This is a genomic window from Streptomyces sp. NPDC031365 (assembly GCF_055569765.1).
On sequence record NZ_JBVIIM010000002.1, the window covers coordinates 45,401 to 101,255 of the forward strand.

The 55,855-nt window shown below is 72.1% G+C and carries 54 protein-coding genes (1 of these 54 only partly in view); 39 read left to right on the plus strand and 15 right to left on the minus strand.

Annotated features, from left to right (window positions below):
- The first annotated feature begins 310 nt into the window (after window positions 1-310).
- From ACZ5C2_RS02895 to ACZ5C2_RS02920, 6 genes are all read left to right on the plus strand, one after another.
- Entirely contained in the window at window positions 311-1,300 is a 990-nt protein-coding gene (locus tag ACZ5C2_RS02895; protein ID WP_468785858.1) for an alpha/beta hydrolase, read from the plus strand.
- 675 nt (window positions 1,301-1,975) lie between these two features.
- On the plus strand, window positions 1,976-2,776 hold the full coding sequence (locus ACZ5C2_RS02900) for a serine/threonine protein kinase (RefSeq protein ID WP_468785860.1): 801 nt from the start codon (window positions 1,976-1,978) through the stop codon (window positions 2,774-2,776).
- A gap of 5 nt (window positions 2,777-2,781) precedes the next feature.
- Window positions 2,782-4,221 carry a serine/threonine-protein kinase gene (locus ACZ5C2_RS02905; RefSeq protein WP_468785862.1) on the plus strand — a complete coding sequence of 480 codons (1,440 nt, stop codon included), beginning with the start codon at window positions 2,782-2,784 and terminating at the stop codon, window positions 4,219-4,221.
- A gap of 58 nt (window positions 4,222-4,279) precedes the next feature.
- Window positions 4,280-4,477 (plus strand): hypothetical protein, encoded by a 198-nt coding sequence (locus tag ACZ5C2_RS02910; RefSeq protein ID WP_468785864.1) that lies wholly within the window; start codon window positions 4,280-4,282, stop codon window positions 4,475-4,477.
- A gap of 72 nt (window positions 4,478-4,549) precedes the next feature.
- Window positions 4,550-5,200: a hypothetical protein gene (locus ACZ5C2_RS02915; RefSeq protein WP_468785866.1), complete on the plus strand. Its 651-nt coding sequence runs from the start codon at window positions 4,550-4,552 to the stop codon at window positions 5,198-5,200.
- Between the two features lie 178 nt (window positions 5,201-5,378).
- The gene (locus tag ACZ5C2_RS02920; RefSeq protein WP_468785868.1) at window positions 5,379-6,002 is read left to right on the plus strand and encodes a sigma-70 family RNA polymerase sigma factor; all 624 of its coding nucleotides are present in this window, start codon (window positions 5,379-5,381) and stop codon (window positions 6,000-6,002) included.
- Window positions 6,003-6,867: 865 nt separating this feature from the next.
- Here ACZ5C2_RS02920 and ACZ5C2_RS02925 read toward each other — a convergent pair.
- Entirely contained in the window at window positions 6,868-7,965 is a 1,098-nt protein-coding gene (locus ACZ5C2_RS02925) for an NUDIX domain-containing protein (protein ID WP_468785870.1), read from the minus strand.
- The gene (locus ACZ5C2_RS02930) at window positions 7,962-8,618 is read right to left on the minus strand and encodes a copper resistance CopC family protein (protein WP_468785872.1); all 657 of its coding nucleotides are present in this window, start codon (window positions 8,616-8,618) and stop codon (window positions 7,962-7,964) included. Before ACZ5C2_RS02930 ends, ACZ5C2_RS02925 begins: the two co-directional genes overlap by 4 nt.
- A gap of 200 nt (window positions 8,619-8,818) precedes the next feature.
- Here ACZ5C2_RS02930 and ACZ5C2_RS02935 point away from each other — a divergent pair, with 200 nt between their 5' ends.
- The 4 genes from ACZ5C2_RS02935 to hemW all read left to right on the plus strand — a co-directional run bounded on the left by ACZ5C2_RS02935 (window position 8,819) and on the right by hemW (window position 14,372).
- Window positions 8,819-9,487 carry a copper chaperone PCu(A)C gene (locus tag ACZ5C2_RS02935; RefSeq protein ID WP_468785874.1) on the plus strand — a complete coding sequence of 223 codons (669 nt, stop codon included), beginning with the start codon at window positions 8,819-8,821 and terminating at the stop codon, window positions 9,485-9,487.
- A gap of 9 nt (window positions 9,488-9,496) precedes the next feature.
- Entirely contained in the window at window positions 9,497-10,747 is a 1,251-nt protein-coding gene (locus ACZ5C2_RS02940) for a Dyp-type peroxidase (protein WP_468785877.1), read from the plus strand.
- A 286-nt stretch (window positions 10,748-11,033) separates the two neighbouring features.
- Window positions 11,034-13,112 carry a SpoIIE family protein phosphatase gene (locus tag ACZ5C2_RS02945; RefSeq protein ID WP_468785879.1) on the plus strand — a complete coding sequence of 693 codons (2,079 nt, stop codon included), beginning with the start codon at window positions 11,034-11,036 and terminating at the stop codon, window positions 13,110-13,112.
- A gap of 27 nt (window positions 13,113-13,139) precedes the next feature.
- Window positions 13,140-14,372: a radical SAM family heme chaperone HemW gene (gene hemW, locus ACZ5C2_RS02950; protein ID WP_468785881.1), complete on the plus strand. Its 1,233-nt coding sequence runs from the start codon at window positions 13,140-13,142 to the stop codon at window positions 14,370-14,372.
- A 188-nt stretch (window positions 14,373-14,560) separates the two neighbouring features.
- Here hemW and ACZ5C2_RS02955 read toward each other — a convergent pair whose 3' ends face one another.
- Window positions 14,561-15,370, minus strand: coding sequence for a DUF3097 domain-containing protein (locus ACZ5C2_RS02955; protein WP_468785883.1), 810 nt, complete (start codon window positions 15,368-15,370; stop codon window positions 14,561-14,563).
- A 34-nt stretch (window positions 15,371-15,404) separates the two neighbouring features.
- Entirely contained in the window at window positions 15,405-16,139 is a 735-nt protein-coding gene (locus tag ACZ5C2_RS02960) for an MBL fold metallo-hydrolase (protein ID WP_468785885.1), read from the minus strand.
- A 138-nt stretch (window positions 16,140-16,277) separates the two neighbouring features.
- Between ACZ5C2_RS02960 and hrcA the strand changes: the two genes are divergently transcribed.
- The 8 genes from hrcA (at window position 16,278) to ACZ5C2_RS03000 (ending at window position 25,853) form a co-directional block, all read left to right on the plus strand.
- Window positions 16,278-17,294 (plus strand): heat-inducible transcriptional repressor HrcA, encoded by a 1,017-nt coding sequence (gene hrcA / locus ACZ5C2_RS02965; RefSeq protein ID WP_468785887.1) that lies wholly within the window; start codon window positions 16,278-16,280, stop codon window positions 17,292-17,294.
- Entirely contained in the window at window positions 17,294-18,430 is a 1,137-nt protein-coding gene (dnaJ, locus tag ACZ5C2_RS02970; protein ID WP_468785889.1) for a molecular chaperone DnaJ, read from the plus strand. The genes hrcA and dnaJ overlap by 1 nt, the downstream gene beginning before the upstream one ends.
- A 112-nt stretch (window positions 18,431-18,542) precedes the next feature.
- Window positions 18,543-19,619 (plus strand): nitronate monooxygenase, encoded by a 1,077-nt coding sequence (locus tag ACZ5C2_RS02975; RefSeq protein ID WP_468785891.1) that lies wholly within the window; start codon window positions 18,543-18,545, stop codon window positions 19,617-19,619.
- On the plus strand, window positions 19,616-20,356 hold the full coding sequence (locus ACZ5C2_RS02980) for a 16S rRNA (uracil(1498)-N(3))-methyltransferase (protein ID WP_468785893.1): 741 nt from the start codon (window positions 19,616-19,618) through the stop codon (window positions 20,354-20,356). The genes ACZ5C2_RS02975 and ACZ5C2_RS02980 overlap by 4 nt, the downstream gene beginning before the upstream one ends.
- A gap of 195 nt (window positions 20,357-20,551) precedes the next feature.
- The gene (locus ACZ5C2_RS02985) at window positions 20,552-21,118 is read left to right on the plus strand and encodes a hypothetical protein (RefSeq protein ID WP_468785895.1); all 567 of its coding nucleotides are present in this window, start codon (window positions 20,552-20,554) and stop codon (window positions 21,116-21,118) included.
- 46 nt (window positions 21,119-21,164) lie between these two features.
- A complete protein-coding gene (locus tag ACZ5C2_RS02990) occupies window positions 21,165-24,371 on the plus strand; it encodes a S41 family peptidase (RefSeq protein WP_468785897.1) in 3,207 nt (1,068 codons plus the stop codon).
- A 216-nt stretch (window positions 24,372-24,587) separates the two neighbouring features.
- Entirely contained in the window at window positions 24,588-24,941 is a 354-nt protein-coding gene (locus ACZ5C2_RS02995; RefSeq protein ID WP_468785899.1) for a histidine triad nucleotide-binding protein, read from the plus strand.
- 6 nt (window positions 24,942-24,947) lie between these two features.
- Window positions 24,948-25,853, plus strand: a complete 906-nt coding sequence (locus tag ACZ5C2_RS03000; protein WP_468785901.1) for a ribonuclease Z — start codon at window positions 24,948-24,950, stop codon at window positions 25,851-25,853.
- 146 nt (window positions 25,854-25,999) lie between these two features.
- Here the strand turns inward: ACZ5C2_RS03000 and ACZ5C2_RS03005 are convergent, their stop codons facing one another.
- Both ACZ5C2_RS03005 and ACZ5C2_RS03010 read right to left on the minus strand, forming a co-directional pair.
- Window positions 26,000-27,373, minus strand: coding sequence for an MFS transporter (locus ACZ5C2_RS03005; RefSeq protein ID WP_468785903.1), 1,374 nt, complete (start codon window positions 27,371-27,373; stop codon window positions 26,000-26,002).
- A 182-nt stretch (window positions 27,374-27,555) separates the two neighbouring features.
- Window positions 27,556-28,338 carry an IclR family transcriptional regulator gene (locus ACZ5C2_RS03010; RefSeq protein WP_468785905.1) on the minus strand — a complete coding sequence of 261 codons (783 nt, stop codon included), beginning with the start codon at window positions 28,336-28,338 and terminating at the stop codon, window positions 27,556-27,558.
- 186 nt (window positions 28,339-28,524) lie between these two features.
- Between ACZ5C2_RS03010 and ACZ5C2_RS03015 the strand changes: the two genes are divergently transcribed.
- From ACZ5C2_RS03015 to era, 10 genes are all read left to right on the plus strand, one after another.
- Window positions 28,525-29,421, plus strand: a complete 897-nt coding sequence (locus ACZ5C2_RS03015; RefSeq protein WP_468786682.1) for a 5-dehydro-4-deoxyglucarate dehydratase — start codon at window positions 28,525-28,527, stop codon at window positions 29,419-29,421.
- Window positions 29,418-30,749, plus strand: a complete 1,332-nt coding sequence (locus ACZ5C2_RS03020; protein ID WP_468785907.1) for a glucarate dehydratase family protein — start codon at window positions 29,418-29,420, stop codon at window positions 30,747-30,749. Before ACZ5C2_RS03015 ends, ACZ5C2_RS03020 begins: the two co-directional genes overlap by 4 nt.
- 115 nt (window positions 30,750-30,864) lie before the next feature.
- A complete protein-coding gene (locus ACZ5C2_RS03025; protein WP_468785909.1) occupies window positions 30,865-31,986 on the plus strand; it encodes a carbohydrate kinase family protein in 1,122 nt (373 codons plus the stop codon).
- Window positions 31,987-32,284: 298 nt separating this feature from the next.
- Window positions 32,285-33,355: a PhoH family protein gene (locus ACZ5C2_RS03030; RefSeq protein ID WP_468785911.1), complete on the plus strand. Its 1,071-nt coding sequence runs from the start codon at window positions 32,285-32,287 to the stop codon at window positions 33,353-33,355.
- Between the two features lie 12 nt (window positions 33,356-33,367).
- Window positions 33,368-33,865 (plus strand): rRNA maturation RNase YbeY, encoded by a 498-nt coding sequence (gene ybeY, locus ACZ5C2_RS03035; protein ID WP_468785913.1) that lies wholly within the window; start codon window positions 33,368-33,370, stop codon window positions 33,863-33,865.
- Window positions 33,862-35,169, plus strand: a complete 1,308-nt coding sequence (locus ACZ5C2_RS03040; protein ID WP_468785915.1) for a hemolysin family protein — start codon at window positions 33,862-33,864, stop codon at window positions 35,167-35,169. The genes ybeY and ACZ5C2_RS03040 overlap by 4 nt, the downstream gene beginning before the upstream one ends.
- Entirely contained in the window at window positions 35,166-35,525 is a 360-nt protein-coding gene (locus ACZ5C2_RS03045) for an MmcQ/YjbR family DNA-binding protein (protein WP_468785917.1), read from the plus strand. The genes ACZ5C2_RS03040 and ACZ5C2_RS03045 overlap by 4 nt, the downstream gene beginning before the upstream one ends.
- 20 nt (window positions 35,526-35,545) lie before the next feature.
- On the plus strand, window positions 35,546-35,899 hold the full coding sequence (locus tag ACZ5C2_RS03050; RefSeq protein ID WP_468785919.1) for a cytidine deaminase: 354 nt from the start codon (window positions 35,546-35,548) through the stop codon (window positions 35,897-35,899).
- Window positions 35,900-36,136: 237 nt separating this feature from the next.
- Entirely contained in the window at window positions 36,137-36,616 is a 480-nt protein-coding gene (locus ACZ5C2_RS03055) for a hypothetical protein (protein ID WP_468785921.1), read from the plus strand.
- Between the two features lie 106 nt (window positions 36,617-36,722).
- On the plus strand, window positions 36,723-37,676 hold the full coding sequence (gene era, locus ACZ5C2_RS03060; RefSeq protein WP_468785923.1) for a GTPase Era: 954 nt from the start codon (window positions 36,723-36,725) through the stop codon (window positions 37,674-37,676).
- On the opposite strand, the gene ACZ5C2_RS03065 is transcribed toward era, so the two are convergent.
- From ACZ5C2_RS03065 to ACZ5C2_RS03075, 3 genes are read right to left on the minus strand one after another with little or no spacing between them, the layout of a single operon-like run.
- The gene (locus ACZ5C2_RS03065) at window positions 37,677-38,987 is read right to left on the minus strand and encodes a GH1 family beta-glucosidase (protein WP_468785925.1); all 1,311 of its coding nucleotides are present in this window, start codon (window positions 38,985-38,987) and stop codon (window positions 37,677-37,679) included. It lies immediately after the preceding gene.
- 58 nt (window positions 38,988-39,045) lie between these two features.
- Window positions 39,046-39,312 (minus strand): protealysin inhibitor emfourin, encoded by a 267-nt coding sequence (locus tag ACZ5C2_RS03070; RefSeq protein WP_468785927.1) that lies wholly within the window; start codon window positions 39,310-39,312, stop codon window positions 39,046-39,048.
- A gap of 21 nt (window positions 39,313-39,333) precedes the next feature.
- Window positions 39,334-40,404 carry a M4 family metallopeptidase gene (locus tag ACZ5C2_RS03075; protein ID WP_468785929.1) on the minus strand — a complete coding sequence of 357 codons (1,071 nt, stop codon included), beginning with the start codon at window positions 40,402-40,404 and terminating at the stop codon, window positions 39,334-39,336.
- Window positions 40,405-40,723: 319 nt separating this feature from the next.
- Between ACZ5C2_RS03075 and leuA the strand changes: the two genes are divergently transcribed.
- The 3 genes from leuA to ACZ5C2_RS03090 all read left to right on the plus strand — a co-directional run bounded on the left by leuA (window position 40,724) and on the right by ACZ5C2_RS03090 (window position 44,400).
- The gene (gene leuA, locus ACZ5C2_RS03080) at window positions 40,724-42,445 is read left to right on the plus strand and encodes a 2-isopropylmalate synthase (RefSeq protein ID WP_468785931.1); all 1,722 of its coding nucleotides are present in this window, start codon (window positions 40,724-40,726) and stop codon (window positions 42,443-42,445) included.
- 186 nt (window positions 42,446-42,631) lie between these two features.
- A complete protein-coding gene (locus ACZ5C2_RS03085) occupies window positions 42,632-43,333 on the plus strand; it encodes a TerB family tellurite resistance protein (protein WP_468785933.1) in 702 nt (233 codons plus the stop codon).
- A 101-nt stretch (window positions 43,334-43,434) separates the two neighbouring features.
- On the plus strand, window positions 43,435-44,400 hold the full coding sequence (locus ACZ5C2_RS03090) for an FAD-dependent oxidoreductase (protein ID WP_468785935.1): 966 nt from the start codon (window positions 43,435-43,437) through the stop codon (window positions 44,398-44,400).
- On the opposite strand, the gene ACZ5C2_RS03095 is transcribed toward ACZ5C2_RS03090, so the two are convergent.
- Entirely contained in the window at window positions 44,390-45,616 is a 1,227-nt protein-coding gene (locus ACZ5C2_RS03095; protein ID WP_468785937.1) for a GNAT family N-acetyltransferase, read from the minus strand. The genes ACZ5C2_RS03090 and ACZ5C2_RS03095 overlap by 11 nt on opposite strands.
- 188 nt (window positions 45,617-45,804) lie before the next feature.
- Between ACZ5C2_RS03095 and ACZ5C2_RS03100 the strand changes: the two genes are divergently transcribed.
- From ACZ5C2_RS03100 to ACZ5C2_RS03110, 3 genes are all read left to right on the plus strand, one after another.
- Window positions 45,805-47,886, plus strand: coding sequence for an MMPL family transporter (locus tag ACZ5C2_RS03100; RefSeq protein ID WP_468785938.1), 2,082 nt, complete (start codon window positions 45,805-45,807; stop codon window positions 47,884-47,886).
- Between the two features lie 61 nt (window positions 47,887-47,947).
- A complete protein-coding gene (locus ACZ5C2_RS03105; RefSeq protein ID WP_468785939.1) occupies window positions 47,948-49,210 on the plus strand; it encodes a sensor histidine kinase in 1,263 nt (420 codons plus the stop codon).
- The gene (locus tag ACZ5C2_RS03110) at window positions 49,207-49,869 is read left to right on the plus strand and encodes a response regulator transcription factor (protein ID WP_468785941.1); all 663 of its coding nucleotides are present in this window, start codon (window positions 49,207-49,209) and stop codon (window positions 49,867-49,869) included. The genes ACZ5C2_RS03105 and ACZ5C2_RS03110 overlap by 4 nt, the downstream gene beginning before the upstream one ends.
- Window positions 49,870-49,887: 18 nt before the next feature.
- Here the strand turns inward: ACZ5C2_RS03110 and ACZ5C2_RS03115 are convergent, their stop codons facing one another.
- The 3 genes from ACZ5C2_RS03115 to ACZ5C2_RS03125 form a co-directional block, all read right to left on the minus strand.
- Window positions 49,888-50,235: a hypothetical protein gene (locus tag ACZ5C2_RS03115; RefSeq protein WP_468785943.1), complete on the minus strand. Its 348-nt coding sequence runs from the start codon at window positions 50,233-50,235 to the stop codon at window positions 49,888-49,890.
- 183 nt (window positions 50,236-50,418) lie between these two features.
- Window positions 50,419-51,075: a response regulator gene (locus tag ACZ5C2_RS03120; RefSeq protein WP_468785945.1), complete on the minus strand. Its 657-nt coding sequence runs from the start codon at window positions 51,073-51,075 to the stop codon at window positions 50,419-50,421.
- Window positions 51,072-52,223 (minus strand): sensor histidine kinase, encoded by a 1,152-nt coding sequence (locus tag ACZ5C2_RS03125; RefSeq protein ID WP_468785947.1) that lies wholly within the window; start codon window positions 52,221-52,223, stop codon window positions 51,072-51,074. The genes ACZ5C2_RS03120 and ACZ5C2_RS03125 overlap by 4 nt, the downstream gene beginning before the upstream one ends.
- A 229-nt stretch (window positions 52,224-52,452) precedes the next feature.
- On the opposite strand from ACZ5C2_RS03125, the gene ACZ5C2_RS03130 reads away from it, so the two are divergent.
- On the plus strand, window positions 52,453-52,902 hold the full coding sequence (locus ACZ5C2_RS03130) for a hypothetical protein (RefSeq protein WP_468785949.1): 450 nt from the start codon (window positions 52,453-52,455) through the stop codon (window positions 52,900-52,902).
- A 26-nt stretch (window positions 52,903-52,928) separates the two neighbouring features.
- Here the strand turns inward: ACZ5C2_RS03130 and ACZ5C2_RS03135 are convergent, their stop codons facing one another.
- Window positions 52,929-53,243: a DUF397 domain-containing protein gene (locus ACZ5C2_RS03135; protein ID WP_468785951.1), complete on the minus strand. Its 315-nt coding sequence runs from the start codon at window positions 53,241-53,243 to the stop codon at window positions 52,929-52,931.
- Window positions 53,225-54,058 (minus strand): helix-turn-helix domain-containing protein, encoded by an 834-nt coding sequence (locus ACZ5C2_RS03140; RefSeq protein ID WP_468785953.1) that lies wholly within the window; start codon window positions 54,056-54,058, stop codon window positions 53,225-53,227. Before ACZ5C2_RS03140 ends, ACZ5C2_RS03135 begins: the two co-directional genes overlap by 19 nt.
- A 115-nt stretch (window positions 54,059-54,173) precedes the next feature.
- Here ACZ5C2_RS03140 and ACZ5C2_RS03145 point away from each other — a divergent pair, with 115 nt between their 5' ends.
- The 4 genes in view from ACZ5C2_RS03145 to ACZ5C2_RS03160 are tightly spaced (at most 21 nt apart) and all read left to right on the plus strand, a layout consistent with a single transcriptional unit that may run on beyond the window.
- Window positions 54,174-54,383 (plus strand): hypothetical protein, encoded by a 210-nt coding sequence (locus ACZ5C2_RS03145; RefSeq protein WP_468785954.1) that lies wholly within the window; start codon window positions 54,174-54,176, stop codon window positions 54,381-54,383.
- Window positions 54,380-54,595 (plus strand): hypothetical protein, encoded by a 216-nt coding sequence (locus tag ACZ5C2_RS03150; protein ID WP_365899038.1) that lies wholly within the window; start codon window positions 54,380-54,382, stop codon window positions 54,593-54,595. Before ACZ5C2_RS03145 ends, ACZ5C2_RS03150 begins: the two co-directional genes overlap by 4 nt.
- Before the next feature lie 21 nt (window positions 54,596-54,616).
- On the plus strand, window positions 54,617-55,363 hold the full coding sequence (gene recO, locus ACZ5C2_RS03155; protein WP_468785956.1) for a DNA repair protein RecO: 747 nt from the start codon (window positions 54,617-54,619) through the stop codon (window positions 55,361-55,363).
- Between the two features lie 21 nt (window positions 55,364-55,384).
- Window positions 55,385-55,855: the 5' portion of an isoprenyl transferase gene (locus tag ACZ5C2_RS03160; protein ID WP_468785958.1), read on the plus strand. The gene runs 369 nt beyond the window's last position; only the first 471 of its 840 coding nucleotides appear in the window; the start codon lies at window positions 55,385-55,387; its stop codon lies beyond the right edge, outside the window.

Below are 55,855 nucleotides of genomic sequence, written 5' to 3' on the forward strand. Positions count from 1 at the left end.
TAGTGGTGTGTACCGCGGCCCGCCGCGCGGCCCCCCCCCCCCCCCCCCCACTCCCCCCCCCCCCCCCCCCCCCCCCCCCCCCCCCCCCGCCCCCCGCGCCGTCCGCAGGGACCCGCCGGCGGCTCCACCGGCTCCGGCCCGGACGCGGCCGGCAGGACCGCGCTTCCGTTCCGTCCTCCTCCCTACCCGAGACGGCCGCGGCTGTCAGTCCGTAACGTTCCGGATTCTTCGGCCGGCGTCCCGCCGCTACCTTCCGAAGCGCCGATGGACCGGAACCACCCGGACCACAGCCGCGACCCGGGAGGCCACGTTGACCCCGCACCGCCCCACGCGCAGAAGCATCCTCAAGTCCGCCGGAGGCGTCTCGGCCGCCATGGCCCTGGGAGCCGGCGGGGTTCTGGCGGCGGCGCCCTCCGCCGCGGCGGTCGGCAACGCCGCCGGTCTGACCATCGTGGACCGCAACGAGGCGGACCCGCGCATGCGGTACTACCGCTTCCGCACCGCGGCGATCGGCTGGAACCCCGGGGTGAACGTCCTCCTCCCCGACGACTACCACTACAGCGGCCGCCGGTATCCCGTCCTCTACCTCTTCCACGGGGGAGGAGACGGCCAGGACTTCATCACCTTCGACCGCGAGGGCATCCGGCAGTGGACGGCGGGCAAGCGGATCATCGTGGTGATGCCCGACGGCGGCAAGGCCGGCTGGTACTCCAACCCCGTCAGCACCAACGTGGGCCCCCGCAACTGGGAGGACTTCCACATCCACCAGCTGCTGCCCTGGGTGGAGGCGAACTTCCGCACGTACGCGGAATACGACGGTCGCGCCGTCTCCGGGTTCTCGATGGGCGGCTTCGGCGCGCTGAAGTACGCCGCCAAGTACTTCGGCCACTTCGCCTCCGTCAGCTCCCACTCGGGTCCGGCCAGCCTGCGCCGCGACTTCGGCCTGGTGACCCACTGGGCCAACGTCTCCTCCGCGGCCGTGGAGCTGGGCGGCGGCACGGTCTACGGCGCACCCCTGTGGGACGAGGCCCGGGTGAGCGCCGACAACCCCGTGCAGCGGATCGAGAGCTACCGCCACAAGCGGGTCTTCCTGGTCGCCGGCACCAGCCCCGACCCCGTCAACTGGTTCGACACCGTCAACGAGACCCAGGTGCTCGCCGGGCAACGGGAGTTCCGGGGGCTCCTCGGCAGCGCGGGCATCCCGCACGAGTGGCACGAGCCGGCCGGCGGGCACTTCATCCGCCACGATCTGATGCGCCGGGACATCGACGGCATCATCGCGCGGCTCCGCAAGGCCTGACCAGCCGGCCCCACCAGCCCTGCCGCGGGGGCGGCCCTCACCCCCCGAGGGGCCGCCCCGCGGCGCGCGGCCCGTGGTCAACCGCCGGGCCGGACTCGGCTGTCCGAACCACTCACCACGCCCTCCGGATGTACCGGGTGTGCCCCGTTCCCGAGACGACTTCCGATCCGAGAAGAAGGGGCCTCACGTGCTTCCCGGTCTCCACCGCCGCACCACGCACGCCGGGGCGCTCCCGGCCCCGCCACCGCTCCGGTGACGTCGCGGAGCCGCGCTCTCCCGCCCCCACCGCTCCGGTGACGTCGCGGAGCCGCTCTCTCCCGCCCCCACCGCTCCGGTGACGTCGCGGAGCCGCCCGCTCCCGCCCCCACCGCTCCGGTGACGTCGCGGAGCCGCCCGTTCCCGCCCCCACCGCTCCGGTGACGTCGCGGAGCCGCCCGTTCCCGCCCCCACCGCTCCGGTGACGTCGCGGAGCCGCCCGCTCCCGCCCTCCCTCTGCGTGCGCCCCGCTCCCGGCCCCTTTTCCGGAACCGTCCCCTCCCGGCCGGCCGCCCACCGGCGTGATCCGGTCACCGGTGGCCGGATTACCCACGGTGGGCGGGGCTGACCACGGGGTAACATCCGCTGCGTAAGGCATGTGCGGGACGAGTGTCGGGCATGTGGAGCAGGGGGAGCGCGGTGAGCGGCATAGTCGTCCATCTGCCGGAGGGCGGCGGTGGCCACGTCGCCGGGCAGGCGCGCGGCGGCGCGGTGACCCTGCGGCTGGGCCCGGGGGAGCGCGCGCGGTTCGGACGGGGTGCCCCGGACGTTCCCGTGGAGATCCGTCTGGCCGACGCGGCCATCTCGCGGCTGGCCGGGGAGATCGTCGCGACCGCCGACCACTGGCAGCTGAGCAACCACAGCACCACCGCCAGCTGTCTCGTGGAGAACCCGGAAGGGGCCGGGGAGTACCTGCGGGTGCCGCCGCGGCGCGTCGGAGCCCCCATCCCCTTCGAGTTCTCCCGGGTGGTGCTGCCCACCCGCCGCGACACCACCGTCTCCCTCCAGGTCTTCGCCCCCGACCACATCTACCTGGACCCGCAAGCCACGGTCGGCCCGGCGGGCAGCCGCACGGTGACGGCGTACTCGCTGGACGAGACGGCGGCGTACTTCCTGGTCCTCGTCGCGCTCTGCGAACCGTGGCTGCGCGACAGCTCACCGGTCGCGGTGCCGACCACCCCGCAGGTCGTCGAGCGGCTGAGGGGGCACCCCGTGTACGGCGGACTGACGGCTCGCGCGGTCAGCTCGCACATCGACTACCTGGCCGAGGAGAAGCTCAGGACCGGTGCTCCCGCCCCGTCCGGGACCGACCGGGGCGTCCGCCGCAAGGGCAAGCGCGAGGCCGTGGTCACCGTGGCCCTGAGGTTCGGCATCGTACGGGAGGAGCACCTCGCGCTGCTGCCCGCCCGTACGGCCGAACCGGCCGGACGGGGATGCTAGGCGCCGTGTCTCCGGCACACGGAGGGAGCGCCCTGTGGGACAGCGACCGGACCGAACTGCTGCCGCCGGGCCACCGGGTGGGGCGCTGGGAGGTCACCGAGCCGATCGGGTCCGGCGGCTGGGCGGTCGTCTACGCCGGACGCGAAGCCTCGGACCCGGACGCCGAGGACGACGCCCACCCGCGCCGCCACCGGGACACGGATCCGGCCGGCGACACCGTCGCGCTCAAGGTGATGCCGACCGCGGGACTCGCGCCGCGCCAGGCCCGGGCGGTGGCCGAGACCGCCCGGCGTGAGCTCGAACTCGGCCGCAGGGCGGCACATCCCGGGATCATCCGGCTGCTGGACTCCGTCGTCCTCAGAGCCCCGGAACATCCCCTGCTCGACGGTGCGATCGTGCTCGTCATGGAGCGGGGCAGGTGCAGCCTGCGCGACCTGATCGACGCCGGGACGACCGGGGCCGAGGGCGGCAGGCTGATCGCCGGGATCTGCGAAGGGCTGGCTCACCTGCACCGCAACGGCCTCGTGCACGCCGACCTCAAACCGGAGAACATCCTCGTCGCCGAGGACGGTTCGGTGAGACTCTCGGACTTCGGGCTCGCCACCGAGGTGACCGGGACCCACGGGTACGCCCCACCTGCCGGCACCCTGGACTACCTCCCGCCCGAGCGCTGGAGGGCACCACTTGGCGAACGGGGCGTCGAGATCAGGCCGAGCGCGGACATCTGGGCCCTGGGCGTCGTGATCCACGAGGTGTTCGCGTCCGGCGCCTCGCCGTTCCCCGGCGCCACCCCGGCGGCGCGCGGTGCCGCCGTGCAGGAGTACGCCGCGGGGCGCGCCGCCCTGCGCATGGACGCCGCGGTGCCCGATTTCTGGCGGGAGCTGGTCGCCGACTGCCTCGCCCCCACCCACGCCGCCCGCGCCGCGCACACCGCCGAGAGCCTGCTCGTACGGATCACGGCGCACCGGGCCCGAGGCCGCCGCCGCGCCGCCGGCGGCGCGCCCCGACGCCCGCGGAGCCGGGCGCGGACCGCCCTCCTCGCGGTGTCGATGTGCGCGGTGGGCGCGGCCACCCTGACGCACGCCGGGCGGGAGGACGGCTCCGCGATCGGCCCTCCGGAACGGGTCGAGGTGTTCAACGCCCAGCGCGGCTGCCAGGACCGCGCCGACCGGCACCCGCAGTGCAGCCTCGGCCTGGCCGTCGACCCCCGGGAGGCGTACACGGCCGAGAACGTGGTCCCCACCCGGGTGTGGCACGGCGACGTCCTGCGCACCGACTGCCGGCTGGACGGCGGGGTCCCCATCACCGACGAGGAGGACCTGCGCTCCGACAGCTGGTTCCGGATCGCGCTGCCGCACACCCGCTCCCGCGCGTGGCTGCCCGCGGTCCGCACGAAGGACCGCCCGCCCCTCCCGCCCTGCCCGCCCTCGGCGCCGGACGGCTGAGCGGTGATCATTCCGCGCGCTTCCCCCTGCTTACGGCGGGAGTTGCCGGGTGAGTCGCGTGAGGGCAAAGCCGCAGCCCAACGCCCCAACAGGCCGGCAGGCCGGCAGGCTCAAAGATCTCCAGTCCTACGACGTGGCCGTGGACATCTCCGTCGGCTACGACGCGAACGTCCCGCCGGAGTCCTTCGCCCTGATCGTCGTCGACGAGTGCCATCGTTCCCTCTACGGCAAGGACGGCGGCGGGCGAGACTCATGACGAGCCCGCACAGGGGTGCTCTGACGGACCCCTGTGCGTCCGTATGAGTGAAGAGCTGGCACCATGCCGGACATGACCACCCGGCCCGGTTTCCGTCTCGCGCGAGCCGCGATCTTCGCGGCGGTGTGCGTGGTGACGACGGCTCTGGGGCACTCCATGATGTCCGGCGCCGCGCCCTCGGCGTGGACCGTCGTCGGCGCGTTCGCCGCGGCGACGGGGGGAGCGTGGTGGCTGACCGGCCGGGAACGCGGGGCGTCCGCCGTGACCGGGTCGACGATCATCACCCAGTTCGTGCTCCACAGCCTGTTCAGCCTGGCTCACGCGCCGTCCCCCCTGGGATCCGCGCCGGGGACCGGCGGCGCACACGGCCACGGCATGGCCGGCATGGCCGGCATGGACCACGCGATGCACACGATGCCCATGTCCGGTGCCTCGTCCGCCCACGGCTGGACCACCGGCATGGTGCTGGCGCACACCCTGGCCGCCCTGTTCTGCGGACTGTGGCTGTGGCGGGGCGAGGCGGCCGCGTTCCGGCTCGGCCGCGCGCTCGCGGCCTTCGTCTTCGCGCCGCTGCGCCGCGCCCGCCTGGCCGTGGCCCGCACCGCGCCCGGCCTCCCGCCCGACCGGATCGTCACCGCACCGCGGGCACAGCGGCTGCGCAGGTCACCGCTGCTCCACAGCGTCTCCCGCAGAGGCCCGCCGCGCCTCCCTGTCTGCTGCTGACCGCCCGTCCCGCGGTCTTCACGGTTCCTCGGTGACGGGCGGAGTACCGGCGCGCCCGTGACGCGTCGCATGTCCGACGTCTCACGTCCCGCGTGCGCCGGCCCATGGCCCCGCGGTACCCCGGGCCCGACGGCCCGACGGTGTGCCGCTCACCACGCATCCGCGAGGAAACCTTGTGATGACCACCGCACCGACGATGACCCCTGCCCTCAGACGGGACCCGCTCCCGGGCCCCGCCGTGCGCGACGACCAGCAGATCACCCGATGGGCGCTGGCCGCCCGAGGCGGCGACAGGGACGCGATCGACCGGTTCGTGCGCGCCACGCACGGCGATGTCTGGCGCTTCGTCGCCCATCTCTGCGCCGACGTACAGGGTGCCGACGACCTCGCTCAGGAGACGTACCTGCGGGCGCTGACCGGGCTGCCGCGCTTCGCCGGCCGCTCGTACGCGCGTACCTGGCTGCTGTCCATCGCCCGCCGTGTGGTCGTCGACCGCTACCGCGCGGCCGCGGCCCGTCCGCGGCTCGCCGACGCCGAGGACTGGCGGGTGCCCGCCGAGCGGGCGCAGTGCGCCCAGCAGACGGGGCTGCCCGGCTTCGACGACGGAGTCGCGCTCCTCGACCTCCTGGGAGCTCTGGACGCCCGGCGACGGGAGGCCTTCGTCCTCACCCAGGTGATGGGCCTGCCCTACGCGGAGGCCGCGACACTGGTGGGCTGTCCCATCGGCACCGTCCGCTCCCGGGTGGCGCGGGCGCGTGAGGAAATGGCCGGGCTGCTGCGGTCGGCGGAGACCGCCGCGTAACCCGAGCCGGTGAGGGTCGCCGCCCGGACACGGCGAACGGAGAAGCCGCTTCCGGTTCCCGTCGGCGGACGGGATCCGGAAGCGAGACCCTGCGCACCTCGCACGGCCGCTCCCGCGGCGACTTCACCACCAACACCTCACCCACCGAAACCGACCTCGCACCGGTCCACTCCCTGCAGCAGCCGAAGGAGTTCACCGCGGCAGCGCTGCCGCCGGGGGTGCCCGTGCGTCCGTCCTTCGTGCGGGACGTTCGCTGTTCGGCGGAGACTGGGACCCCGACTCAGGAGGTGGCCCTCCCCGCACCAGGCCTGCGGCGGACATCGTGGCCGACTCGGGCGGCGTCGCCGAACTGGCCCAGACCGTGTACAGCCTCACCGTCGCCGACTGGCGGATCGCGGTATCCGCGCCCCGGGCCGTGACGGCCATCGAAACACCGCCTCCTCACCGACGGCCCCGAACACTGCCCAGCCGGCCACCCGTACCGTTTCTACCCGCTCCACGACCATCAGCTCGAGCGCCTCCGCACCTCGTTCCAACAGGTCTGCGCTGCTCAGCAGGCTGCAGCACAGATGCTGCTGGCCACGGCCTCCGCCATCGGCATGGACACCAGCCGCGCCGTCCTCGACGCCGCCGCCCATCGGCACATCACCGCCCAGACCTGGGCCCCGGTTCCTGCCCCGAGCCCCGCGGCCCGAGGGCCCGTCGCGCCCCGTCGGCCACGTTGGAGGAGAGGCACCCGCGTCTGAACCGAAGTCCGCACCGGACCATGCGGAGCACCGGTCCCCTGTCACCTGGCTGGACTGTGCCGCACCGCTTCACATCGCCGACGCGGACGAAGCCGCCTCACCCTCGGCCGGTGGCCGGCCTACCGCCAGTTGTGCGAGGTGAGAGGGCCGGTGTCGTTCAGGTACCCGAGCAGGCCCTCGTGCGGGTACTCGATGATGTCGTCCGGGAGTTCGTGCACGGTGAACCAGGTGAGTGCGATGCACTTCTCCGGTTCTTTGTTGACGGGTTCCCCCTCCCAATCCTCGGCCGCGAAGAAGAAACCGATCCGCTCCACCTCGTCGTCCTGGCGGTGGTGCACGACCTGGACGAGTTCAAGATTCGTCGGGTCGACGACGATGCCCGTCTCCTCGAACAACTCACGGGCCGCGCCGGCGGGCAGGGGCTCGCCCCGGTCGAGCTTCCCCGAGGGCATGTGCCACCGACCGTAGCCGTAGGGGCCACCACGCTGGGAGAAGAGGATCTTGTCGCCGTCGCGGAGGATGACGTGGGTGTCGATGACGGGTGTGGCTGGTTGTCCGCTCATGTTCCTTGGGGGGTTGCTGGGGCGGGGCTGGGGGACCGACGCTAGCGGCAGGGACGGTTTGGCGTCGGCGATTCGCTGGGCTACGTCCGATGGGGTGGAGGCGCTGTTGTCCAGAAGAAGCACCTCGACACCTCTGCTCATGAGGTGGGCGGCCGCTTCCCGGTAGAGGTCGACCTCCCGGCCTGGGCCGCTGGGGTCGAGGTGCCAGCGGTGGGTGACGCCGCGCTTGGCGATGCGCCGTGCGATCAGGTCCGGCGCGGCGGTGAGGATCACGGCCAGGTCCGGCATGGGTACATGCCGGTTGACGTCGACGAGGAACTCGACGGGGACGCCGTCGAGCTGCTGCAGAACCAGGGCGGAGGGCAGATAGCGGTCGCTGACGATCAGCTCGCCGGCGCGCAGTCCGGGATCGATGACCTTCTCGACGTGCTCGTAGCGTGTGGCGGCGACGAGGCAGGCGCGTGCCAGGCCGTGGATCTCGTCGGCGTGGGAGCGGGTGAACATGCCCAGCGCCGTCATGGTCGGCTCGACGGTCCTCGTGGCCGGCCGCTTCTGCGCGGCGAGGAGGGAGTGCAGGGTTTCGACCGTCGTGGACTTGCCGACTCCGCTGGGCCCGTCGATGCTGACGAACCAGCCGGTGCGCCTGCCCGTCACGGACGGCGTACCGACCGGACCAGGAGCACGCCCAGCAGGACCAGGACGGCCACCAGCGCCGCTCCTCCCATGAGCAGCCACGGGGCCGATGCCGGCGCGTCGCCGTCGTCGGCGGCCGTGTCGCCCGCCCCGCCCGCACGGGGCGCGGTGGCTGGGCCGGCCGACGGCGTCCCGCCCGCGGTACCCTGCGGTGCGGATGGGGCCGGTGACACGGTCGGCGCCGCCGGATCCGTGTTGGTGAAGGTGTAACGGCCCTGCAGCGGAGCCCCGTCGGCCGCGACGGTGCGCCAGGTGACGACGATCTCCCCGGAGGGCAGCGCCTTCACCTTCTGCTCCACGCCGTTGTCGACCGCGCCGGGCGTGCCGTCGCTGTACGACACACCGTCGACGCCGGACACCGCGATGCTGGTGAACTGCTGCTTGACCGGCCCGTCGAAGGTCAGCGTGACCGACGCCGGGGACCGGGACACCACGGACCCCTCCGCCGGGTCGGACCCGACCAGCCGCGCGTGTGCCCGCGCCGGCGCGGCCACCGCGACGACCAGCAGCAGCGCGAGCAGCGCGAGCAGCACCGGCACGGCCGCCGGGAGCACGGTCGGCACCCTCCCGGCGTGCCGGGACGCGGTGGCCGACTCGGTCATCGGCGCGGGCACGGGCGTGTACCCGGCCGGCGCGGAAGCCTGCACAGGCGGCGCGGACGCAGGGGCCGTCGGCATGGACGCGCGGACGGTCGTGGACGGCCCGGCGGGCGGGAACGGGGAATCGCTTCGGCGCTTCACGGACCAGTACGTCGGATCCCGCACGCGGAAAGTTCCCCGAAGGCCTTTTGCAAGGGTCCGGGAACTTCCGGCGGGTGCGCCACGACTACCTGCCCGAACTGCCGAACGCGAAGCCGGAGGGCCGACGAATCATGCGCGCCACCACCAGCCCCATCACCCGCGGAACCCGCCGACCGCGCGTCCTCGCCGCCTCGGCGGTCGCGGTGCTGGGGATGATCACCCTTGCCGGTTGCGGCTCGGACGACTCGTCCGCGTCCCGCCCGGCCGGCTCCGCCACCGCGACACCCGGCAAGACCGCCGCCACCGCCGCGCCGGTCACCATGGAGGACCCGTGGGTGAAGGCCGCCGAGTCCGGCATGACCGGGGCGTTCGGGACCCTGGTCAACAGCACCGACGCCGGCATCACCGTCGTGTCCGCGACCTCCGGCGCGTCCAGGAGGACGGAGCTGCACGAGGTGGCGGACGTGAACGGCAAGATGGTGATGCGCCCGAAGGAGGACGGGTTCGTCATTCCGGCCAAGGGCAGCCACGCACTCGAGCCGGGCAGTGACCACCTGATGCTGATGGGGCTGGCCAGCGCCGTGAAGCCGGGTGACGAGATCCCCGTCACCCTGACCTTCAAGGACGGCCGGACGCTCGAGTTCACCGCCGTCGCCAAGGAGTTCGCGGGCGGCAAGGAGAACTACGACTCCGGCACGCCGGATACGAAGGACTCCGGCATGTCCGACATGAAGAGGGGCTGACCGCCCGCCATGGAGAAGAACCGCATCCCGCCCGTCAGCCGCCGCAGGGTGCTGGCCGGCGGAGCGCTCACCGTCACAGGCGCCCTCGCCGGTGCCGGGGTCACCGCCGCCGTGGAGCGTGGCGGCGCCACCGTGGACGGCGGCGACGCGGGCCGGCGCCCGCGGACCGTCACCGCCGCCTACGGACAGGAGACCGTGCCCTTCCACGGCAGACACCAGGCGGGTATCGCGACCCCGGCCCAGTCCCACGCCGTGTTCCTCGGCTTCGAGCTGGCCCCGGGCACGGACCGCGCGGCCCTGGGCCGGATGATGCGGCTGCTCACCGACGACGCCGCCCGGCTCACCCGGGGTGAGCCGGCCCTGGCCGACACCGAACCCGAACTCGCGGTACTGCCGGCCAGGCTGACCGTGACCTTCGGCTTCGGGCCCGGGCTGTTCGGGGCGGCAGGTGTCGACGATCAGCGCCCGGCCTCCCTGGAACCGCTGCCGCGGTTCGGCATCGACCGGCTGCAGGACCGCTGGAGCGGTGGCGACCTGCTGATCCAGATCTGCGCCGACGACCCGCTCACCGTCGCGCACGCCCAGCGCATGCTGATCAAGGACGCCAGGGCGTTCGCCCGGCTGCGCTGGACCCAGCGGGGGTTCCGCCGCGGGCGCGGCATCGAGGACGACGGGGTCACCCAGCGCAACCTCATGGGCCAGCTCGACGGCACCGCCAACCCGGACCTGGACGACGACGTCTTCTCGGAGATCGTCTGGACCGACGCGGGGCCGCGGTGGCTGAGTGACGGCGGTACGACCCTGGTACTGCGCAGGATCCGCATCGAGCTCGAGACCTGGGACGCCGTCGACACCGGCGCCAAGGAGTTCACCATCGGCCGCAGGCTGGGAACCGGGGCGCCGCTCACCGGCACCGCGGAGAAGGACGACCCCGACTTCGGCGCCAGGAACGACCTCGGTTTCCCGGTGATCTCCGAGCACGCCCACATACGGCGGGCCCACGTGGGAGAGGACCGGCGGCGTATCTTCCGCCGGCCGTACAACTACGACGACGCCGTTGCCGCGGACGGGCGGTCGGAGACCGGGCTGCTCTTCGCGTCGTTCCAGCGCGACATCGGCGAGCAGTTCCTGCCCATCCAGCGCGGCCTGGCCGAGTCCGACCTCCTCAACGAGTGGACCACCCCGATCGGTTCGGCGGTCTTCGCCGCCCCGCCGGGCTGCGCCGCCGACGGCTGGATCGGGGAGACCCTGCTCGGCTGACGCGGGACCCGGGCCCTGCCCGACGAAAGCCCGGAGGGGGTTCCGCTGCGGCCGGTGCGTGCGGCGGCGAGGCGGAGGCCGCCTCCGGGCGGGCCGTCGGTCCCCGGCCCGGTGCGGGAATGTTCGGAACGGGTCGAGTTTCTCTTCGCTCCTGAACACGTACGTAGCACTGTTTTCACCCCTGACGGTCCACTTCGGTGACTCACCGCTTACGGGTCGGGCCTTTCTGTCACCCTGTCGGCAGCGATCGAAGTTCTCTTCGTACGAACTGCCCGGGGAGCTGCCCATGAGGGCCATTCCGACCCAACGGGAGACCACCTCGTGCGCCCCCGGCACGCGGGAGCGCGCGTGGGTGGACGTTCCCCTGCCCGGAAGCCCTCTCGCACCGGGTACCGCACGTGCCGTGCTGCGCAAGGCGTTCACCGAGTGGGCGGAACTCGCCCTGCCCGGCGCCGGCCACCTCACCGGCCGAGTCGGCGAGGACGCCACGCTGATCGCCAGCGAACTCGTCACCAACGCCGTCGTGCACGCCGGTACCGAAGTACGCCTGACGTGCGGGCTGGAGGAGGCGACCGGGACACTCGTCGTCGAGGTCGCCGACCGGCACCCCTCCCGCGCGCCGCGCGGCAACGAGCCGGAGGCGCCGGTGCACGAACCCCCGGAGTACGGACGCGGCCTGCGCCTCGTCGCCGCGCTCTCCGAGGCCTGGGGGATCACCTACCGTCCGGGCGTCAAGACGGTGTGGGCGCGATTGGCCGCCGGGGGGCGCTCGGCGGACGACCGGATCGAGGCGTACGCGGAGGACCGCACGCCGGCACGCGATCTGCGGGTGGCGGAGATCCTCGCGCCGGAGCCGCCCCGGCCGGAACAGCGCGCCCCCGACCCCCTGGACGCACTCGACCCGCCGGGCTCACGACGCACGCCCGGCCGCGGGGAAGCGCCCGGACCCGCCCGCGACACCGGGCGCGGAGGCTCGTACGGCGACGACTGGCTGGCCCGGCGGCCCGGGCGGGACGGGACCTGGCTGGGACGCGGCGCCCTCTCCTTCCTCGCCGAGGCCTCGGACCTGCTCGCCGGGCAGCTCGACGAGGACCTGGTCACCTCGCTCACCGGGCAGCTGATCGTGCCGCGGCTCGCCGACTGGTGCGCGGTGTGGCTGGAGGACGAGACCACCGGCCGTGGCGGCTGGAACGGGGCCGACCGGGCCGGAGGCCCCCGCCTCGCCCGCGTCTGGCACGCCGGCGAGGACCGCATCGAGGAACTGAGCCGGGCCCTGGAACGGAAACCGCCGCCGGTGGGCGACCCGTTGGGGGCCGGCCCCGCCCCCTACCCGTGGCCGGACCGGGCACGCGACACCCCGGACGCCGACGACCAGGACCCCGGCACCCCCACCGCCCCCACTCCCGGTACCGCCCTCGCCTACCGGCTCGTCGCCGGCGGACGCCCACTGGGCACGCTGGTCATCGGCCGGGGCGGCATCGGCCGCTTCCCCGACGAGATCACCGGCCTCGTCGAGGACCTCGGCCGACGGGTCGCGCTCGCCATCGGGGCCGCCCGGCAGTACTCCCGGCAGGCCACCATCAGCGCGGTGCTCCAGCGCGGCCTGCTGCCCGGCGCCGTCGCCGAGATCCCCGGCGTCCGCAGCGCCCTCGTCTACGAGCCCTGCGACAAGGGCGGACCGAGCGGCGACTTCTACGACCTCTTCCCGGCCGGCCAGGGCCGCTGGTGCTTCGCCGTCGGGGACGTCCAGGGCAAGGGCCCCGAGGCCGCCGTCGTCATCGGGCTCGCCCGGCCCTGGCTCCGGCTGCTCGCCCGCGAGGGCTACCGCGTCGCCGACGTCCTCGACCGCCTCAACCAGCTCCTCCTCGACGACGCCACGGAGGCCGCCGACGCCGCCGCCCGCGCACTGGTGGCCGCGGGCGCCCGCCCGACCGCCCCCGGTGACGGCCCCCAGACCCGCTTCCTCTCCCTCCTCTACGGCGAACTCGTCCCCTTCGCCGGCGGTGTCCGCTGCACCCTCGCCTCCGCCGGACACCCCCTGCCGCTGCTGCTCGACCCGGACGGCTCCGTCCGTGCCGTGGCCCGGCCGCAGACCCTGCTCGGGGTCATCGAGGACGCCACGTACACCAGTGAGACCTTCGAGATGTACTCCGGCGACACCCTGCTCTGCGTCACCGACGGGGTCACCGAGCGGCGTTCCGGCACCCGCCAGTTCGACGACGGCGACGGGCTGGCCACGGCCCTGTCGGGATGCGCGGGAATGGACGCGGAACTGATAGCGGAGCGGATCACGCAGCTCGTGCACGAGTTCGGAGCGCGGCCGCCCGCCGACGATCTCGCCCTGCTGGTGCTCCAGGCGGAGTGACGTGGCCGGTGCGGGACAATGGAGCACATGCCTTCCGCACTCCCCGACGGCGAGCCCGTCCCCGCCGACGGCGCGCTGCCCGCGTCCGCGCTCGCCGGGGCCGCCGGCCGCCCCCTCGGCTTCTACCTGCACGTCCCGTACTGCGCGACCCGCTGCGGCTACTGCGACTTCAACACCTACACCGCGACCGAGCTGCGCGGCAGCGGCGGGGTGCTGGCCTCCCGCGACAACTACGCCGAGACCCTGATCGACGAGGTCCGGCTGGCGCGGAAGGTGCTGGGGGACGATCCGCGACCGGTCCGCACGGTGTTCGTCGGCGGGGGTACGCCGACGCTGCTGGCGGCCGACGATCTCGTACGGATGCTGGGCGCGGTCCGGGAGGAGTTCGGGCTGGCGGCGGACGCGGAGATCACCACCGAGGCGAACCCGGAGTCGGTCGACCCGGCCTACCTCGCGACCCTGCGGGCCGGCGGCTTCAACCGGATCTCCTTCGGCATGCAGAGCGCGCGGCAGCATGTGCTGAAGGTGCTCGACCGCACGCACACCCCCGGCCGCCCGGAGGCGTGTGTCGCCGAGGCGCGGGCGGCGGGCTTCGAGCACGTCAACCTTGACCTGATCTACGGCACGCCGGGGGAGTCCGACGACGACTGGCGGGCGTCCCTGGACGCGGCGGTCGGCGCCGGGCCGGACCACGTGTCGGCGTACGCCCTGATCGTCGAGGAGGGCACCCGGCTCGCCCGCCGCATCCGGCGCGGTGAGGTCCCCATGACCGACGACGACGTGCACGCCGACCGGTACCTGATCGCCGAGGAGATGCTGTCGGCGGCGGGCTTCGACTGGTACGAGGTGTCCAACTGGGCCACCTCCGACGCCGGCCGTTGTCTGCACAACGAGCTGTACTGGCGCGGCGCCGACTGGTGGGGCGCGGGGCCCGGTGCCCACTCGCACGTGGGCGGGGTGCGGTGGTGGAACGTCAAGCACCCGGGGGCGTACGCGGGAGCGCTGGCCCAGGGGCGGTCGCCGGGGGCGGGGCGGGAGGTCCTGTCGGACGAGGACCGGCGGGTCGAGCGGGTTCTGCTCGAGCTGCGGCTGGTGGAGGGGGTTCCTCTCTCGCTGCTCCGTCCGGAGGGTCTGAAGGCGGCCCGCCGTGCTCTCGGAGACGGTCTGCTGGCCGAGGGGCCGTACGGGGAGGGGAGTGCGGTGCTCACTCTGCGCGGGCGGCTGCTCGCCGATGCGGTGGTGCGGGACCTGGTCGACTGACCGAGGGTTTCCTCGCCCCCGCCGCCCCTTCCCGTCCCGACACTGGGGCTCCGCCCCAGACCCCGCTCCTCAAACGCCGGAGGGGCTGACATCCAGCCCCTCCGGCGTTTGAGGAGCGGGGGTCCGGGGGCAGCGCCCCCGGGGGACGGGACCGGGAAGGGGCGGCGGGGGCGAGTCAACTGACGCTGTCAGGCGGGTGTCGTCACGAAGTCGATCAGTTCCTCGACCCTGCCCAGCAGTTCCGGCTCCAGGTCCTTGTACGAGCGCACCGAGCCGAGGATCCGCTGCCACGCCTCCCCGGTGTTCGCCACCCGCCAGCCCAGCGCCGCGCACACCCCCGTCTTCCAGTCCTGCCCGCGCGGCACCCGAGGCCACCCGGCGATGCCCACGGCCGCCGGTTTCACCGCCTCCCAGATGTCGATGTACGGATGGCCGACGACCAGCGCGTGCTCGCTCGTCACCGCCTGCGCGATCCGCCACTCCTTCGACCCCGGCACCAGGTGGTCCACCAGAACCCCCAGCCGCGCGTCCGGCCCGGGGGAGAAGGACTCCACGATCGCGGGCAGGTCGTCCACACCCTCCAGGTACTCCACGACCACCCCCTCGATACGGAGATCGTCGCCCCACACCTTCTCGACCAGCTCCGCGTCGTGCCGGCCCTCCACGTAGATCCGCCCCGCACGGGCGACCCGCGCCCGCGCGCCGGGGACGGCCACCGACCCCGATGCCGTACGGGCGGGCCGCCGGGGACCCGAAGCGGGCCGGACCAGCGTCACCACACGCCCCTCCAGCAGGAACCCGCGCGGTTCCAGCGGGAACACCCGGTGCTTGCCGAAGCGGTCCTCCAGGGTCACCATGCCCGCCTCGCAGCGGATCACCGCGCCGCAGAAGCCGGTGCCGGGCTCCTCCACCACCAGGCCGGGCTCGGCCGCGACCTCGGGAACGGGAGGCTGCGGCTTCTTCCACGGAGGGGTCAGGTCGGCGGAGTACTGGCGCATTCTGATGACGATACGAGGATCCCGGCCCCGGTGATCACTCCGACACGCCGAAACGGGCCGCCAGGGCGTCGCGCTGAGCCCGTACGAACGCCGCGTCGACCACCGCTCCGTGCCCGGGGACGTACAGCGCGTCCTCGCCACCCAGCGCCAGCAGCCGGTCCAGCGCGGCCGGCCACCGGTCCGGTACGGCGTCGGGGCCGGCCTGCGGCTCGCCGGACTCCTCGACCAGGTCACCGCAGAAGACCACCTCCGGGTCACCGGGGACCAGGACCGCGAGATCGTGGGCGGTGTGCCCCGGGCCCACGTTCGCCAGCAGCACCGGCCGGCCGGCGCCCGGCCCCAGGTCGAGAGTCCACTCACCGGACACCGCGTGCCGCGGCGCGACCAGCGCGTCCACCGCCTCCTCCGCCACCCGCGCGTCCAGCCCCCACCGCACCGCGTCCGCGCGCAGCTCCTTGCGCCCGCGCGCCATGAGCACCGTTTCCATGCCCACCGCGCCGAACACCTCCGCCCCCGCGAAGACGGCCGTCCCGAGGATGTGGTCGAAGTGGGGATGGGTGAGCGCGAGATGTGTCACACGACGGCCCGTGAGCGCCTGCGCCTCGGTCCGCAACCGCGCGCCCTCGCCCAGGCCGGAGCCCGCGTCGACGAGCAGCACACCGTCCGCCCCCACCACGAGCCCCGCCGTGCAGTCCCACACCGGCAGCCGGCACCGGCCCACCCCGGGGGCCACTTGCTCCCATCCCGATTCTTCCCACATCACGGTCATGCGTCGACGCTAGCGGGACGGCCCCGGCCTTGCCCGGGGTGTACCCCCCGGCCGTACACTGGGCCGGGGAAGTCTGGCACTCGCGTGCGAAGAGTGCCAGGGACGTTACCGGGCGGAAAGCTACTGGAGGTGCGCGCGATGCTCAGTGAACGCAGGCTCCAGGTGCTGCGCGCCATCGTCCAGGACTATGTGGGCACCGAGGAGCCCGTCGGCTCCAAGGCGCTCACCGAGCGGCACAACCTCGGCGTCTCCCCGGCCACCGTGCGCAACGACATGGCGGCCCTGGAGGACGAGGGCTTCATCGCCCAGCCGCACACCAGTGCCGGGCGCATCCCCACCGACAAGGGCTACCGGCTGTTCGTCGACAAGCTCGCCGGTGTGAAGCCGATGACCGCGCCCGAGCGGCGCGCCATCCAGAACTTCCTCGAGGGCTCCGTCGACCTCGACGACGTGGTGGCCAGGACCGTACGGCTGCTCGCGCAGCTCACCCGGCAGGTCGCCGTCGTGCAGTACCCGTCGCTGACCCGTTCGACCGTGCGGCACGTGGAGCTGCTGGCGCTGGCGCCCGCGCGGCTGATGCTCGTGCTGATCACGGACACCGGCCGGGTCGAGCAGCGTATGGTCGACTGCCCGGCGCCGTTCGGCGAGGCGTCCCTGGCCGACCTGCGCGCCCGGCTCAACAGCCGGGTCGCGGGCCGCCGGTTCAGCGATGTGCCCAGCCTGGTGGAGGACCTCCCGGAGGCCTTCGAGGCCGAGGACCGCGGTACGGTCTCGACGGTGCTCTCCACTCTCCTGGAGACGCTCGTCGAGGAGAACGAGGAGCGGCTGATGATCGGCGGAACCGCCAATCTCACCCGTTTCGGACATGACTTCCCCCTCGTGATCCGGCCTGTTCTGGAGGCGCTCGAGGAGCAGGTCGTGCTCCTCAAGCTGCTCGGTGAGGCGAAGGATCCGGGCGTGACCGTACGTATCGGTCACGAGAACGCCCACGAAGGACTCAACTCCACGTCCGTCGTGTCGGTCGGCTACGGTTCGGGCGGCGAGGCTGTCGCCAAGCTCGGCGTGGTCGGACCGACCCGCATGGACTACCCCGGAACGATGGGAGCGGTACGCGCAGTGGCACGGTACGTCGGACAGATCCTGGCGGAGTCGTAGTGGCCACGGACTACTACGCCGTACTCGGCGTACGCCGCGACGCGTCGCAGGAAGAGATCAAGAAGGCCTTCCGGCGGCTCGCCCGCGAGCTGCATCCGGACGTCAATCCGGATCCGAAGACCCAGGAGCGGTTCAAGGAGATCAACGCCGCCTACGAGGTGCTGTCGGACCCGCAGAAGAAGCAGGTCTACGACCTCGGCGGCGACCCGCTCTCGGGAGCCGGCGGCGGTGGCGCGGGCGGCTTCGGGGCCGGTGGCTTCGGCAACTTCTCCGACATCATGGACGCGTTCTTCGGCACGGCGTCGCAGCGCGGGCCGCGCTCGCGCACCCGCCGCGGCCAGGACGCGATGATCCGTATCGAGATCGAGCTGGACGAGGCCGCGTTCGGCACGACCAAGGACATCCAGGTCGACACGGCGGTCGTCTGCACCACCTGCAGCGGTGAGGGCGCGGCGCCCGGTACCACCGCGCAGACCTGCGACATGTGCCGCGGTCGCGGTGAGGTCTCGCAGGTCACGCGGTCCTTCCTGGGCCAGGTCATGACGTCCCGCCCCTGCCCGCAGTGCCAGGGCTTCGGCACCGTGGTCCCCACGCCGTGCCCGGAGTGCGCCGGCGACGGCCGGGTCCGCTCCCGGCGGACGCTCACGGTCAAGATCCCGGCCGGTGTCGACAACGGCACCAGGATCCAGCTGGCGGGCGAGGGTGAGGTCGGCCCCGGCGGTGGCCCCGCCGGCGACCTGTACGTCGAGATCCACGAGCTCCCGCACGCGCAGTTCCAGCGGCGCGGCGACGACCTGCACTGCACGGTCACCCTCCCGATGACCGCGGCCGCCCTCGGCACCAAGGTGCCGCTGGAGACGCTGGACGGCATGGAGGAGGTCGACATCCGGCCCGGCACCCAGTCCGGCCAGTCGATCCCGCTCCACGGCCGGGGCGTCACCCACCTGCGCGGCGGCGGCCGGGGCGATCTGATCGTCCACGTCGAGGTCCAGACCCCGACCAAGCTCGACCCCGAACAGGAGCGCCTGCTCCGCGAGCTGTCCAAGCTGCGCGGCGAGGAACGCCCCACGGGGCAGTTCCAGCCGGGGCAGCAGGGGCTGTTCTCGCGTTTGAAGGACGCGTTCAACGGGCGTTGACCGACGCGTTCGACGGATGGTGGGACCCGCCTCCGGCCCTCCCCGAAAAGTGGCTTATGCCAAGGGGAAGGGTGGATTCGGAGTTGGTCGGGGGACGTGACAACATGCCGTCATGTCCTCCGTACCGACCGATCTCTTCCCGCACCCGATCGTGCAGGCCCCGATGGCGGGCGGTGTCGCCGTGCCGCAGCTGGCCGCGGCCGTGTCGGAGGCGGGCGGGCTCGGTTTTCTCGCCGCCGGGTACAAGACCGCGGACGGGATGTACCAGGAGATCAAGCAGCTGCGGGGGCTGACCGCCCGGCCGTTCGGCGTCAACCTCTTCCTGCCGCAGCCGGAGACGGCCGACCCCGCCGCCGTCGGTGTCTACGCCCACCAGCTGGCCGGCGAGGCCACCTGGTACGAGACCGAGCTCGGTGACCCGGACAGCGGTCGCGACGACGGCTTCGACGCCAAGCTCGCCGTCCTGCTGGACAACCCGGTGCCGGTGGTGTCGTTCCACTTCGGTGTGCCCACGCGCGAGGTGCTGGACTCCCTGCGCCGCGCCGGCACGTACACGCTGGTCACCGCCACGACCGTGGAGGAGGCCCGGGCCGTCGAGCGGGCCGGCGCGGACGCGGTGATCGCGCAGGGCGTCGAGGCCGGGGGCCACCAGGGCGCCCACCGGGACATCCCGGAGGCGGACGGTTCCGGCATCGGACTGCTGTCCCTCGTCGCCCAGGTCCGGGAGTCCGTCGGCATCCCGGTCGTCGCCGCCGGCGGCATCATGCGCGGCGGCCAGATCGCCGCCGTCCTCGCGGCCGGCGCCGCCGCGGCCCAGCTCGGCACGGCCTTCGTCGCCGCCCACGAGTCCGGCGCGCACGCCCTGCACAAGCAGGCCCTGACCAGCCCTCTGTACGTCCGCACCGAGCTGACCCGGGCCTTCTCCGGCCGCCCGGCCCGGGCCCTGGTCAACCGCTTCCTGCGCGAGCACGGCCCGTACGCGCCCACCGCCTACCCGGACGTGCACCATCTCACCGCACCGCTGCGCAAGGCCGCCGCCAAGGCCGGTGACCCACAGGGCATGGCGCTGTGGGCGGGACAGGGCCACCGGATGGCCCGGGAGCTGCCCGCCGGGCAGCTGGTGGAGGTCCTGGCGGCCGAACTCGCCGCAGCGCGGACGGCGTTGTCCTCGGGAGGTGCCGCCCGATGACCGCGCCGGTGTTCGTCGTCGACGACTTCGACACGGACGGGTCCGGCCGCTATGTGCTCGACGGCCCCGAGGGACGGCACGCCGTCTCCGTGAAGCGGCTGCGAGCCGGCGAGGGCGTCGTCCTCACCGACGGGACGGGCCGCTGGGCCGAGGGCGAGGTGGACGCCGCCGAGGGCAAGGACCGGTTGATCGTGCGGCTCGGTGAAGTGGTCGAGGAGCCCGTGGAGTTCCCCCGGCTGACGGTGGTCCAGGCCTTGCCCAAGGGTGACCGGGGCGAGCTGGCGGTGGAGACGATGACCGAGGTCGGTGTCGACGCGGTCGTGCCGTGGTCGGCGTCGCGGTGCATCACGCAGTGGAGGGGCGAGCGGGGAGCGAAGTCCCTCGCCAAGTGGCGGGCCACGGCGCGGGAGGCGGGCAAGCAGTCCCGCCGGGTGCGGTTCCCGGAGGTCGCGGACGCGGCGACGACGAAGCGGGTTGCCTCACTTCTGGCCGAAGCGGAGTTCGGGGCGGTGCTGCACGAGAGCGGTACCGAGCCGCTGGCGACGGCCGAACTCCCCGCCTCGGGTGACATCGTGCTGGTCGTCGGGCCCGAAGGAGGGGTCTCTCCTGAGGAGTTGGCGGTCTTCGAGGAGGCCGGAGCGCGGGCCTTCCGGCTGGGCCGGAGTGTGCTGCGGACGTCCACGGCGGGGACGGCGGCTGCGGCGTTGCTGCTCGGGCGTACGGGGCGCTGGTCCTGACCGGAGTGGTTTCTCCGCCCCCGGCCCCCCGCTCCTCAAACGCCGGAGGGACTGAGTTTCAGCCCCTCCGGCGTTTGAGGAGCGGGTCTGGGGCGGAGCCCCAGGTTCGGGACGGGAAGGGGCGGCGGGGGCGGAAGAAGCATGTGGCCATATGCGCCCTACCGCCCCGCCGCCGACGGTGGCAGTCTGCCGTCCATGAGCGCGACGAAATGGTTCCCGCGCACGGCGCGCAGCCGGCGCCGGCGAGCACTGGCCGTCACCTTCGCCGTGGCCGCCATCGCAGGAGCCGCGGCATGCGAGGGCGGCGGACTCGGTTCCACCGCCGTCGCGTTCACGACCGACGAAGCGGTGACCGACGAGCTCAACCGGCGCAAGGCCGACGTGCGGTGGCTCAGCTGCACCGCGTCCTTCGGTGACAAGGGCGACAAGGGAGACCAGAGCGGCAAGGGCGGAACCACCCCGACCGAGGACACCGTCGCCACCGTCGACTGCCAGGGCGAGACCCAGGACGGCAAGGAGATCACCGTCACCGGAAAGGTCACCCACGCCGTCAACGGCGCCTGCGTACGCGGCAACATCACCGCGAAGGTGGACGGAAGACAGGTGTTCCGCGTCGACGGACTCGGCGACTGCGACGACAAGAGTCCGCCCCGCGTCGGCGAACCCACGCACCGCGGCCCGAACCCCACCGTCACCGTGACCGTCACGACGACCGTGTGGTGCGAGCAGTACCCGTCGTGTCGTCCCGTCGAGGGCAAGTGATCGGAACCTCTGTCCAGGACCGCCCGCGCCTGCATAGGGTGATCGGGTGACACAGCCCGCATCGGTCGCATCCGCCGCTTATCTCCGGTTCCCGCATCTGCACGGCGAGTTGGTCGCCTTCACCGCCGAGGACGACGTGTGGCTCGCCCCGCTCGACGGCGGTCGCGCCTGGCGGGTCAGTGCCGACAACGTGCCGGTGACCCTGCCCCGTATCTCGCCCGACGGCACCACCGTCGCCTGGACCTCCACCCGTGACGGCGCCCCCGAGGTGCACGTCGCACCCGTCGACGGCGGGCCCGCCCGCCGGCTGACCCACTGGGGGAGCCTCAAGACCCAGGTGCGCGGCTGGACCGCCGAGGGCCGGGTCCTCGTGATCAGCGCCCACGGTCAGGCCAGTCTGCGCCGCACCTGGGCCCGTGCCGTCCCCCTCGACGGCGGACCCGCCGCCACCCTGCCCCACGGCCCCGTCGGTGATGTCGCCCAGGGCCCGCACACCGTGCTGCTGTCCGCCCCGATGGGCCGCGAGGCCGCCTGGTGGAAGCGCTACCGGGGTGGCACCGCGGGCAAGTTGTGGATCGACCGTGAGGGCGACGGCGAGTTCGTGCGGCTGCACGAGGACCTCGACGGGAACATCGAGTACCCGCTGTGGGCGGGGGACAGGATCGCGTTCCTCTCCGACCACGAGGGCACCGGCGCCCTGTACTCCTCCCTCGCCGACGGCTCCGACCTGCGCCGGCACACACCCCTCGAAGGTTTCTACGCCCGCCATGCCGCCACCGACGGCACCCGGGTCGTCTACTCCAGCGCCGGTGAACTGTGGATCCTGGACGACCTCGACGGGGCCGAACCGCGCCGGCTCGACATCCGGCTCGGCGGCCAGCGCGTGGACCTCCAGCCGTTCCCGGTGAAGGCGGCCCGCTGGTTCGGCTCCGCGTCCCCCGACCACACCGCGCGCGGCAGCGCCGTCTGCGTGCGCGGCACGATCCACTGGGTCACCCACCGGTCCGGTCCCGCCCGCGCCCTCGCCGCGACCCCGGGCGTACGGGCCCGGCGCCCGCGCACGTTCCGCGCGGACGGCGAGGAGTGGGTGGTGTGGGTCACCGACACCGAGGGCGACGACGCCCTGGAGTTCGCCCCCGCCACCGGACTCACCCCCGGCGCGACCCCGCGCCGGATCGCCGCCGGACAGCTCGGCCGGGTCGTGGAACTGGCCATGGCACCCGACGGCAGCCGCGCCGCGATCGCCTCGCACGACGGCCGCCTCCTCCTCGTCGAGCGCGAGACCGGCGAGGTCCGCGAGGTCGACCGCAGTGAGGACGGCGATGTCTCCGGACTGGTCTTCTCGCCCGACTCCACGTGGCTGGCCTGGTCCCACCCCGGACCGCGTCCGCTCAGCCAGCTCCGCCTCGCCAACACCACCGACCTGTCGGTCACCGAGGCGACCCCGCTGCGCTTCCAGGACTACGCGCCCGCCTTCACCCTCGACGGCAAACACCTGGCGTTCCTGTCGACCCGCTCCTTCGACCCGGTCTACGACGAGCACGTCTTCGACCTGGCCTTCGTCGAGGGCGTACGTCCGTACCTGATCACTCTCGCGGCGACGACCCCGTCCCCGTTCGGGCCGCAGCGGCACGGCCGCCCCTTCGAGACACCGGACCGGGACGAGACGCCCGACAGCGAGGGCACCCCCGCCACCCGGATCGACCTCGACGGCCTCGCCGACCGCATCGTGCCGTTCCCGGTCGAGGCCGCCCGCTACACCAACCTGCGCGCCGCCAAGGACGGGGTGCTGTGGCTGCGGCACCCGGTGCGCGGCGTGCTCGGCGCGTCCAGGGCCACCCCGGACGACCCCGACCCCAAGACCGACCTGGAGCGTTACGACCTCGCCCAGCAGCGCATCGAGCATCTGGCTGTGGACGCCGACCACTTCGAGGTCAGCGGTGACGGCAAGCGGGTGCTGCTGTGGACCGACGGGCGGCTGAAGGTCGTACCCAGCGACCGGCGTGCCTCGGGCGACGACGACAGCGACACCAACATCACCGTCGACCTCGGGAGGGTCCGCCAGTTCGTCGACCCGGCCGCCGAGTGGCGGCAGATGTTCGACGAGAACGGCCGCATCATGCGGGACAACTTCTGGCGTCCCGACATGAGCGGTGTGGACTGGGACGGGGTGCTGGACCGGTACCGGCCCGTGCTCGACCGGCTGGCCACCCACGACGATCTGGTCGACCTGCTGTGGGAGGTGCAGGGGGAGCTCGGTACCTCGCACGCGTACGTCACCCCGCGCGGCGGGTACGGCGACGGGGCGCGGCAGGGGCTGCTCGGGGCGGACATCTCACGGCACGAGGACGGCAGTTGGCGGGTCGACCGGATCCTGCCGACGGAGACCTCGGACCCGGACGCCCGGTCGCCGCTCGCCGCGCCGGGGGCTGCCGTCCGGGCCGGGGACGCGATCGTCGCCGTAGCCGGGCAGGTGGTCGACGCGGTGACCGGCCCCGCGCCGCTGCTGGTGGGGACGGCGGGGAAGCCGGTCGAGCTGACCGTCTCGCCCGCGGGGGGCGGTGAGCCGCGGCACGCGGTGGTCGTACCGCTCGCCGATGAGGAGCCGCTGCGCTATCACGCGTGGGTCGCCGACCGGCGGGCGTATGTGCTCGAGAAGTCCGGGGGGAGGCTGGGATACATCCATGTACCGGACATGCAGGCGCCCGGGTGGGCGCAGATCCACCGCGATCTGCGGGTGGAGGTGCTGCGTGAGGGGCTGATCGTGGATGTGCGGGAGAACCGGGGCGGGCACACGTCACAGCTGGTGGTGGAGAAGCTGGCCCGGCGGATCGTCGGGTGGGACCTGCCGCGGGGGATGCGGGCGGAGAGTTATCCGCGGGACGCGCCCCGGGGGCCCGTCGTCGCCCTGGCCAATGAGTTCTCCGGGTCCGACGGGGACATCGTGAACGCGGCGATCCGGGCGCTGGGGATCGGGCCGGTGGTCGGTACGCGTACATGGGGTGGCGTGATCGGGATCGACAGCCGGTACCGGCTGGTCGACGGAACCCTGGTGACTCAGCCCAAGTACGCCTTCTGGCTGGAGGGGTACGGGTGGGGGGTGGAGAACCACGGGGTGGACCCCGACGTGGAGGTGGTGCAGCGGCCGCAGGACTACGCGGCGGGGCGGGACGTGCAGCTGGACGAGGCGGTGCGGCTGGCGCTGGCCGCGCTGGAGACCGCGCCGGCGAAGGTGCCGCCGGCGTTGTCGTGAGCCGGGGGTGGCCGCGCGGCCCGGTGCCTGCGGGGGCGTCGCGCCCACCCGTGCCGCCCAGGCGTCGCGCCCACCCGTGCCGCCCAGGCGGCACGACTGCCCGCGGTGACGGGGCGGCGGCGCGACCGCCCGCCTTACGGGGCGGCGCGACTGCCCGCCGGTGCGCGGGCGCGGATACGATGCCTGCGTAGGTGATCGTCAGGTCGAGGAGGGTGTATGGCTGGGGAGCCTCAGGACGACTGTCTGTTCTGCAAGATCGTTGACGGGAGCATCCCGGCGACGATCGTGCGGGAGACGGAGACAACCGTCGCGTTCCGTGACATCAACCCCCAGGCGCCGACCCATGTACTGGTGATCCCGAAGGCGCACCACCGGGACGCCGCCGCCCTCGCCGCCGCCGCGCCCGAACTCGCCGCCGACGTGCTGCGTGAGACGCGGGCCATCGCGGACGAGGAAGAGCTGGAGAGCTACCGCATCGTCTTCAACACCGGCAGCGGCGCCGGTCAGACCGTCTGGCACGCACACGCCCACGTCCTGGGCGGGCGCGGCCTCGAGTGGCCCCCCGGATAGGCGGCGTTGTCCGTACGTGAACTGGTGGTGCTCGGCACCGCCAGCCAGGTCCCCACCCGGCACCGCAACCACAACGGCTATGTGTTGCGCTGGGACGGCGAAGGCATCCTGTTCGACCCCGGCGAGGGAACTCAGCGCCAGATGCTGCGCGCCGGGGTCGCCGCCCACGACCTGAACCGGATCTGCGTCACCCACTTCCACGGCGACCACTCCCTGGGCCTCGCCGGAGTGATCCAGCGCGTCAACCTGGACAAGGTGCCGCACGAGATCACCGCCCACTACCCCCGCTCCGGGCAGCGCTTCTTCGACCGTCTGCGGCACGCCACCGCGTATCGCGAGACGGTCCCCCTCACCGAGGCCCCGGTCGACACGGACGGCCCGCTGGCCCGCACCCCCGGTTACACGCTGGAGGCGCGGAAACTGTCCCATCCCGTCGAGGCGTACGGGTACCGGCTGGTCGAGCCCGACGGCCGGCGCATGCTGCCCGGCCGGCTGGCCGCGCACGGCATCAAGGGCCCGGACGTCGGCCGTCTCCAGCGCGAGGGTTCGCTGGGCGGGGTGTCGCTGGAGGAGGTCAGCGAGGTGCGGCGCGGGCAGCGGTTCGCGTTCGTGATGGACACCCGGCTGTGCGACGGGGTGTACGCGCTCGCCGAGGGCTGCGACCTGCTGGTGATCGAGTCGACGTTCCTCGACGAGGACGAGGAACTCGCCGTGGAGTTCGGCCATCTGACCGCCGGGCAGGCGGCGCGGGTGGCGCGGGACGCGGGCGTACGCCGACTGGTCCTCACCCACTTCAGCCAGCGCTACTCCGACCCGGAGGAGTTCGAGAGGCAGGCACGGGCGGCCGGGTACGAGGGCGAGCTGACCGTGGCGCACGATCTGCAGCGGGTGGGACTTCCGAAACGTCGGTGACACGGCCATATGGCCGTGGGATGCCGGCCGATGGTCGCACCGCACCTCCATGACGAAGGCATGCTGGAACATGAGCTCGCCTTCACCCTCGCCGCACGCCCCGGCGTCGGGCTGCCCCGCGTCGGCACCGGGGCGCGGGAGGGGCTTCAGGCGAGTCCCGGTCCTCGCGTTGCCGCTGCCGTGTCGTAGGCGCGCTGGGCCGGGGCGGGGGTGCCGTCCAGGGGGATTTCCACCACCGGCTGTTCCGGCGCGCCGACCTCGGGCACCGCGCCCGTCGGCGTGACCGTGGACGCGGCGACCAAGGCCGCCGGGTGGCCCCCGCGGCGGCGGACCGCGCCCGGCAGCAGGGGACGCCCGCCGGTGTGCAGGGCGACCGCCGTCATCGGCACCGCGACCAGCAGCAGGCCGGCGGCGAGCACCGCGCCCATCACCGGGAACCCGGCCTGCGCGGAGAGCACACTGCCGGTCAGCGGTCCCGCCGCCGTGCCGAGTGCGGAGGCCGAACCGACCAGCGCGGCCCACCGGCCCCGGGGGTCCAGCGAGGCGGCCAACCCGATCAGGTACGACAGCACCACCGGGTAGATCGCGTTCCAGGCGATCTCACCCGCGGCGAAGCTGCCCAGCCCGGTCGCCGAGGCGCTGAGCGCGATGCAGCCCGCGATGACGACCGTGCCGCCGCCGATGGGCAGCGCGCGTCCCAGTCGTGAGCCCAGCGCGCCCGCGCCGACGATGCTCAGCAGCCCGGCGCCCAGGGCCACCGCGAAGACGACACCCACGGTCGGCTCGGACAGGTGCGCCTGACTCACCCCGATGCGTCCGCTGACACCCCACAGCGCGTTCTGCGCGAGCGACCACAGCAGCATGGCGCCCGCCAGGACGAGCCCCGAACGCCGGTACGGCAGGCGCGTGACGGCCGGATCCGGGACGGCGGGACCGGGACCGGGACCGGGAGTGCCGGCGGGCAGCCGGGAGGTCAGCGGCCACACGGCCACCGCGGTGAGGGCGATGGCGGCGAGGGTGAGGCCGTGGCCCGGGAGGTGCGGCACCGTCAGGTACACCAGGCCCGCGAGCGCGGAGACGCTGAGCAGCCCGAGGGTGGAGGCCCGGTGCGGGTCGCTCCCCCACGCTCGAAGGTCCTCGCGCGAGGGGACCCCCAGGGCGGCGATCAGGGTCGCGGCGACCGTCGTGGCCGTACCGGAGCCGAAGCCGCCGACCACCACACCGGCGACGACGACGGGCAGGGCGCTGGTGAGGGCCGCCCCGCCGTAGCCGATGACGGCCAGGACGAGGCCCAGCCGGGCCAGGGCCCGCGCCCCGACCCGTTCCACGCGTGAGACCAGCAGGAATCCGGCGGTGGCGGAGCTCAGCAGCAGCGCGCTGCCGACGGCACCGGCCTGGGTGGCGGAGAGGTCGAGCCCGCGTTCCAGCCGGCCGACGGTGGTCGGCAGCAGATAGGGGGCGAGGTACCCGGCCGTGAAAAGGGCGACGAGGGGCCAGGGAGTGGTGCGAGGGGTGAACACGGGCGTTCCCGGGGCATGCGAAAGGGACGGTGCGAGAGGCAAGGAAGGGGGGCGACGACCGTCGACTGACAGGAGCGCGCGGGCAATTTGTATCAAGCCGGGAGGCGGCAACGGGAGGGCGCCAGATGTGATCTACGTCACCCGTGCGTTTGACGTCCTCAAGTGCTGGGTAGCGGTGTGCGCTACTGCCAGTGAACAGCCCCGCCACCTGCGGAAACGGTGGCCTCCGCCTTCGTCCGGATATCCCGCATCACCGCGATGATCCGCTCCTCCCGCTCCGAGGTCAGCCGGGTCACCGGCACCGAGCAGCTGATGGCGTCCTGGGCGGGGGAGTCGTACCGCAGGGCGAAGCCGAAGCCGATGATCCCGCGCACACCCTCCTCCCGGTCCACGGCGTAGCCGCGCCCGCGCACCCGGGCCAGATCGGCCGCCAGTGACTCCCGGGAGGCGTGGGTGTGGGGCGTCGCCGCCTCGTACGGGCCTTCGGGCAGTTCGTCGTCCGGCCGTTCCGCCAGCAGGGCCTTGCCGAGCGCGCCCATGTGCGCCGGGAGCCGCCGTCCCACCCGGCTGATGGTGCGCAGGTACTCGTGCGACTCGCGCGTCGCGAGATAGGCCACGTCGTGCCCGTCCAGCCGGCCCATGTGGATCGTCTCGCCCAGTGCCACGGACGCCTCGTCGAGATACGGACGCACCGCCCGCACGCGCGGGTCCGAGTCGAGGTAGCCGGTGCCGGTGAGCAGCGCGTGGATGCCGATGCCGTACAGGGAGCCGGTGGCGTCGGTGCGGACCCAGCCGCGGGAGACCAGGGTCTGCAGCAGCGCGTACATCGAGCTGCGCGGGATCTCCAGCGCGTCCGCCAGCTCCTGGAGACGGGCCGGGCGGTCACCGCGCGCGGCAAGCAGTTCCAGCAGCTCCACCGTGCGCGCAGCGGACTTCACCTCGCGCACGCCCCCTGTCTCCGGCATGCGGCCGATCGTAGTCCGGAGGCAGGCGGCGTACGCCGGACCATTGACGCCCATCGTTCGTGTATCTAACCTGCATTCTTATACGTGGATGTCATCTACATAGGGAGATGGACGAGGGTGAGCCCCGATACGGACACGAGCGACACGAGCGATACGGCTTCCGTGGCGAGACGCCTGGAGGACGGGATGGCGAACGGGGTGCTGTCCTTCCCGCTCACCGCCTTCCACGAGGACGGATCCCTCCACCCGGACGGCTTCCGCGCCTACGTCGCGGACCGGATCACCACCGCTCCCGGCGCCGTCTTCCCCGCCTGCGGCACCGGCGAGTTCTTCTCCCTCGACGAGGACGAGTACCGCCGGGTCGTCACCATCACCGTCGAGGAGAGCGCCGGCCGGATACCGGTCGTCGCCGGCATCGGCTACGGCTGGGCCCAGGCCACCCGGTTCGCGCACATCGCCGAGGAGGCCGGAGCCGACGCCCTCCTCGTCCTTCCGCACTACCTCGTCGCCGCCGGGCAGGACGGACTCGTCGCCCAGTTGGAGGCGATCGCCGCCCGCACCCGGCTGCCGCTCGTCACCTACCAGCGCGGCCAGGTCGCCTACTCCGCCGACTCGCTCAAGCGGATCGCCGCGCTGCCGGGCGTCATCGGCCTCAAGGACGGCCACAGCGACCTGGACCGCCTGCAACGCCTCACTCTCGCCGCCCCCGAGGACTTCCTCTTCTTCAACGGTGCGGCGACCGCCGAGATCCAGGCCCGCGCCTACGCCACCGTCGGCGTCCCCGCCTATTCCTCCGCCGTCCACGCCTTCGCCCCCGAGATCGCGAACGCCTTCTTCACCGCCCTGCGCGAAGGCGACGAGGGCACCCTCGAGAAACTGCTGCGCGGCTTCTACGTCCCCTTCGTCGAACTGCGCGACCGCGCGCCCGGATACGCGGTGTCGCTGGTGAAGGCCGGGGCCCGGCTGCGCGGACACTCCGTGGGGCCCGTACGCGCCCCGCTCACCGACCCCTCGGACCGCGACCTCGCCGACCTCAGGACCCTGCTCACCACCGGACTCGACCTCGTAGGAGCCGCCCTGTGACCACGCCGACCACGCCGACCGTCCCGACCTCCCGCTCCCGCGATCTGACCGTGACCGAGGTCCGCCTCACGCCGATCCTGGTCGCCGACCCGCCGCTGCTCAACACACAGGGCGTCCACCAGCCGTACACCCCCCGCCTGATCGTCGAGGTGGTGACCGCGGACGGGACCACCGGACTGGGCGAGACCTATGGCGACTCCAAGTACCTGGAACTGGCCCAACCCCTCGCCGACCGGCTGGTCGGCCGCCGCGCCGACGACCTGAACCGGCTGTTCACCGAGGCCGACGACGTGGCCGTCGACGCCTCCCGGGTCTCCGGCCAGGTCGACGTGGGCGGACTGCGCGGCGTGCAGACCGCTGACAAGCTGCGCCTGTCCGTGCTCTCCGCACTCGAGGTCGCCTGCCTCGACGCCGTCGGCAAGAGCCTCGGCCTGCCCGTGCACGCTCTGCTCGGCGGCAAGGTGCGCGACGCCGTCGAGTTCAGCGCCTATCTCTTCTACAAGTGGGCAGACCACCCGGAGGGCGTGACGGCGGAGAAGGACGACTGGGGCGCCGCCGTCGACCCGGCCGGTGTCGTCGAGCAGGCCCGCCGGTTCAAGGACCGCTACGGTTTCACGTCCTTCAAGCTCAAGGGCGGGGTCTTCGCGCCGGACGAGGAGATCGCGGCCGTCCGCGCCCTCGCCGCCGCGTTCCCGGGGCACCCCCTGCGTCTCGACCCCAACGGCGCCTGGTCCGTCGAGACCTCCCTGAAGGTGGCCGCCGAACTCGGGGACGTCCTCGAGTACCTGGAGGACCCGACCCTCGGCACCCCCGGCATGGCCGAGGTCGCCGCCCGCGCCGGGGTACCGCTCGCCACCAACATGTGCGTGACGACGTTCGCCGAAATCAAGGAGGCCTTCACCCGCGACGCCGTCCAGGTCGTCCTCTCCGACCACCACTACTGGGGCGGACTGCGCAACACCCAGCAGCTCGCCGCCATCTGCCGCACCTTCGGCGTCGGCGTCTCCATGCACTCCAACACGCACCTGGGGATCAGCCTCGCCGCGATGACCCACGTGGCGGCGACCGTGCCCAACCTGCACCACGCCTGCGACTCCCACTACCCCTGGCAGTCGGAGGACGTCCTCACCGAGCGCCTCACCTTCGAGGCCGGCGCCATGCGGGTCTCCGACGCTCCCGGCCTCGGCGTGGAACTCGACCGGGACCGACTGGCGTTCCTCCACCGGCGATGGCTCGACGACGACGGCTCGCTGCGGGACCGCGACGACGCGGCGGCCATGCGGATCGCCGACCCGGACTGGGTCACGCCGTCCGTACCGCGCTGGTGATCCCCCCGGGGCCGCCGTGGTGATCCCCGGGGCCGACATGGAGTGACGGTCGTCACACCGACGGTGGTGTGGTGCACACTGGCCTGATCCGCACCATGTCAGGGAGCGCACCGTGATGGCCGCAACCGGGAAGGCACGCGTCGAGGGACCGGACCGCCCGCCCCCGCTCGATCCCCTCGCCGCCCTGCGCGCACCGGGCGACCCGCCCTGGGACGTCTACCTCACCGGCACGGTATTCCTCGACATCGTCTTCACCGGGCTCGACTCCGCCCCGGTGCGCGGGACCGAGTCCTGGGCGCGCGGGATGGGTTCGAGCCCGGGCGGGGTCGCCAACATGGCCACCGCCCTGGCCCGGCTCGGCCTGCGCACCTCGCTCGCGGCGGCCTTCGGCGACGACCACTACGGCGAGTACTGCTGGGACACGCTGGAGCGGGGAGAGGGCATCGACCTCTCCCTGTCGCGCACCGTGCCCGGCTGGCACTCACCGGTCACCGTTTCCATGGCGTACGAGGGTGAGCGCACGATGGTCTCCCACGGCCACGAACCACCCCCGGAGGAGCCCGCCCCCGACTGCCCCCCGCGCGCGCGTGCCGCCGTCGCCTCCCTCACGCCGGGCCGCAGCGCGCCCTGGATCGCGCAGGCCGCGCGCAAGGGGACACGGATCTTCGGCGACGTCGGCTGGGACGACAGCGGGGAGTGGGATCTCGCCCGGCTGCCCGACCTGCGGCACTGCGAGGCGTTCCTGCCGAACGCGGAGGAGGCGATGCGGTACACCCGCACGGACTGCCCGCGCGCGGCCGCGCACGCCCTTACCGAGCATGTACCGGTCGCGGTGGTCACCCTCGGTGCGGAGGGCGCGTATGCGGTGGACCGGCGTACGGGGGAGTCGGCGTCGGTGCCGGCGATCGAGGTGGAGGCGCTGGACCCGACGGGGGCGGGGGACGTGTTCGTCGCCGGGTTCGTCACGGGCAGCCTGGCCGGCTGGCGGCTGACCGACCGGCTGGCCCTCGCGGGGCTCACGGCGGCGTTGTCCGTCCAGGAGTTCGGGGGGTCGCTGTCGGCTCCCGGATGGACCGAGGCGGCGGCGTGGTGGCGGATGGTGCAGTCGGTCCAGGGGCAGGAGCGGGCTGCGCTGCGGCGGTACGCGTTCCTGACGGACCTGGTGGCGGAGGAACCGGTGCGGCCGTGGCCGCTGCGGCGGGCGGTGCCGACGATCGGCTTCCGCCGGTCGGCCTGATGAGCGGGGCTCCGAACCCCGCGCGCTGTGCCGGGGGCTCCGCCCCCGTGCCCCCGCCAGAGGGCTCCCGCCCCCTGGCCCCCGGCCCATGCCCGCCCACCGCCCGACTCGGTGGGCTGGAAGGCGGCGGCTCGGTGGGCTGGGGGTGTGTCGGTCGGGTGGGGCGCGGAGGGTTTTGGCTCGGTCGGATAAAAGGCCTACGGGGTTGTCACCCTTGCGTCGTACCCTGGGAATCGCGAGGCCGCCCTCAGCTGCGCGGCCGTATTGAGGAGGATCCGCAGGCCTTCAGAGCCGGCCCATGACTCAGACACCCACAGATCGCACCCCCGCGCAGGGACAGGCGAAAGTGCAGTTCACCGTCCCCGCCCAGCACCCCATGGTGACCGTGCTGGGGTCCGGCGACTCCCTCCTGCGCGTGATCGAGAAGGCCTTCCCGGGGGCCGACATCCATGTCCGGGGCAATGAGATCAGCGCGGTCGGCGACGCCACGGAAGTCGCCCTCGTTTCGCGCGTGTTCGACGAGATGATGCTGGTGCTCCGCACCGGGCAGCCGATGACGGAGGACGCAGTGGAACGCTCGATCGCCATGCTCAAGGCGAGCGAGGACGGGGAGAGCGACGGCCAGGAGACCCCGGCCCAGGTACTCACACAGAACATCCTGTCCTCACGCGGCCGCACGATCCGCCCCAAGACGCTCAACCAGAAGCGCTATGTGGACGCGATCGACAAGCACACCATCGTCTTCGGCATCGGCCCGGCGGGCACCGGCAAGACGTACCTGGCCATGGCCAAGGCGGTGCAGGCCCTGCAGTCCAAGCAGGTCAACCGCATCATCCTGACCCGGCCGGCCGTCGAGGCGGGCGAGCGGCTCGGCTTCCTCCCGGGCACGCTCTACGAGAAGATCGACCCGTACCTGCGCCCGCTCTACGACGCCCTGCACGACATGCTCGACCCGGACTCGATCCCCCGCCTGATGGCGGCCGGAACCATCGAGGTCGCGCCGCTGGCGTACATGCGGGGAAGGACGCTCAACGACGCGTTCATCATTCTCGACGAGGCCCAGAACACCAGTCCCGAGCAGATGAAGATGTTCCTCACCCGCCTCGGCTTCGACTCGAAGATCGTGATCACGGGTGACGTGACCCAGGTCGACCTGCCGAGCGGCACCAAATCCGGGCTGCGGCAGGTGCAGGACATCCTGGAGGGCCTGGACGACGTCCACTTCTCCCGGCTGTCGTCCCACGATGTCGTCCGGCACAAGCTGGTGGGCCGTATCGTCGACGCGTACGAGCAGTACGACAGCGAGCACGGCACCGAGAACGGCACCCACAAGGGCGGCCGCGGCCGGTCCGGGCACAAGGGGAAGTAGACTGAGCACCAGATGTCGATCGACGTCAACAACGAGTCCGGAACCGAGGTCGACGAGCGGGCGATCCTCGACATCGCCCGCTACGCACTCGCGCGGATGCGTATCCACCCGCTCTCCGAACTCTCGGTGATCGTCGTGGACACCGCAGCCATGGAGCAGCTGCACATCCAGTGGATGGACCTGCCCGGGCCGACGGACGTCATGTCGTTCCCGATGGACGAGCTGCGGCCCCCGTCCAAGGACGACGACGAGCCCCCGCAGGGACTGCTCGGCGACATCGTGCTCTGCCCCGAGGTCGCCGCCAGGCAGGGCCAGGACGCACCGACGCGGCACACCATGGACGAGGAGCTCCAGCTGCTCACCGTCCACGGTGTGCTGCATCTGCTGGGCTACGACCACGAGGAACCGGACGAGAAGGCCGAGATGTTCGGTCTGCAGGCGGCCATCGTGGACGGCTGGCGCGCGGAGAAGGGCCTGACCGGCCCGTCCCCGGCCCCGACCGTGTCATGAGTCCGACACTCGTCCTCGGCGCGATCGCCCTGGTCGTCGTCGCCTGGCTGGCCGCCTCCGCGGAGGCCGGTATCGCGCGCGTCTCCAGCTTCCGTGCCGAGGAGGCCGTACGCTCCGGCCGCAGGGGCAGCGTCAAGCTCGCGCGGATCGCCGCCGACCCCACCCGCTACCTCAACGTGGCGCTGCTGGTCCGCGTCGTCTGCGAGATGGCGGCGGCGTCACTGATCACCTACGGCTGTCTGAGGGAGTTCGACGGGACCGCCGAGGCGCTGCTGATCGCCATCGCGGTCATGGTCCTCGTGTCGTACGTCGCCGTCGGGGTGTCCCCGCGCACCATCGGCCGCCAGCACCCGCTGAACACGGCCACGGCCGCCGCGTACGTCCTGGTGCCGCTCGCGCGGATCATGGGACCGATCCCGTCGCTCCTCATCCTCATCGGCAACGCGCTCACCCCCGGCAAGGGCTTCCGGCGCGGCCCCTTCGCCTCCGAGGCGGAGCTGCGCGCGATGGTGGACCTCGCGGAGAAGGAGTCGCTGATCGAGGACGAGGAGCGCCGCATGGTGCACTCGGTCTTCGAACTGGGTGACACGCTCGTGCGCGAGGTGATGGTGCCGCGCACCGACCTCGTGGTGATCGAGCGGTACAAGACCATCCGCCAGGCCCTCACCCTCGCCCTGCGCTCCGGCTTCTCCCGCATTCCGGTGACCGGCGAGAACGAGGACGACATCGTCGGGATCGTCTACCTCAAGGACCTGGCCCGCAAGACCCACATCAGCCGGGACGCCGAGAACGAGCTGGTGTCCACGGCGATGCGCCCGGCCTTCTTCGTGCCCGACACCAAGAACGCCGGCGACCTGCTGCGCGAGATGCAGAAGGAGCGCCGCCACGTCGCCGTCGCCGTCGACGAGTACGGCGGCACCGCGGGCATCGTCACCATCGAGGACATCCTCGAGGAGATCGTCGGCGAGATCACCGACGAGTACGACCGTGAACTGCCGCCCGTGGAGGAGCTCGGCGAGGACCGCTTCCGGGTCACCGCCCGCCTCGACATCACCGACCTCGGCGAGCTGTACGGGCTGGAGGAGTACGACGACGAGGACGTGGAGACCGTCGGCGGGCTGCTCGCCAAACACCTGGGCCGGGTGCCCATCGCGGGCGCCTCGTCCGTGGTGGAACTCCCCGACGCCCGTGGGCTGCGGCTGACCGCGGAGGCCTCGGCGGGACGCCGGAACAAGATCGTGACGGTGCTGGTGGAGCCGGTGGACCCGACGGCCCCGCCCCGTGAGGAGGAGGAGCCGCAGTGACGCCGCACGAGCTGCGCGCCCTGTGCCTGTCCTTCAACGCGGCCGTGGAGGACTTCCCGTTCAACCCGGAGACATCGGTCTTCAAGGTCCGGGGCAAGCTCTTCGCGCTGACCGCCCTGGACGCGCGGCCCCTGAAGGTCAACCTCAAGTGCGACCCCGAGGACGCCATCCGCCTCCGTGCCGAGCACCCGGAACTCGTCGTCCCGGGCTGGCACATGAACAAACGCCACTGGAACACGGTGACGGCGGACGGCACCCTCCCGGACCACCTCGTCAGGGAGTTGGTCGAGGACTCCTACGACCTGGTCGTGGCCGGGATGCCGCGCGCCGAGCGCCTCCGCCTCGACCGTCCCTGAGCCCCCTTTATGCTCGGATCATGACCGACAACAGCGCGCTCGACCCCGAGGACCGCAAGATCGTCACCCTGGCCCGTTCCGCGCGGGCCCGCAACGGTGTGCCGGAGGGGGCCGCCGTGCGCGACGAGACCGGGCGGACGTATGTCGCCGGGACCGTGGCCCTGGACTCCCTGGGGCTGAGTGCCCTGCGGACGGCGGTGGCGATGGCCGTGGCGTCCGGCGCGACGTCGCTGGAGGCGGCGGCCGTGGTGACGGAGGCGGACTCGGCGTCGGCGGAGGACCGCGCGGCCGTACGGGACCTCGGCGGGCCGGACACTCCGGTGCTGGTGGCCGGTCCGGACGGGACGGTACGGGAGACGCTCACCGCGGGCTGACGGACCTGGTCCGACGCCGTGGTGTTACCGCCGGTAAATAGGCCAGATTTCAACCTTGTCGCGCGCTGCCCCCCGCGCATCAATGGAAACGCCGGTCCCGGCGAGACGTCGCCGGACGGTGTGACGCAGCGGGTCCGGACCCCATCTGCCGAAGTTCCCGAAAAGTTCCTCGAACAGTTCCCCCGACGGAGTTCCCCCCACGGAATTCCCCCCACACGGAAAGGGAGCCGGAATCCCATGAGAGGCAAGCGATTCGGAACGGGTCTGTCCCTGGCGGCAGGCGCTCTCGCGGTCTGCGGACTCGCCTTCGCCCCCACCGCCGCGGCCGTCGCCCCCGGGGCGGCGACCGTCAACGCCGACTGCGGAACCTGGGGCGGCGGCGAAGCCACCCTGACAGCCACCCAGAGCGGCACGTCCGCCACCATCACCATCAACACCTCCGCGGTCACCGCGCCCGTCGCCCTCGCCCAGGACTCACTGGTCTCGGAGCTGACGATGGTGAAGGCCGGCGGCGGCACCACCGTCTTCAAGGGCACCAAGAACCCCGCCATGGCAACCGGCGACGCCCTCGAGGTCGGCCCGCTCACCGGCACCGTGGCCCCCGGCGACAGCCTGGAAGCCTTCGGCGGCACCGTGAAGGTGACCGCGTTCGGCTTCATCACCATCACCTGCACGGCCACCGCACCACAGGCACCGGGCCCGTTCGTCTTCGACTGATCCCCCCGGGCGGACGGCCGGGCCGGGCACCTCGGGGGTGTCCGGCCCGGCCTCCGTCGCGGACGGTGGTACGGCGGGGCTTCCCGCATCAGGGAGAATGGGCGGCATGAGTGTTCGTACCCAGTCATCCGAGCAGCCGGCCGAGGCCGTCCACAGGGCCGGTTTCGCCTGCTTCGTGGGCCGTCCCAACGCGGGCAAGTCCACCCTCACGAACGCTCTGGTCGGGCAGAAGGTGGCGATCACCTCGAACCGGCCGCAGACCACCCGGCACACCGTGCGCGGCATCGTGCACCGCCCGGAGGCGCAGCTGATCCTGGTGGACACCCCCGGCCTGCACAAGCCGCGCACCCTGCTCGGCGAGCGGCTGAACGACGTGGTCCGCACCACCTGGGCGGAGGTCGACGCGATCGGCTTCTGCCTCCCCGCGGACCAGAAGCTCGGCCCCGGCGACCGCTTCATCGCCAAGGAGCTGGCCGGGATCAAGAAGACCCCGAAGGTCGCGATCGTCACGAAGACCGACCTGGTGGACGGCAAGACGCTGGCGGAACAGCTGATCGCCGTCGACCAGCTCGGCCAGGAGCTGGGCATCACCTGGGCCGAGATCGTCCCGGTCTCGGCGACCGCCAACCAGCAGGTCGACCTGCTGGCCGACCTCCTCGTCCCCCTGATGCCGCAAGGCCCCGCCCTCTACCCCGAGGGCGACCTCACCGACGAACCCGAGCAGGTCATGGTCGCGGAACTGATCCGCGAGGCGGCCCTGGAGGGCGTCCGCGACGAACTCCCGCACTCCATCGCCGTCGTCGTCGAGGAGATGCTCCCGCGTGAGGACCGCCCCGCCGACAAGCCCCTCCTCGACATCCACGCCAATCTGTTCATCGAGCGCCCCAGCCAGAAGGGCATCGTCATCGGCCCCAAGGGCCAGCGCCTGAAGGACGTCGGCATCAAGTCCCGCAAGCAGATCGAGGCACTCCTCGGCACTCCCGTCTTCCTCGACCTGCACGTGAAGGTCGCCAAGGACTGGCAGCGCGACCCCAAGCAACTGCGGCGCCTCGGCTTCTGATCAGCGGCGCTGCTCGCGCAGCAGCTCCCTGAACCAGTGGTACGACGCCTTCGGGGTCCGCTCCAGCGTGCCGAAGTCGACATGGACCAGCCCGAAGCGGCGGGCGTAGCCCTCCGCCCACTCGAAGTTGTCCATCAGGGACCAGACGAAGTAGCCGCGTACGTCCACGCCCGCCTCCACCGCCCGGTGCAGCGCGCGGATGTGGCCGTCGAGGTAGGCGATGCGGTCCTGGTCGTCCAGGCCCTCGTAGGCACAGCCGTTCTCGGTGACGACCACCGGCGGGAGGCGGTCGCCGTAGCGGGCCCGGAAGGTGGTGAGGACCTCCGTCAGCGCCTCGGGGACCACCGGCCAGCCGAAGTCCGTCACCGGGTGGCCCTCGATCTCCCGCACCGAGAAGGGCAGTTCGGCCGGCATCCGCACCCCGCCGAAGTCGATCTCCGTGCCCCGCGGAGCGCCCACGCGCGTCGGCGCGTAGTAGTTGATCCCGTACCAGTCCAGCGGCTCCGCGATGACCCGCAGATCGGCCTCGACATCGCCCGGCATCAGCTCACCGATGCCCTCCGGGTAGCGGCCGAGGAGCAGCGGGTCGGAGAACATCCGGTTCAGCAGGGCGTCGTAGAAGCCGGCCGCCGCCACATCCGGCTCCTCCCCGGAGGCCGGCCAGGTGGGAGCGTGCGAGTTCGCGATCCCGATGTCACCCGCCCCCGCCGCCCGCAGCGCGCGTACCGCGAGCCCGTGTGCGAGCAGTTGGTGATGGGCCACCGGAAGCGCGTCGAAGAGCAGATTCCGGCCGGGCGCGTGCACCCCCAGCGCATGCCCCAGCAACGTGTGTTCGGCGGGCTCGTTGAGCGTGATCCACTTCGTCACGCGGTCGCCCAGCCGCCCGGCGACCTCCGCCACGTACTCCGCGAACCGCGTGGCCGTGTCCCGCTCCAGCCAGTCCAGCCCGACCGGCAGATCCCAGTGGAACAGCGTCACCACCGGCCGTACGCCCGCCGCGCACAGGTCGTCGACCAGCCGGTCGTAGAAGTCCAGGCCGCCCTTCGCCAGCACCCGCGGCCAGGAGACGGAGAAGCGGTAGGCGTCCACGCCCAGACCGGCCAGCAGCGCCACGTCCTCGGCGTGACGGTGCACGTGGTCGCAGGCCACCGCCGCCGTCGAACCGTCCCGAATCCGCCCCGGCTCCGCCGAGAACACGTCCCACACGGACGGCTCGCGCTCGTCCGCCGCCCCCTCGATCTGGTGCGCCGAGGTCGACACACCCCACAGGAAGCCGTCCGGGAAACGGGGCATCGGGTTCGTCGTCACCATGGCCCGGATCATCGGCACCGGCGGCGGTCCACGTCAACGCCCCGGCGCCGAAGGGCTGTTACGCGCCCTCCTTCAGCACCCTCCGGATCAGTGTGCGCTGCTCCTCCGTCAGCCGTGGATCCGCGCAGTACACCGACCTGCCGTCCACCGTGATCCGGTAGCTGAAGCCGTCCGGCACCCCGGCCGGCGGTGTGCCCCGGCCGACGGCCAGCGCCCGCTCGGCCAGGGCGTGCCACTCGGAGGCATCGGCCCGCCCCGAGGTGTCCACCTCGGCCCGCCGCTCGATGCCCGCGAATCCGCCGGTACGTCTCACCTGAATGCGCATGGGTCCGTGTCTAGTACGGAACTACAGCGTCCGCACCCCCACCCGCTCCCAGGCCTTGGTCACGGCCTGCAGTTCGTCGCCGTCGCCGTACCGGGCGCGCGCCGCCTTCACCGTCAGCGTCGCGAAGTCCGCGAACAGCGCGTCCTGCTTGAGGTCGCCGCCGGTCAGCACGTCGTACCAGACCTGTCCCGCGCGCTCCCAGGCGTGCCCGCCGAGGGTGGTGGCCGCCAGGTAGAAGGCGTGGTTCGGGATACCGGAGTTGATGTGCACGCCGCCGTTGTCACGGCCGGTGCGCACATACTCGTCCATCGTCGCCGGCTGCGGGTCCTTGCCGAGCACGTCGTCGTCGTACGCCGTGCCCGGCTCCTTCATGGAGCGCAGTGCCTTGCCCGTGACGCGGGGGGCGAGCAGTCCGGCGCCGATCAGCCAGTCGGCCTCGTCGGCGGTCTGGCCGAGCGTGTACTGCTTGATGAGCGCGCCGATCACGTCCGACACCGACTCGTTGAGCGCGCCCGGCTGCCCGTAGTAGGTCAGGTTCGCGGTGTACTGCGTGACGCCGTGGGCGAGTTCGTGGCCGATGACGTCGACGGCGTTGGTGAAGTCGAGGAAGATCTCCCCGTCCCCGTCGCCGAAGACCATCTGCTCGCCGTTCCAGAAGGCGTTGTTGTAGTCCTCGTCGTAGTGCACGGTCGCGTCCAGGGGCAGCCCGTCGCCGTCGATGGAGTCGCGGGCGTATGCCTTCAGCAGCAGCTCGAACGTGGCGCCGAGACCGGCGTAGGCGCGGTTGACGGTGGCGTCCTGGCCGGGCTCGTCGCCCTCGCCGCGCACCTTCGTCCCCGGCAGGCCGGTGCCGTGCCGGGCGTCGTACACGGTACGGTGCGGCTTGCCGGGCTCGGCGTCGCCGAGCAGGGCGACGGCCGGGGCGCCGGCGACCGTGGTCAGATGACGATGGGTGCGCTCGAAGGCGTCGCGCTGGATGGTCCGGCGCGCGGGTCCGGAGAGCGCCGGGTCGTCGGCCTGTGCGAGCCGGTCGAGGACATGCGGCGGGATGATGGTGCAGAAGACGGGCTCGAAGCCCCCGTTCCTGGTCATGTCCGGAACCTTTGCACTACGTCACCGACCTGTCACCCCCCGCAACCGTGATGGATGAAATCCGCCGCCTCTCCGCCCTCAAAGGCGAAGGGAAGTGGTATACGGCACTTTTTGTCCACTTCATCCCTGCGGTCCCGCATACTGATACGGAACCTCGCACGGCGGGCGACTCGGTTATGCTCCGGAGCATCATGCGTTTCGGGCTGCTCCTCCTTAGCTGCCGCGGCGAGGGCCTGTACTAGAGGCCGACCCCCTCCCCGCGGAGTTTGGCGCTGCGCCGTCGGCCGTCCACCAGGACACCCCGAGGAGCCCACGCACCATGGCGAACCGCCAGCAGCCCAGTTCCATGCCGATCCAGAAGTACGGCCGCTACGAGCAGGTCGACATCCCCGACCGCAGCTGGCCGCAGCAGCGGATCACCACCGCCCCCCGCTGGCTCTCCACCGACCTGCGCGACGGCAACCAGGCCCTGATCGACCCCATGTCGCCCGCCCGCAAGCGCGCCATGTTCGACCTGCTGGTCACGATGGGTTACAAGGAGATCGAGGTCGGCTTCCCCGCCTCCGGCCAGACCGACTTCGACTTCGTACGCTCGATCATCGAGGACCCGGACGCCATCCCGGACGACGTCACCATCTCCGTACTGACCCAGGCCCGTGAGGACCTGATCGAGCGCACGGTGGAGTCCCTGAAGGGCGCCAAGCGCGCCACCGTCCACCTGTACAACGCCACCGCGCCCGTCTTCCGCCGCGTGGTCTTCCGCGGCTCCAGGGACGACATCAAGCAGATCGCCGTGGACGGCACTCGCCTGGTGATGGAGTACGCGGAGAAACTGCTGGGCGACGAGACCGAGTTCGGCTACCAGTACAGCCCCGAGATCTTCACCGACACCGAGCTGGACTTCGCGCTGGAGGTCTGCGAGGCGGTGATGGACGTCTACCAGCCCGGCCCGGGCCGCGAGATCATCCTCAACCTGCCCGCCACCGTGGAGCGTTCCACCCCCTCCACGCACGCCGACCGCTTCGAGTGGATGGGCCGCAACCTGTCGCGCCGCGAGCACGTCTGCCTGTCGGTCCACCCGCACAACGACCGCGGTACGGCCGTCGCCGCCGCCGAACTGGCCCTGATGGCCGGTGCCGACCGCGTCGAGGGCTGTCTGTTCGGGCAGGGCGAGCGCACCGGCAACGTCGACCTGGTCACCCTGGGCATGAACCTGTTCTCCCAGGGCGTCGACCCGCAGATCGACTTCTCCGACATCGACGAGATCCGTCGTACGTGGGAGTACTGCAACCAGATGGAGGTCCACCCGCGCCACCCGTACGCGGGCGACCTGGTCTACACGTCCTTCTCCGGCTCCCACCAGGACGCCATCAAGAAGGGCTTCGACGCCATGGAGGCCGACGCGGCCGCCCAGGGCGTCACCGTCGACGACATCGAGTGGGCGGTCCCGTACCTGCCCATCGACCCCAAGGACGTCGGCCGCTCCTACGAGGCCGTCATCCGCGTCAACTCGCAGTCCGGCAAGGGTGGTATCGCCTACGTCCTGAAGAACGACCACAAGCTGGACCTGCCGCGCCGGATGCAGATCGAGTTCTCGAAGATCATCCAGGCGAAGACGGACGCCGAGGGCGGCGAAATCACGCCGACCGCCATCTGGGACGTCTTCCAGGACGAGTACCTGCCCAACCCGGAGAACGCCTGGGGCCGCATCCAGGTCGCCAAGGGCCAGAGCACCACCGACCGCGACGGCGTGGACACCCTCACGGTCGAGGCCACGATCGACGGCACGGAGACCACCCTGGTCGGCACCGGCAACGGCCCGATCTCGGCGTTCTTCCACGCGCTGCAGGGCGTCGGCATCGACGTACGCCTGCTGGACTACCAGGAGCACACGATGAGCGAGGGCGCCTCCGCGCAGGCCGCCTCGTACATCGAGTGCGCGATCGGCGACAAGATTCTCTGGGGCATCGGAATCGACGCGAACACCACACGGGCCTCGCTGAAGGCGGTCGTCTCAGCCGTCAACCGCGCAGCGCGCTGAACAGCCGTTTCGTGGGGTTTGAGGGCTCCGTCCGCCGTTTCTGGCGGGCGGAGCCCTCGTCGATTACCGGCCAATAACGGTGGAGGTCACGGAGAGGTCTCGTCCGGGGTACTGACTCAGCCTCGTCGATGTGGCTAACATCACGCAAGCGCGGCGATGGTGCTGTGGCGTTGACGGAGGTGCGACGTGTTGCCAGAACGGAGACCCGACAGCCGTGCCGCTGCCGCCAGACTCTCGCGTCTGCTGGGCACCCGCACCGCGTGGACGGCCGTCGGCGACGGGGAGTTCTTCTGCCCCGGCTGCGGCGGCGACCGCAACTACCAGCGGCTCACCGGACGCCGCCGCTTCACCCTGCTCGGCGTGCCTCTCCTGCCGCGCGGCGAGTCCGCGCCGACCGTCGAGTGCGCCGCCTGCCGCCACCACTACGGCACCGACGTCCTGGACCACCCCACCACCACCCGCTTCTCCGCGATGCTCCGCGACGCCGTCCACACCGTCGCCCTCGCGGTACTGACCGCGGGCGGCATCTGCTCCCGCGCCTCCCTGGAAACGGCCGCCGCCGGAGTGCGCGCGGCCGGCTTCGACGACTGCACGGAGGAACAGCTGGCCGCGCTCGTCGAGGCCCTGGAGGCGGACACCGGCCGCTTCACGGGCGAGCCCTGTGCGGCCGGCCTCGCCATCGAACTCCACGAGGCCCTGGACCCCCTCGCGCCCCACCTCGCCGCCCCCGGCCGCGAATCCATCCTCCTGCAGGGCGCCCGCATCGCCCTCGCCGACGGCCCCTACACCCCCGCCGAGCGCGACGCCCTCGCCACGGTCGGCGCGGCCCTCACCATCTGCTCGACCGACGTGACCCGACTCCTGACGGCGGCACGGACGCCGTCCTGACCGGAACGGGGCCACCGCCGAGCCGGGTCCGCACACCCCACCCGCCGTGATGCCATGCTGATTGCTCCGAGCGGGACGGCGACTCCTACAGGGGATGAGCAGTGACGGACAGCGTGATGGTCATCGGTGCGGGCGTCGTGGGACTGACGACGGCCGTCAGCCTGGCCGAGCGGGGTGTGGAGGTCGAGGTCGTCAGCGGCCGGGACCCGGGTGCCACCACCTCGGCCGCCGCCGGCGCGATGTGGGACCCCTACCTCGTACACCCTGCCGAACTGGTGGAACGCTGGAGCCGCGTCACTCTGGCGGTGCTGACCGAACTGCGCGAGGACGAGAGCAGCGGGGTCCGGCTGGTGGAGGGCACCCAGCAGTCCCGTACCCCGTGCGACCTCCCCGCGTGGGCGCCCCTGGTCGGCGCCCGGGAGTGCGCCGCCGACGACCTCAGGCCGGGGTTCGTCACTGGATGGCGCTACCGGGCTCCGGTCGTCGACATGCCGCGCTACCTCACCCACCTCACGCGGCGCCTCGAGGCCGCCGGCGGCCGGATGCGCCGCCACCACTACGAGACCCTCGCCGACGCCGTGCGAGAACCGGCCGCCGTCGTGGTGAACTGTGCCGGAAGCGGGGCGCACGCCCTCGTCCCCGACCCGTCCCTCCAACCGGTGCGCGGTCAACTGGTGGTGGTCGAGAACCCCGGCATCCGGGAGTTCTTCTGTGACGACACGCCCGGCGCCGAGACCGTCGTCTACATCTATCCCCACACCGACACCGTCGTCCTGGGAGGCACCGCCGAACCCGGTAACTGGGACACCGACCCGGACGGCGACACGGCCCGCGCCATCGTCGAGCGCTGTGCGGCCGTCGAACCCCGGCTGGCGGACGCCCGCGTTCTCGAAAGCCGGGTGGGGCTGCGGCCGTCGCGTCCGGAGATCCGGTTCGAGGAGGAACGCCTCGGCGCCACCACGGTCGTGCACAGCTACGGCCACGGCGGAGGCGGCGTCACACTGTCCTGGGGTTGCGGCCGCGAAACGGCGGACAAGGTGGAGCGGTTGCTGGCCTTCACGCCCTGATCTGCCATTGCGTACGACGCTTGCTGATTCCCGCCTCCGGGCCTCGACGGGCGAGATAGAGCCATGTCCGCGCCGTGAGCGTCAGGATCAGCAGCAGCGCCCAGGGCCAACTCACCGTGCCGGTGGTCACCGTGGCGGCGCCGTACAGGGGGGAGACGGCGGTGAGGGCCATGAGGCTGAAGCCGAGCCCCGTGTGACGGAAGCGGTGGGCGATGGAGAACTCGGACCATTCGTATCCCGCGATCGCCGCACCGGCCACGAAGGCCAGGAGCATCGTCATCCACCGGTTGTGGCCGACCCCGGCGTAGATGACGGGCAGCGTGATCAGGAACGGCAGCACCCCGCCGTACTCGGAAAGTACGTTGCCCCACTTCATGATCCGGCTGAAGGAGTTGGCACGGATCCTGGCCAGCTCACCGGACGCGCTCGCATAGATGATCAGGGAAAGCATGGTGCTGAAGGTCGAGCCGATGAGCACCAGGCGTACGTCGTCGGGGAACCGGTCCGACGTGAACGAGATTCCCAGCAGGAACGTGATGGCGGCCAGCAGGGCCCCCGAGAAGGCGATACCCGCAGCCGCTTCCTGCGACTGCAGGGACGCCGGATCGTCCCGCTCGAAGCGGGTGATCTCGAAGGCGGGTCCATCCGCCAGAGTGACCAGTCCCGTCACGGCGTGGTCGTCCGGGGCCAGCGACTCCATGAGCTGATCCGGCAGCGCGGCGGGCACCAGATGGCGGGCGTCGGGGTCCACATAGTCGACCCGCAGCTTGTGCTGGTACTGGATCTGGAGACCGCCGTCCTGCCCCGCTTTGTACACACGGGTTCCTATGAACCCGCACGCCAGCAGAAAACGTGCGGATCCCAGATCCCCGGCGGAGATGACCGCGGAGATCGTGGGCCGTTCCCCGGTCGTCTCCGGAACGCCGCCCAGGATCTCCCTCACCAGGCGAGCGCCGACTCCCCGAAGGCGCGTTCCGGGAGCGACGACGACCGCGCACAGCCGCATATGGCCGGGAGAGGGCGACTCAGCCGCGGCGCACCCCACCACGGTGCCGTCCCTCACCGCCACCCGCACCAGCCCATGGCGTAAGAGGTGCTCGAGGGCCTCCCGTGACGGCGCCTGACCCGTCTCGTAGCAGTTCGTCAACACGGAGTGGACGTCGGACAGTTCGGAGGGACCGGCCGGCCTTGTGGACACCATGGTCATGAACGTCATGAATAGCCCACCCCATGCACACACGGCAACGGCGCCGGCCCGGTCCGCTACTCCCCGGGGAGTAACCGGCGTCTCCGGCCGCCCGTCGCAGTACCCCGCAACTCGCCCTTCCGCCCGACGTCCAGGCCCTCTCCCGCCGGAAGGCTGGATACCGATCCAGATACCGGACCGGAGGGGAGCCAAGGCTCATGGGGGCCGTACACACACGTACTCGGCGGCGGCGTGCCGTGCCCTGGGTGGTGGTCGGGCTGTGGCTGGCCGCGCTCGTGCTGGTCGGGCCGCTCGCCGGCAAGTTCGGCGGGGCGCAGCAGAACGGGGCCGTCGACTATCTGCCCGACCGTGCCGATTCGACGCAAGTGGCGCGTATTCAGGCCGAGTTGCCCGGTGGGGAGTCCACCGATCTGGTGCTGGTCTACCACCGGGACGGTGGGCTGACGCCCGCCGACCGGGAGCTGGCAGCAGGGCAGATCGCCGAGGTGGAGAAGGGCTACAAGCTGTCGGACGATCCGCGGGGGATCCCCTCCGAGGACGGCAGCACCCTCATGTACCCGGTCTCCAGCACCCAGCCGGGCCAGGACGAGGAGGCCATGGTCGCGTTCGTCGACGGCGTGCGCGAGATCACCGAGGGCTCGGGCGGGCTGAGCGTCGAGGTCGGCGGGCCGGGCGCCCTCGACGCCGACATGGACAAGGTGTTCGAGACCATCGACGGCACCCTGCTCATGGCCACCCTCGGCGTCGTCACCGTGCTGCTGGTGCTGATCTACCGCAGCCCGTTCCTGTGGCTGGTCCCGCTCGCCGTCGCGGGCGTGGCCGCAGCGGTGGCGATGGCCGCCGGGTACGGGGTGCACGAACTGTTCGACGTCACCATCACCGGGCAGAGCGGCGGCATCATGACCGTGCTCGTCCTCGGCGCCGGCACCGACTACGCGCTGCTGCTCGTCTCCCGCTACCGCGAGGAACTGCGCCGCCACGAGCGGCCGTACGACGCCATGCACGCGGCCCTGCGCGGTTGCGGGCCGGCGATCCTCGCCTCCTCCGGCACCGTCGCCGCCGGACTGCTGTGCCTGCTCGCCGCCGACCTCAACAGCAGCAGCGGCATGGGCCCGGTCGGCATGATCGGGGTGCTCTCCGCGCTCGTCGCCATGACGACCCTGCTCCCGGCCGTCCTCGTCCTGCTCGGGCGGTGCGTGTTCTGGCCGCTGGTCCCCGCCTTCGGCAGCACGCCGAAGGCACGCCGGTCGCTGTTCGCCGCCATGGGGACGTCCGCCGCCCGCCGCCCCGCCGCCGTCCTCGCGGGCGGTGCCGTACTCCTCGGCACGCTCGCCCTCGGCACGATCAACCTCAGCGGCGACCTCAGACAGGAGGACTCGTTCACCGACCGGCCCGAGTCCATCTCCGCGATGCGGACCCTCGCGGAGGAGTACCCCGAGCGGAGTTCCCAGCCGCTCACCGTGATGGCCCCCACCGATCGGGCCGACGCCGTCCTGGCCGAGGCCCGCAGCACCGACGGGGTCACCGAGGCCGCCGCCGGACGCAGTGGGGGAGGCTGGACCGAGATCTCCGTGTTCGCCACCGCGGCCCCCGAATCACCGGGGGAGACCCGCACCATCGAGGCCCTGCGCGACGTACTCGACGACGACCACGGCGCCTACGTCGGCGGCCCCAGCGCCCAGCGGCTCGACCTCGCCGCCAGTGAGGCCCGCGACCGCTCGGTGATCGTGCCGCTGGTGCTGGCCGCCGTGTTCGTGATCCTCGTGGCCCTGCTGCGCAGCCTCGTCGCCCCGCTGCTGCTCCTCGGCGCGGTGGTCGCCGTCTGGGGCGCCGCCCTCGGCATCGGCGGACTGGTCTTCGAACCGCTGTTCGGCTTCGCCGGCACGGACCCCGGACTCGGGCTGCTGTCCTTCGTGTTCCTGGTCGCCCTCGGCGTCGACTACGGCATCTTCCTCATGCACCGTATGCGGGAGGAGTCACTGAACGGCGCCGATCCCGAGGCCGCCGCGCTCACCGCCCTGCGCACCACGGGCGGGGTGATCGCCTCCGCGGGCATCGTGCTCGCCGCGACGTTCGCCGTGCTCACCACCCTGCCGCTGGTGGCGCTCGTGGAACTCGGCTTCGTCATCGCGGTCGGTGTCCTCCTCGACACCTTCCTCGTCCGCACCTACCTGGTCACCACGGCGAGCGTGCTGCTGCGCCGCTGGATGTGGTGGCCCGGCCGGCTGTCCCGGGCGCCGGAACCGGTGCCGCGCGAACGGCAGCCGGAACCGGTCTAGCCACCCGCGAGCCGATCCCTGGGCGCCCCTCCCTCCCGGAGGGGCGCCCTCCTCCCGGAGGATGGAGCCCGTGCAGACGACGACAGTGAGCCCCACGGGGGTGGAACGCCCCCGCACCGGTGAGCGGATCATCGCGACGATCAACCGCGACCCTCTGACCGCCCCGCGCGCGGTGCGCAACGACGCGATCCTCGCCGCGTGCACCGCCGCACTGGCCGTCGTGCTGGCGCTGCTGGCCGACGACGACCGCCGCCCGGACGCGCTCGGCTGGACGCTGCTGCTCGCCGTCCACGTGCCGCTGGCGTGGCGGCGGCGGCGCCCGTTGCTCGTGCTCCTGCTGGTGGTGGCCGCGGTCGCGCCCTACCACGCCCTCGACAACAACCACGGCGCACCCGTCGCCGCGTCCATGGTCGCCCTCTACACCGTCGCCGCGACCAGCACACCGCGCCGCACCCTGCTCATCGGCACCGTCGTCATCGGCACGACCCTCACCATGAACGCCCTCACCAACCCCGACGGCTTCGTGGAACTGGTCCGCATCACCGGCTGGGTCGTCGCCGTGCTCTTCCTGGGCGTCGACGTCCGCTTCTACCGCCAGTACGTCGCCGGAATCGTCGAACGCGCCGAGCGTGCCGAACGCACGCGCGAGGAGGAGGCGCGCCGCAGGGTCGCCGAGGAACGCCTGCGCATCGCCCGGGACCTGCACGATCTGCTCGCGCACAGCATCACCCTCATCGGTGTGCAGACCTCCGTCGCCGCGCACGTCCTGGCCGCCGACCCCGAACGCCTCGACCGGGGAGCCGTGGCCAAGGCCCTCGACGACATCGCCGGCACCTGCCGCACGGCACGCGGGGAACTCCGTACGACCCTGGAGGTGCTGCGCGACAACGGCGGTTCGGAGGACGCCCGGGGCCCACTGGCCGGCCTCGACGGCCTGCCCGACCTGGTGGAGGCGGCGCGTCTGGCCGGTGCCCGGGTGGATGACTCCGTCCGGGCGGCGGGTCCGGTTCCGCCCGCCGTCGGCGCCGCCGCCTACCGACTCGTCCAGGAGGCGCTGACCAACGCCGTCCGGCACGCCGGGCCCGAACCGGCGGTCCGCCTCGACCTGCGCGAGGAGGACGGCACACTCCATCTCTCCGTCACCGACGACGGCACCGGCCCCACCCCGGGCGGCACCCCTGGATTCGGCCTCGTCGGCATGCGCGAACGGGCCCGCAGCGTGGGTGGCACACTCGACGCCGGACCACGGGAGGGCGGCGGTTTCCAGGTGACCGCGAGCCTGCCGCTGACGACCGCCGCGACCCGGGAAGGAGTCACCGGATGACCATCCGCGTGCTGCTCGCCGACGACCAGACCCTCGTACGGGAGGCCTTCGCGATGCTCGTCGAATCGGCGCCCGACATGGAGGTCGTCGGCCAGGCAGCCACCGGCCGCCAGGCGGCGGAGCTGGCCCGCACCGAGCGCGCCGACCTCGTCGTGATGGACGTCCGCATGCCCGACCTCGACGGCATCGAGGCGACCCGTCTGATCGCCGCCGACGACGACCTCGCGGGGGTCAAGGTCCTCGTCCTCACCACCTACGACACCGACGAGAACATCGTGGACGCGCTGCGCGCCGGTGCCTCCGGCTTCCTGGTGAAGGACACCCGGCCCGCCGAACTCCTCGACGCCATCCGCACGGTGGCGGCCGGCGAGGCCCTGCTGTCACCGGGCCCGACGGCACGGCTCATCGAACGGTTCCTGCGCAGCCCGTCCGTGCCGGTCGCCGCGGGCCCCGAGTGCCTGTCGGACCGTGAGCGCGAGGTGCTGGCGCTGGTCGCGCGCGGCCTCAACAACACGGAGATCGCGGAGTCGTTGGGCTTGAGTCCGCTCACCGCGAAGACCCACGTGAGCCGGACCATGGGCAAGCTCGGGGTGCGGGACCGGGCTCAACTCGTCATCGTGGCGTACGAGTCGGGGCTGGTGGCGCCGGGGAGGGGGTGAGCGGCACGGTCCGGTGGCTCACAGGCTGTGGTGGAGCCAGCGCTGGATGGTGCTGTTGATGCCGCCGGACAGGGCGCTCAGGCTCTCGATGGCCTCGCGGTCCTCGGGACGCGGCGGGATGCCGGCGGCGGTCAGGGCGGCGTGCAGTTCCAGCCGGCGGCGGTCGCGCGGGTCGATGCCGGTGGGGCCGGCGGCGGTGCCGATGCGGTCGGCCGGGTTCGGCGGGGCGAGCGGCGGGGCCGGGTTCGGCGGGGCCAGCAGGTAGTCGCCCGCCGACTGCCCCTCCGCCGGGGGCCACCAGGCGGAGCTCGGGGCGTCCTGGACGGCGTGGTGGTTCGGGCCGTACTCGAAAGCGGTCGCGGTCATGGTGTGCTCCTCACCGCAGGGTGTCGGTTCTGCAGGACAGGAGTACGCGGGCCGGGGGACCGGTTGCGACCGGGGCGAAACGTCACGCCAACGGCGTCATCGGCAGTTCATCGTCCGGTCGGACGAACGGCACACGGGGCAGCGGGGGCGGTGTCGCACGGCCGAGGTCCGCGCTCCTCGCCGCTATGCGCCCGGCGTGACCAGGCCCGATTCGTACGCCACCACCACCGCCTGTGCCCTGCTGTCCAGGTCCAGTTTCGTCATCGTGCGGTTCAGATGGGTCTTGACGGTCGCCTCGCTGATGTAGAGACGGTGGGCGATCTCCGGGTTGGACAGTCCGCGTGCGATCAGTTTCAGGACCTCCAGTTCGCGGGAGGTCAACGCGTTCAGTTCCACGGGTTGTTCGCCGGTGGTCTGGCGGGCGTACGCCTCGACCAGGCGGCGGGTGACGGTGGGCGCGAAGAGCGCGTCACCCCCGGCGATGGCGGTCACAGCGGCGAGCAGTCGTTCCGGTCCGGAGTCCTTGAGCAGAAACCCGGAGGCTCCCGCGCGGAGCGCCCCGTACACGTACTCGTCGAGGTCGAAGGTGGTGAGGACCAGGATCCGGGGCCCGGGATCGGCGGCCTGGGCCAAAATGCGTTCGATGGCCTGGATGCCATTCATTCCGGGCATCCGGATGTCCATCAGGATCACCTCGGGCGTGGTCTCGGCGGCGAGCGCCACGGCTTCCGCGCCGTCTCCGGCCTCGCCCACCACCTCGATGCCCGGAGCGGCCCGCAGCAGGCCCACCAGTCCGGCCCGGATCAGGAACTGGTCGTCGACGACGAGCACCCTGGTCATCTGGTGGCGTCGTCCCCCCGTCCTGTCGCCCGCGCGGAGGTCGGAAGGGTCAGCCGCACGGCGAAGCCACCTTGCTCCCGCGGGCCGATACTGATCTGCCCACCGTAGAGCTTGGCCCGTTCGCGCATGCCCAGCAAGCCATGACCGCCGTCGCTGCGTACTCTGGCCGAAATCACCCCCTTCCCGTCGTCCGTGACCGAAACGATCAGCTGATGCGGCTCGTACCGCAGTCGTACCTCCGCACACGCGCCGGGCGCGTGTTTCACGACGTTGGTGAGCGCCTCCTGCACCACCCGGTAGGCGCACAGGTCCACACCGGGGGCGAGCGGGCGCGGCGTGCCCTCGACGGTGACGGTGACCGGCACTCCGCCGGACCGGATGCGTCCGGCCATCTCGTCGAGGCGGGCCAGGCCCGGCATCGGGCCGGCCGGGGCGCCGTCACCGTCGGAGCGCAGCACCATGAGCATGCGCCGCAGCTCGTCGAGGGCCTCCTTGCCGGTGGCGTCGATGGTGTCGAGCGCGGTCCGTGCGGTGGCGCGGTCGGTGTCGAAGACGAACCGGGCGAGACCGGTCTGCACGGAGATCACGGACATGTGGTGGGCGACCACATCGTGCAGTTCGCGGGCGATCCGGCCGCGTTCCTCGGCCACCTCGCGCCGGGCCCGCTCAGCCTGTTCCCGGCGCAGCTGCCGGGTCAACTCGGCCGAGCGGCGGGCGTCGAAGCCGAAGCGCCAGAGCACCGCCGGATAGACCACGGCCTGCCCGACGACGGACGGCCACGCGTCCGTGTGACTCACCACGCCCGCGTAGATCCAGACGCCCCCCATCAGCGCCGCGCAGGGGACCGAGAAGCGTCGTGCCCGGGAGGCGGCGACGGTGTAGACGGCGAGCATGGGACCGAAGCTGCCCACCACGGCCCAGTAGTCGGCGGCGACGTACACCAGCCAGGCCGCGTGTACGAGGCAGCAGACCACGGCAGGCGCCCGGCCGCGGAACACCAGCGGCAGGTGGACCAGGACCACCAGTGCGTAGGCGGTCGCATCGAGCGGTTCCTGACCCTGACGCGCGGCCTCCGGCCCCAGCAGCAGGGCCACACCGGTCAGTGCCGCCGCGATCAGCGCGTCGACGGCGAGGGAGCGGATCCGCATCGCAGCAGCGTACGGCGGGGTCGGGTGCGGGAGCGTCAACCTTACGCGGTACCACGGAAGTTGTAGAAACCGCGCGGATGCCCCGGGGGTTCGGCGGGGAGTTCAACCCCTTGTGGGACGCGAGGGGGAAGGCGTGGACCGTAGCGTCACATCACGGCAGGACAACACCGTCCGCCCGCATCGCGTCATCCGCGAGGACTCAGCAGTCGATGAACCGAAGGGGACAAACATGCCTTTCCCGCGTACCCGCACCCGTTCAGCGGCGCTTGGCGTCGCCCTCGCCGCGACGGCGGCACTGTTCGCCGGCGGCGCGGCACAGGCTGCTCCGGCCCAGGCGGTTCCGGCTCAGGCCGGCCAGTCGGACGTGTCCGTACAGGGGTACATCCCCGGCAAGGACGTCGTGGTCGGGCAGTGCAAGGGGTGGCTGAACAAGAGGACCTCCGACGGATACGTCCAGGCCCTCGGGCAGTCGTGGAACAACCACGAATGCCTCTTCGTGCTGCAGCGCAAGCGCGTGGGATCCGGCGGCTACGACTGGACGGCCGTCTCGAACGCGTACTGGATCCTGAACAGCAAGAAGGCGACCGGGTACCACTGGAACGGTACGAACGCGGGCTCCCGCGTCTGCCTGTGGAACTACACGACCGGCGGCTCGGCGTGCGGTGAGGCTGCCTGGTAGCTGCGGCCCGGGGGGAGGGTGAACCGTCAGCGCTTCGGTCCGAAGCGCTGACGGTTCTCGTACGTGGGCCCCACGGTGCGGACGAACTCCGTCCAGGCCGCCGCCCCGACCACGATCACCGCTCCGCCGGTGTCCAGCTTGCTGTCCCGGACGGGGACGACACCGGGGACTCCGTCCGCTACTTCGAGGCATGCCTCGCCGCCGTCGCCGCCGCTGTGAGTGCTCTTGCGCCAGCGGGCGGCGCCGGGGAAGTCGTGGGCGACTTCGACGCAGTTGCCTCCGTTGCCGTCGCTGTGGGTGCTCTTGCGCCAGCATGCCTCGCTCAGGTCGTACCCGCGCATCGTCTGAAGCCTTCCGCCGCTGATTCGATCAGGGCCAGCGATGCCTCCGGTGGCAGCGCGTCCGCCCTGAGCAGATCGTATGCCCACTGGGCGCGCTTCACCACGGCCGGACCGTCCAGCAGATTCCCCGAATACACTGCCTCTGTATAGGCCGTTGGCGGCGCGTCTTCGAACTCCATGAGCCGTAGATCTCCGGTCATCACGGCGTACCCGCCAGCCGTGTACGGCAACACCTGCACCACCACCGTCCGCTCCCGCGCGAGTCTCGCGACGTGCTCCAGCTGTTCCGCCATCACGGCCGCCCCGCCGACAGGAATCCGCAGGGCGTTCTCGTGCAGGATCACCCAATACACCGGCCGCGTCGCGTCCTTGAGAATGCGCGCACGTTCAACGCGCCCCGACACCTTCTCGTCGATGAACTCATCGAGTGCGAACGGATTCATAGCCAGGGTGACCGCCTTCGCGTAGGCCGACGTCTGCAACAGGCCCGGGACCAGCGCATGAGCGAACTCGCAGATCTCCGTCGCCAAGACTTCCAACTCCGCCGCCTTGGCGAAGTAATCCGCGTACCGCCGATCGTCGATCAGCTTCCTGCACAGCCGCTCGAAAATACCGTCGGATTGCAGTGCCTCGTCGATCCGCTGGGCCACGTCCAATTGCGGCTTGCGGATGGCCTGTTCGAACTGGCCGATGTAGCCGCCCGAGACGAACACCCTCGTCCCCAGCTCCACCTGCGTGAACCCCGCGTCCTCCCGGCGTCGCTTCAGCTCCGCTCCGAAGAACTCCCATGCCGCCTGGCGCGAACCGTTGGCCATGGTTAACCCCTTTGTGTAGCCCCGCACTTGTAGAGCGCAAACCCCTTCCGAGGGTAGACACTCAGCGTCACTCTTGGGATACGAAGAGTGAAAGTCGAAGGTGAGGGGAATCAGCGTGACGGCACGACATGCGGCGCACTGCGTCGAGGAAGCGGAGGAAGTGGTGAAGGAATTGCGGGCGGCACTCGCGAAAGCCGGAATTTCCCTGCCGTCACTGGGGCTGGACCCGGTGAGTCTCGCGCGGGAGGCGCCCTGTCCGCTGATCGAACTGGGGCGGTGCTCCGTGGAGACCGCGCGGCGGATCGCGGCGGCGGTGCCGCGGTGAAACCGCCCGTCGGCGCGTACGTCGTGGACACCGGGACCGAGCGGATCGGCATCGTCATGGGGCATGAGGGGCCCTACGTCCAGCTGAGACCGTACGGCGGCGGCCGGGAGTGGGACGCCGACCCCGGTGTCGTCCGGCACGCGACCCCCGCCGAACGGCTGCGCGCGGCGACGGCGTACGCCAATGCCCGCAGCCGCGGTGAGGTGCCCTGAGCGTAGGCGACAATGGATGCCATGAGTCTGTTCCGCGACGACGGCATCGTGCTGCGCACCCAGAAGCTGGGTGAGGCGGACCGGATCATCACCTTGCTTACGCGGGGTCACGGACGGGTACGCGCCGTGGCCAGGGGGGTGCGCCGGACGAAGTCGAAGTTCGGCGCGCGCCTCGAACCGTTCTCGCACGTGGATGTGCAGTTCTTCTCGAAGGGCAGCGAGCTGATCGGGCGCGGCCTGCCGCTGTGTACGCAGAGTGAGACGATCGCGCCGTACGGCGGCAGCATCGTGACGGACTACGCGCGCTACACCGCCGGGACGGCCATGCTGGAGACGGCCGAGCGGTTCACCGACCACGAGGGCGAGCCGGCGGTGCAGCAGTACCTGCTGCTGGTGGGCGCGCTGCGGACGCTGGCGAGGGGCGAACACGCGTCGCATCTCGTGCTCGACGCCTTTCTGCTGCGCTCCCTCGCCGTCAACGGGTACGCGCCCAGCTTCACCGACTGCGCGAAGTGCGGGATGCCGGGGCCGAACCGGTTCTTCTCGGTCGCGTCGGGCGGTTCCATCTGCCCCGACTGCCGGGTGCCCGGCAGCGTCGTACCCTCCCCGCAGGCCCTGGAACTCCTCGGAGCGCTGCTTACGGGAGACTGGGGGACCGCGGACGCGTGCGAGGCGCGGTACGTCCGGGAGGGGAGCGGGCTGGTGTCCGCGTACCTGCACTGGCATCTGGAGCGCGGGCTGCGCTCGCTGAGGTACGTCGAGAAGTAAGCACGAGGAGACGAGAGACACATGGCCGTACGCGGGTTCCTGGGGCGGCAGCGCCGGGAGTACAGGACGCCGGAACCGCACCCGTCCGGCGCGCGGCCCCCGAAGATCCCCAGGGAACTGGTCCCGAAGCATGTGGCGATCGTCATGGACGGCAACGGGCGCTGGGCCAAGGAGCGTGGTCTGCCGCGTACCGAGGGGCACAAGGTCGGCGCCGAGCGGGTGCTGGACGTGCTCCAGGGCGGGGTCGAGATGGGCGTGGGCGCCATCTCGCTGTACGCCTTCTCCACCGAGAACTGGAAGCGCTCGCCCGACGAGGTGCGCTTCCTGATGAACTTCAACCGGGACTTCATCCGCAAGACGCGCGATCAGCTGGACGAGCTGGGGATCCGCGTGCGGTGGGTCGGGCGGATGCCCAAGCTGTGGAAGTCGGTGGCCAGGGAGCTGGAGATCGCCCAGGAGCAGACGAAGGACAACGACCGGCTGACCCTGTAC

Bases quoted from the DNA above. Each gene is read 5' to 3' on its own strand.
- ACZ5C2_RS02915 (WP_468785866.1), top strand. From the start codon at position 4,550: ATGACCACCCGGCCCGGTTTCCGTCTCGCGCGAGCCGCGATCTTCGCG.
- ACZ5C2_RS02920 (WP_468785868.1), top strand. From the start codon at position 5,379: ATGACCACCGCACCGACGATGACCCCTGCCCTCAGACGGGACCCGCTC.
- ACZ5C2_RS02940 (WP_468785877.1), top strand. From the start codon at position 9,497: ATGGAGAAGAACCGCATCCCGCCCGTCAGCCGCCGCAGGGTGCTGGCC.
- ACZ5C2_RS02945 (WP_468785879.1), top strand. From the start codon at position 11,034: ATGAGGGCCATTCCGACCCAACGGGAGACCACCTCGTGCGCCCCCGGC.
- hemW (WP_468785881.1), top strand. From the start codon at position 13,140: ATGCCTTCCGCACTCCCCGACGGCGAGCCCGTCCCCGCCGACGGCGCG.
- ACZ5C2_RS02955 (WP_468785883.1), bottom strand. From the start codon at position 15,370: ATGCGCCAGTACTCCGCCGACCTGACCCCTCCGTGGAAGAAGCCGCAG.
- ACZ5C2_RS02960 (WP_468785885.1), bottom strand. From the start codon at position 16,139: ATGACCGTGATGTGGGAAGAATCGGGATGGGAGCAAGTGGCCCCCGGG.
- hrcA (WP_468785887.1), top strand. From the start codon at position 16,278: ATGCTCAGTGAACGCAGGCTCCAGGTGCTGCGCGCCATCGTCCAGGAC.
- ACZ5C2_RS02975 (WP_468785891.1), top strand. From the start codon at position 18,543: ATGTCCTCCGTACCGACCGATCTCTTCCCGCACCCGATCGTGCAGGCC.
- ACZ5C2_RS02980 (WP_468785893.1), top strand. From the start codon at position 19,616: ATGACCGCGCCGGTGTTCGTCGTCGACGACTTCGACACGGACGGGTCC.
- ACZ5C2_RS02985 (WP_468785895.1), top strand. From the start codon at position 20,552: ATGAGCGCGACGAAATGGTTCCCGCGCACGGCGCGCAGCCGGCGCCGG.
- ACZ5C2_RS02995 (WP_468785899.1), top strand. From the start codon at position 24,588: ATGGCTGGGGAGCCTCAGGACGACTGTCTGTTCTGCAAGATCGTTGAC.
- ACZ5C2_RS03010 (WP_468785905.1), bottom strand. From the start codon at position 28,338: ATGCCGGAGACAGGGGGCGTGCGCGAGGTGAAGTCCGCTGCGCGCACG.
- ACZ5C2_RS03015 (WP_468786682.1), top strand. From the start codon at position 28,525: ATGGCGAACGGGGTGCTGTCCTTCCCGCTCACCGCCTTCCACGAGGAC.
- ACZ5C2_RS03025 (WP_468785909.1), top strand. From the start codon at position 30,865: ATGGCCGCAACCGGGAAGGCACGCGTCGAGGGACCGGACCGCCCGCCC.
- ACZ5C2_RS03030 (WP_468785911.1), top strand. From the start codon at position 32,285: ATGACTCAGACACCCACAGATCGCACCCCCGCGCAGGGACAGGCGAAA.
- ybeY (WP_468785913.1), top strand. From the start codon at position 33,368: ATGTCGATCGACGTCAACAACGAGTCCGGAACCGAGGTCGACGAGCGG.
- ACZ5C2_RS03040 (WP_468785915.1), top strand. From the start codon at position 33,862: ATGAGTCCGACACTCGTCCTCGGCGCGATCGCCCTGGTCGTCGTCGCC.
- ACZ5C2_RS03050 (WP_468785919.1), top strand. From the start codon at position 35,546: ATGACCGACAACAGCGCGCTCGACCCCGAGGACCGCAAGATCGTCACC.
- ACZ5C2_RS03055 (WP_468785921.1), top strand. From the start codon at position 36,137: ATGAGAGGCAAGCGATTCGGAACGGGTCTGTCCCTGGCGGCAGGCGCT.
- era (WP_468785923.1), top strand. From the start codon at position 36,723: ATGAGTGTTCGTACCCAGTCATCCGAGCAGCCGGCCGAGGCCGTCCAC.
- ACZ5C2_RS03065 (WP_468785925.1), bottom strand. From the start codon at position 38,987: ATGGTGACGACGAACCCGATGCCCCGTTTCCCGGACGGCTTCCTGTGG.
- ACZ5C2_RS03070 (WP_468785927.1), bottom strand. From the start codon at position 39,312: ATGCGCATTCAGGTGAGACGTACCGGCGGATTCGCGGGCATCGAGCGG.
- ACZ5C2_RS03075 (WP_468785929.1), bottom strand. From the start codon at position 40,404: ATGACCAGGAACGGGGGCTTCGAGCCCGTCTTCTGCACCATCATCCCG.
- leuA (WP_468785931.1), top strand. From the start codon at position 40,724: ATGGCGAACCGCCAGCAGCCCAGTTCCATGCCGATCCAGAAGTACGGC.
- ACZ5C2_RS03095 (WP_468785937.1), bottom strand. From the start codon at position 45,616: ATGACGTTCATGACCATGGTGTCCACAAGGCCGGCCGGTCCCTCCGAA.
- ACZ5C2_RS03100 (WP_468785938.1), top strand. From the start codon at position 45,805: ATGGGGGCCGTACACACACGTACTCGGCGGCGGCGTGCCGTGCCCTGG.
- ACZ5C2_RS03105 (WP_468785939.1), top strand. From the start codon at position 47,948: ATGGAGCCCGTGCAGACGACGACAGTGAGCCCCACGGGGGTGGAACGC.
- ACZ5C2_RS03110 (WP_468785941.1), top strand. From the start codon at position 49,207: ATGACCATCCGCGTGCTGCTCGCCGACGACCAGACCCTCGTACGGGAG.
- ACZ5C2_RS03115 (WP_468785943.1), bottom strand. From the start codon at position 50,235: ATGACCGCGACCGCTTTCGAGTACGGCCCGAACCACCACGCCGTCCAG.
- ACZ5C2_RS03120 (WP_468785945.1), bottom strand. From the start codon at position 51,075: ATGACCAGGGTGCTCGTCGTCGACGACCAGTTCCTGATCCGGGCCGGA.
- ACZ5C2_RS03125 (WP_468785947.1), bottom strand. From the start codon at position 52,223: ATGCGGATCCGCTCCCTCGCCGTCGACGCGCTGATCGCGGCGGCACTG.
- ACZ5C2_RS03130 (WP_468785949.1), top strand. From the start codon at position 52,453: ATGCCTTTCCCGCGTACCCGCACCCGTTCAGCGGCGCTTGGCGTCGCC.
- ACZ5C2_RS03135 (WP_468785951.1), bottom strand. From the start codon at position 53,243: ATGCGCGGGTACGACCTGAGCGAGGCATGCTGGCGCAAGAGCACCCAC.
- ACZ5C2_RS03140 (WP_468785953.1), bottom strand. From the start codon at position 54,058: ATGGCCAACGGTTCGCGCCAGGCGGCATGGGAGTTCTTCGGAGCGGAG.
- recO (WP_468785956.1), top strand. From the start codon at position 54,617: ATGAGTCTGTTCCGCGACGACGGCATCGTGCTGCGCACCCAGAAGCTG.